Origin of the sequence: Gryllotalpicola kribbensis (genome assembly GCF_039538245.1) — a bacterium.
Lineage (GTDB): Bacteria > Actinomycetota > Actinomycetes > Actinomycetales > Microbacteriaceae > Gryllotalpicola > Gryllotalpicola kribbensis.
Window position 1 is genome coordinate 109,704 of the sequence record NZ_BAABBX010000002.1, and the last position, 57,671, is coordinate 167,374.

Annotated in this window: 52 protein-coding genes (2 of these 52 cut by a window edge); 16 read left to right on the forward strand and 36 right to left on the reverse strand. The window is 70.4% G+C overall.

All coding sequences use genetic code 11. The features are described from left to right. The 5 genes from rbfA to ABD716_RS01805 all read right to left on the reverse strand — a co-directional run. Positions 1–377, reverse strand: the 5' portion of a protein-coding gene (gene rbfA / locus ABD716_RS01785; protein ID WP_344773170.1) for a 30S ribosome-binding factor RbfA. The gene continues 64 nt to the left of window position 1, outside the view; only the first 377 of its 441 coding nucleotides appear in the window; it begins with the start codon at positions 375–377; its stop codon lies beyond the left edge, outside the window. Between the two features lie 66 nt (positions 378–443). Then, positions 444–3,170, reverse strand: coding sequence for a translation initiation factor IF-2 (gene infB / locus ABD716_RS01790; RefSeq protein ID WP_344773172.1), 2,727 nt, complete (start codon positions 3,168–3,170; stop codon positions 444–446). Between the two features lie 106 nt (positions 3,171–3,276). After that, positions 3,277–3,534 carry a YlxR family protein gene (locus ABD716_RS01795; RefSeq protein WP_344773174.1) on the reverse strand — a complete coding sequence of 86 codons (258 nt, stop codon included), beginning with the start codon at positions 3,532–3,534 and terminating at the stop codon, positions 3,277–3,279. A 53-nt stretch (positions 3,535–3,587) separates the two neighbouring features. Next, complete coding sequence (gene nusA, locus ABD716_RS01800; protein WP_344773176.1) at positions 3,588–4,649, reverse strand: transcription termination factor NusA; 1,062 nt, start codon at positions 4,647–4,649, stop codon at positions 3,588–3,590. Between the two features lie 198 nt (positions 4,650–4,847). Beyond that, entirely contained in the window at positions 4,848–5,801 is a 954-nt protein-coding gene (locus ABD716_RS01805) for an endonuclease domain-containing protein (RefSeq protein ID WP_344773178.1), read from the reverse strand. Positions 5,802–5,987: 186 nt separating this feature from the next. Here ABD716_RS01805 and ABD716_RS01810 point away from each other — a divergent pair, with 186 nt between their 5' ends. Continuing rightward, on the forward strand, positions 5,988–6,584 hold the full coding sequence (locus tag ABD716_RS01810) for a gamma carbonic anhydrase family protein (protein WP_344773180.1): 597 nt from the start codon (positions 5,988–5,990) through the stop codon (positions 6,582–6,584). Positions 6,585–6,588: 4 nt separating this feature from the next. Here the strand turns inward: ABD716_RS01810 and ABD716_RS01815 are convergent, their stop codons facing one another. Next, a complete protein-coding gene (locus ABD716_RS01815; protein WP_344773182.1) occupies positions 6,589–7,611 on the reverse strand; it encodes an LLM class flavin-dependent oxidoreductase in 1,023 nt (340 codons plus the stop codon). A 28-nt stretch (positions 7,612–7,639) separates the two neighbouring features. Further along, entirely contained in the window at positions 7,640–9,409 is a 1,770-nt protein-coding gene (locus ABD716_RS01820) for a proline--tRNA ligase (protein WP_344773184.1), read from the reverse strand. A 110-nt stretch (positions 9,410–9,519) separates the two neighbouring features. On the opposite strand from ABD716_RS01820, the gene ABD716_RS01825 reads away from it, so the two are divergent. Next, on the forward strand, positions 9,520–10,971 hold the full coding sequence (locus ABD716_RS01825) for an RNB domain-containing ribonuclease (protein ID WP_344773186.1): 1,452 nt from the start codon (positions 9,520–9,522) through the stop codon (positions 10,969–10,971). A 253-nt stretch (positions 10,972–11,224) separates the two neighbouring features. Here ABD716_RS01825 and ispG read toward each other — a convergent pair whose 3' ends face one another. Together ispG and ABD716_RS01835 are read right to left on the reverse strand one after the other, a co-directional pair. Then, positions 11,225–12,358: a flavodoxin-dependent (E)-4-hydroxy-3-methylbut-2-enyl-diphosphate synthase gene (gene ispG, locus ABD716_RS01830; protein WP_344773311.1), complete on the reverse strand. Its 1,134-nt coding sequence runs from the start codon at positions 12,356–12,358 to the stop codon at positions 11,225–11,227. A gap of 92 nt (positions 12,359–12,450) precedes the next feature. Further along, complete coding sequence (locus ABD716_RS01835) at positions 12,451–13,752, reverse strand: M50 family metallopeptidase (RefSeq protein WP_344773188.1); 1,302 nt, start codon at positions 13,750–13,752, stop codon at positions 12,451–12,453. A gap of 102 nt (positions 13,753–13,854) precedes the next feature. On the opposite strand from ABD716_RS01835, the gene ABD716_RS01840 reads away from it, so the two are divergent. Continuing rightward, positions 13,855–14,787, forward strand: a complete 933-nt coding sequence (locus tag ABD716_RS01840) for a DsbA family protein (protein WP_344773190.1) — start codon at positions 13,855–13,857, stop codon at positions 14,785–14,787. Positions 14,788–14,857: 70 nt separating this feature from the next. Then, entirely contained in the window at positions 14,858–15,796 is a 939-nt protein-coding gene (locus ABD716_RS01845) for an NAD-dependent epimerase/dehydratase family protein (protein WP_344773192.1), read from the forward strand. On the opposite strand, the gene ABD716_RS01850 is transcribed toward ABD716_RS01845, so the two are convergent. Continuing rightward, positions 15,778–16,857, reverse strand: coding sequence for a 1-deoxy-D-xylulose-5-phosphate reductoisomerase (locus tag ABD716_RS01850; RefSeq protein WP_344773194.1), 1,080 nt, complete (start codon positions 16,855–16,857; stop codon positions 15,778–15,780). The genes ABD716_RS01845 and ABD716_RS01850 overlap by 19 nt on opposite strands. Positions 16,858–16,896: 39 nt before the next feature. Beyond that, entirely contained in the window at positions 16,897–17,916 is a 1,020-nt protein-coding gene (locus ABD716_RS01855) for an FKBP-type peptidyl-prolyl cis-trans isomerase (RefSeq protein WP_344773196.1), read from the reverse strand. A 91-nt stretch (positions 17,917–18,007) separates the two neighbouring features. Between ABD716_RS01855 and ABD716_RS01860 the strand changes: the two genes are divergently transcribed. Beyond that, entirely contained in the window at positions 18,008–18,913 is a 906-nt protein-coding gene (locus ABD716_RS01860) for a hypothetical protein (protein ID WP_344773198.1), read from the forward strand. A 21-nt stretch (positions 18,914–18,934) separates the two neighbouring features. Continuing rightward, positions 18,935–19,741 carry a lysophospholipid acyltransferase family protein gene (locus ABD716_RS01865; protein WP_344773200.1) on the forward strand — a complete coding sequence of 269 codons (807 nt, stop codon included), beginning with the start codon at positions 18,935–18,937 and terminating at the stop codon, positions 19,739–19,741. Here ABD716_RS01865 and ABD716_RS01870 read toward each other — a convergent pair. Next, entirely contained in the window at positions 19,710–20,258 is a 549-nt protein-coding gene (locus ABD716_RS01870) for an OsmC family protein (RefSeq protein WP_344773202.1), read from the reverse strand. The two genes, ABD716_RS01865 and ABD716_RS01870, sit on opposite strands and share 32 nt — an antisense overlap. 52 nt (positions 20,259–20,310) lie before the next feature. Between ABD716_RS01870 and gabT the strand changes: the two genes are divergently transcribed. From gabT to ald, 3 genes are all read left to right on the forward strand, one after another. Beyond that, positions 20,311–21,675 carry a 4-aminobutyrate--2-oxoglutarate transaminase gene (gabT, locus tag ABD716_RS01875; RefSeq protein WP_344773204.1) on the forward strand — a complete coding sequence of 455 codons (1,365 nt, stop codon included), beginning with the start codon at positions 20,311–20,313 and terminating at the stop codon, positions 21,673–21,675. Further along, positions 21,672–22,724, forward strand: coding sequence for an asparaginase (locus tag ABD716_RS01880; protein ID WP_344773206.1), 1,053 nt, complete (start codon positions 21,672–21,674; stop codon positions 22,722–22,724). The genes gabT and ABD716_RS01880 overlap by 4 nt, the downstream gene beginning before the upstream one ends. Positions 22,725–22,865: 141 nt before the next feature. Next, a complete protein-coding gene (ald, locus tag ABD716_RS01885) occupies positions 22,866–23,984 on the forward strand; it encodes an alanine dehydrogenase (protein ID WP_344773208.1) in 1,119 nt (372 codons plus the stop codon). A gap of 47 nt (positions 23,985–24,031) precedes the next feature. Here the strand turns inward: ald and ABD716_RS01890 are convergent, their stop codons facing one another. The 4 genes from ABD716_RS01890 to ABD716_RS01905 all read right to left on the reverse strand — a co-directional run bounded on the left by ABD716_RS01890 (position 24,032) and on the right by ABD716_RS01905 (position 30,031). Beyond that, positions 24,032–26,860: an FtsK/SpoIIIE domain-containing protein gene (locus ABD716_RS01890; protein WP_344773210.1), complete on the reverse strand. Its 2,829-nt coding sequence runs from the start codon at positions 26,858–26,860 to the stop codon at positions 24,032–24,034. A gap of 121 nt (positions 26,861–26,981) precedes the next feature. Further along, complete coding sequence (locus ABD716_RS01895; protein WP_344773212.1) at positions 26,982–27,548, reverse strand: hypothetical protein; 567 nt, start codon at positions 27,546–27,548, stop codon at positions 26,982–26,984. 70 nt (positions 27,549–27,618) lie between these two features. Continuing rightward, positions 27,619–28,473 (reverse strand): PP2C family protein-serine/threonine phosphatase, encoded by an 855-nt coding sequence (locus tag ABD716_RS01900; protein WP_344773214.1) that lies wholly within the window; start codon positions 28,471–28,473, stop codon positions 27,619–27,621. Between the two features lie 118 nt (positions 28,474–28,591). Further along, positions 28,592–30,031, reverse strand: coding sequence for a gamma-aminobutyraldehyde dehydrogenase (locus ABD716_RS01905; protein ID WP_344773216.1), 1,440 nt, complete (start codon positions 30,029–30,031; stop codon positions 28,592–28,594). An 88-nt stretch (positions 30,032–30,119) separates the two neighbouring features. Here ABD716_RS01905 and ABD716_RS01910 point away from each other — a divergent pair, with 88 nt between their 5' ends. Continuing rightward, on the forward strand, positions 30,120–30,602 hold the full coding sequence (locus tag ABD716_RS01910; protein ID WP_344773218.1) for an Lrp/AsnC family transcriptional regulator: 483 nt from the start codon (positions 30,120–30,122) through the stop codon (positions 30,600–30,602). Positions 30,603–30,637: 35 nt separating this feature from the next. Beyond that, positions 30,638–32,050, forward strand: coding sequence for an aspartate aminotransferase family protein (locus ABD716_RS01915; RefSeq protein ID WP_344773220.1), 1,413 nt, complete (start codon positions 30,638–30,640; stop codon positions 32,048–32,050). 52 nt (positions 32,051–32,102) lie between these two features. Here ABD716_RS01915 and ABD716_RS01920 read toward each other — a convergent pair whose 3' ends face one another. From ABD716_RS01920 to ABD716_RS01950, 7 genes are all read right to left on the reverse strand, one after another. Next, positions 32,103–32,858, reverse strand: a complete 756-nt coding sequence (locus ABD716_RS01920) for an HAD-IIB family hydrolase (protein WP_344773222.1) — start codon at positions 32,856–32,858, stop codon at positions 32,103–32,105. A 68-nt stretch (positions 32,859–32,926) separates the two neighbouring features. Next, the gene (locus ABD716_RS01925) at positions 32,927–34,009 is read right to left on the reverse strand and encodes a DUF4192 family protein (RefSeq protein ID WP_344773224.1); all 1,083 of its coding nucleotides are present in this window, start codon (positions 34,007–34,009) and stop codon (positions 32,927–32,929) included. A 106-nt stretch (positions 34,010–34,115) separates the two neighbouring features. Next, on the reverse strand, positions 34,116–36,155 hold the full coding sequence (locus ABD716_RS01930) for an ABC transporter ATP-binding protein (protein ID WP_344773225.1): 2,040 nt from the start codon (positions 36,153–36,155) through the stop codon (positions 34,116–34,118). Next, entirely contained in the window at positions 36,152–37,882 is a 1,731-nt protein-coding gene (locus ABD716_RS01935) for an ABC transporter ATP-binding protein (protein WP_344773227.1), read from the reverse strand. The genes ABD716_RS01930 and ABD716_RS01935 overlap by 4 nt, the downstream gene beginning before the upstream one ends. After that, on the reverse strand, positions 37,876–38,565 hold the full coding sequence (locus tag ABD716_RS01940; protein WP_344773229.1) for a TetR/AcrR family transcriptional regulator: 690 nt from the start codon (positions 38,563–38,565) through the stop codon (positions 37,876–37,878). Before ABD716_RS01940 ends, ABD716_RS01935 begins: the two co-directional genes overlap by 7 nt. A 253-nt stretch (positions 38,566–38,818) precedes the next feature. Continuing rightward, positions 38,819–39,793 (reverse strand): aldo/keto reductase, encoded by a 975-nt coding sequence (locus ABD716_RS01945; RefSeq protein ID WP_344773231.1) that lies wholly within the window; start codon positions 39,791–39,793, stop codon positions 38,819–38,821. 34 nt (positions 39,794–39,827) lie between these two features. Next, positions 39,828–40,886 (reverse strand): dipeptidase, encoded by a 1,059-nt coding sequence (locus ABD716_RS01950; protein WP_344773233.1) that lies wholly within the window; start codon positions 40,884–40,886, stop codon positions 39,828–39,830. A gap of 120 nt (positions 40,887–41,006) precedes the next feature. On the opposite strand from ABD716_RS01950, the gene ABD716_RS01955 reads away from it, so the two are divergent. Next, the gene (locus ABD716_RS01955) at positions 41,007–41,507 is read left to right on the forward strand and encodes a methylated-DNA--[protein]-cysteine S-methyltransferase (RefSeq protein WP_344773235.1); all 501 of its coding nucleotides are present in this window, start codon (positions 41,007–41,009) and stop codon (positions 41,505–41,507) included. Continuing rightward, positions 41,504–42,088 (forward strand): DNA-3-methyladenine glycosylase I, encoded by a 585-nt coding sequence (locus ABD716_RS01960; RefSeq protein ID WP_344773237.1) that lies wholly within the window; start codon positions 41,504–41,506, stop codon positions 42,086–42,088. The genes ABD716_RS01955 and ABD716_RS01960 overlap by 4 nt, the downstream gene beginning before the upstream one ends. A gap of 232 nt (positions 42,089–42,320) precedes the next feature. Here the strand turns inward: ABD716_RS01960 and ABD716_RS01965 are convergent, their stop codons facing one another. From ABD716_RS01965 to prmC, 13 genes are all read right to left on the reverse strand, one after another. Next, positions 42,321–43,079: a YaaA family protein gene (locus tag ABD716_RS01965; protein ID WP_344773239.1), complete on the reverse strand. Its 759-nt coding sequence runs from the start codon at positions 43,077–43,079 to the stop codon at positions 42,321–42,323. A gap of 125 nt (positions 43,080–43,204) precedes the next feature. Beyond that, positions 43,205–43,468, reverse strand: coding sequence for a F0F1 ATP synthase subunit epsilon (locus ABD716_RS01970; protein ID WP_344773241.1), 264 nt, complete (start codon positions 43,466–43,468; stop codon positions 43,205–43,207). A 3-nt stretch (positions 43,469–43,471) separates the two neighbouring features. After that, on the reverse strand, positions 43,472–44,944 hold the full coding sequence (gene atpD, locus ABD716_RS01975; protein WP_344773243.1) for a F0F1 ATP synthase subunit beta: 1,473 nt from the start codon (positions 44,942–44,944) through the stop codon (positions 43,472–43,474). A gap of 37 nt (positions 44,945–44,981) precedes the next feature. Then, complete coding sequence (locus tag ABD716_RS01980; protein ID WP_344773245.1) at positions 44,982–45,884, reverse strand: F0F1 ATP synthase subunit gamma; 903 nt, start codon at positions 45,882–45,884, stop codon at positions 44,982–44,984. A gap of 2 nt (positions 45,885–45,886) precedes the next feature. After that, positions 45,887–47,521, reverse strand: a complete 1,635-nt coding sequence (gene atpA / locus ABD716_RS01985) for a F0F1 ATP synthase subunit alpha (protein ID WP_344773247.1) — start codon at positions 47,519–47,521, stop codon at positions 45,887–45,889. A gap of 50 nt (positions 47,522–47,571) precedes the next feature. After that, the gene (locus ABD716_RS01990; protein WP_344773249.1) at positions 47,572–48,366 is read right to left on the reverse strand and encodes a F0F1 ATP synthase subunit delta; all 795 of its coding nucleotides are present in this window, start codon (positions 48,364–48,366) and stop codon (positions 47,572–47,574) included. Beyond that, entirely contained in the window at positions 48,366–48,920 is a 555-nt protein-coding gene (locus ABD716_RS01995; RefSeq protein WP_344773251.1) for a F0F1 ATP synthase subunit B, read from the reverse strand. The genes ABD716_RS01990 and ABD716_RS01995 overlap by 1 nt, the downstream gene beginning before the upstream one ends. A gap of 31 nt (positions 48,921–48,951) precedes the next feature. Beyond that, positions 48,952–49,176, reverse strand: coding sequence for an ATP synthase F0 subunit C (gene atpE / locus ABD716_RS02000; RefSeq protein WP_344756880.1), 225 nt, complete (start codon positions 49,174–49,176; stop codon positions 48,952–48,954). Positions 49,177–49,222: 46 nt separating this feature from the next. After that, the gene (gene atpB / locus ABD716_RS02005; protein ID WP_344773253.1) at positions 49,223–50,020 is read right to left on the reverse strand and encodes a F0F1 ATP synthase subunit A; all 798 of its coding nucleotides are present in this window, start codon (positions 50,018–50,020) and stop codon (positions 49,223–49,225) included. Positions 50,021–50,224: 204 nt separating this feature from the next. Continuing rightward, positions 50,225–50,698 (reverse strand): Cg1360 family ATP-synthase-associated protein, encoded by a 474-nt coding sequence (locus ABD716_RS02010; RefSeq protein WP_344773255.1) that lies wholly within the window; start codon positions 50,696–50,698, stop codon positions 50,225–50,227. Then, a complete protein-coding gene (locus tag ABD716_RS02015; RefSeq protein ID WP_344773257.1) occupies positions 50,695–51,945 on the reverse strand; it encodes an MraY family glycosyltransferase in 1,251 nt (416 codons plus the stop codon). Before ABD716_RS02015 ends, ABD716_RS02010 begins: the two co-directional genes overlap by 4 nt. A gap of 6 nt (positions 51,946–51,951) precedes the next feature. Beyond that, complete coding sequence (locus ABD716_RS02020) at positions 51,952–52,701, reverse strand: L-threonylcarbamoyladenylate synthase (protein WP_344773259.1); 750 nt, start codon at positions 52,699–52,701, stop codon at positions 51,952–51,954. 75 nt (positions 52,702–52,776) lie between these two features. Beyond that, positions 52,777–53,655: a peptide chain release factor N(5)-glutamine methyltransferase gene (gene prmC, locus ABD716_RS02025; protein ID WP_344773261.1), complete on the reverse strand. Its 879-nt coding sequence runs from the start codon at positions 53,653–53,655 to the stop codon at positions 52,777–52,779. Between the two features lie 26 nt (positions 53,656–53,681). On the opposite strand from prmC, the gene cysK reads away from it, so the two are divergent. The 3 genes from cysK to ABD716_RS02040 form a co-directional block, all read left to right on the forward strand. After that, a complete protein-coding gene (cysK, locus tag ABD716_RS02030; protein WP_344773263.1) occupies positions 53,682–54,626 on the forward strand; it encodes a cysteine synthase A in 945 nt (314 codons plus the stop codon). After that, entirely contained in the window at positions 54,627–55,163 is a 537-nt protein-coding gene (gene cysE, locus ABD716_RS02035) for a serine O-acetyltransferase (protein WP_344773265.1), read from the forward strand. 172 nt (positions 55,164–55,335) lie between these two features. Further along, positions 55,336–57,671 carry the 5' portion of a GH92 family glycosyl hydrolase gene (locus ABD716_RS02040; protein ID WP_344773267.1) on the forward strand. 823 nt of this gene lie beyond the right edge of the window, so 2,336 of the gene's 3,159 nt are visible here — the first part of the coding sequence; its start codon is at positions 55,336–55,338; the stop codon falls past the right edge of the window.

The following is a 57,671-nucleotide window of genomic DNA, read 5'->3' on the forward strand; positions in this document are numbered from 1 at the left end:
GCACCCTGCGCGAGCGCCGCCACCTCGGAATCGCGCGCCGCGGCGGAGCGCAGCAGCTCGTCGATGTGCGCGGCGTTCTCGGGGATCGCGTCGGCGATGAACTCGAGCGTCGGCGTCAGCCGAACGCTGATGTTGCGCCCCACCTCGGTGCGCAGCATGCCGGTGGCGGCTTTGAGCGCCTTCGCCGAGTCGGCGCGCTCCTGCTCGGAGCCGTACACCGTGTAGAAGACGCTCGCGTGCTGCAGGTCGCCCGTCACACGCACGTCGGTTATCGTCACGAAGCCGAGGCGCGGGTCGCGCAGCCCCTTCTCGAGGCGCTTCGCGATGACCACCTTGATGCGGTCGGCCAGCTTCCTGGCGCGTTCCGGATCAGCCATGAGCCGTTCCCCTTTCCTGGGTGAGGAAAGCGCGGGGGCCGGAACCGACCCCCGCGCTGCAACTCACTAGACGCGAGGCTTCTCGCGCATCTCGATGGTCTCGATCTCGTCGCCGACCTGGATGTCGTTGAACTTGCCGAGGCCGATACCGGCTTCGAAGTCGGTGCGCACCTCGGTGACGTCGTCCTTGAAGCGGCGCAGCGACTCGATGGCGAGGCCGTCGGCCAGCACCACGCCGTCGCGGATGACGCGCGCCTTGGCGTTGCGCGTGATCGTGCCGCTGCGGACGTAGACACCCGCGATGTTGCCCCACTTGGAAGAGCGGAACACCTCGCGGATCTCGGCGAGACCCGACTGCACCTCTTCGAACTCGGGCTTGAGCATGCCCTTGAGGGACTGCTCGATGTCGTCGATCGCGTTGTAGATGACCGAGTAGAAGCGGATGTCGACACCCTCGCGCGCGGCGCGCTCGCGGGCCTTGACATCGGGGCGGACGTTGAAGCCCACGATGATCGCGTTGTCGATCGTCGCGAGGTCCACGTCGGACTCGGTGATCGCACCGACGCCGCGGTGCAGGATGCGCAGCTGGACGCTGTCGTCGACCTCGATCTTGAGCAGCGACTCCTCGAGGGCCTCGACGGCACCCGAGACGTCACCCTTGATGATGAGGTTGAGCGACTCGACCTTGCCCTCTTCGAGAGCGCGGGTGAAGTCCTCGAGGCTGATGCGCTTGCGCGCCTTCGCCAGCTGGGCGTTGCGCTCGGCCGCTTCGCGCTTCTCGGCGATCTGGCGGGCCGTGCGGTCGTCCTCGGTCACGATGAACGTGTCACCGGCGCGCGGCACCGACGAGAGACCCTGCACCTGGACAGGGCGGCTCGGAAGCGCCTCTTCGACGCTCTCGCCGTTCTCGTCGAGCATCGCGCGGACGCGGCCGTAGGCCGTGCCCGCCACGATCGAATCGCCGACGCGCAGCGTGCCGGACTGGATCAGAACGGTCGCCACGGCGCCGCGGCCCTTGTCGAGCTTGGCTTCGATCGCGACACCGCGCGCGTCCTTGTCGGGGTTCGCACGCAGGTCGAGCCCGGCATCGGCCGTGAGCAGCACGGCGTCGAGCAGCTCGGTGAGACCGATGCCCTCGCGCGCCGAGACGTCGACGAACATCGTGTCGCCGCCGTACTCCTCGGCGACGAGGCCGAACTCGGTGAGCTGCTGGCGCACCTTCGCCGGGTTGGCATCGGGCTTGTCGATCTTGTTGACGGCGACCACGATCGGCACGTCGGCGGCCTGCATGTGGTTCAGCGCCTCGACCGTCTGCGGCATGATGCCGTCGTCGGCCGCGACCACGAGGATCGCGACGTCGCTGACCTGCGCACCGCGAGCACGCATGGCGGTGAACGCCTCGTGCCCAGGGGTGTCGATGAAGGTGATGGCGCGCTCGGCGCCCTCGTGCTCGGTCCACACCTGGTAGGCACCGATGTGCTGCGTGATGCCGCCGGCCTCGCCTGCGATGACGTTCGTCTGACGGATCGCGTCGAGGAGGCGCGTCTTACCGTGGTCGACGTGGCCGACGACGGTGACCACCGGCGGGCGGGGAAGCAGGTCCTCGTCGGACTCGTCCTCGCGCTCCTGGTCGAGGTCGATGTCGAAGCCCTCGAGGAGCTCCTTGTCCTCGTCCTCCGGCGAGACGATCTGGATCTTGTAGCCCAGCTCGGCGCCGAGCACCTCGAACGTGGCCTCGTCGAGCGACTCGGTCGCCGTCGCCATCTCACCGAGGTGGAACAGCACGGTCACCAGGTTGCCCGGGCTCGCGTCGATCTTGTCCGCGAAGTCGGAGATGGAGGAGCCACGGCGCAGGCGGATGACCGTCGAGCCGTCGCCGCGGGGAACACTCACGCCGCCAAGCGACGGAGCCTCCCGCATCTCGAACTCTTGGCGCTTCGTCCGCTTCGACTTGCGGGCGCGGCTCTTGCCGCCACCGCGACCGAAGGCACCCGCGGTGCCGCCGCCGGGGCCGCGGCCGCGGCCACCGCCACCACCCGGGCGCGGGCCGCCGAAGCCACCACCGGGGCGCTGGAAGCCACCGGCACCACCGGCGCCGCCGGGGCGCTGGAAGCCGCCTGCACCGCCCGGACGACCGGGACCGCCGGGGCGGCCCTGACCTGCACCCTGGCGCTGGAAGCCCTGACCGGGACGCGGGGCGCCGGGGCGCGGAGCACCGGGGCGGGGCGCGCCGGGGCGCGGAGCCTGCGGGCGCGGGATGTTGCCGGGCGACGGGCGCTGGCCCATGCCCTGCTGGGATGCGAAGGGGTTGTTGCCCGGGCGCGGCGTGCCGGCCGGGCGCTGGCCCATGCCCTGCTGCGACGCGAACGGGTTGTTGCCCGGGCGCGGCGTGCCCTGCGGGCGCGGGGCGGCCGGCTTCGCCGGGCCAGGCGTCGGTGCGGAGCCGCCACGCGGGGCATCCGCCTGCGCGGCCGCGGGGCGCTCGACCTCGGGCTGCGCGGCGGGCGCGGGCGTCTCGGCCTTGGGGGCCTCGGCCTTCGGGGCCGGGGCGGGAGCCGGGCGCGGGGCGGCCGGCTTGGCGGGACCCGGCTTGGCAGCGGTCGCGGGTGCCTTGGCACCGGCATCGGCCGACGTGACCAGCTCGGGGTGGTCGCTGACGTAGGCCCGCAGCTTGCGCACTGCAGGCGGTTCGATGGTTGACGAGGGAGTCTTGACGAACTCCTTCAGCTCGCCGTTGAGGATTTCGACCGCAGCCTTGCTCTCGATTCCGAGGTCCTTGGCGATCTCACTCACGCGTGGTTTGGCAGCCACATTTCTCCTGTTCCGAGGCCCGCCCCTCGGTTCAGGGCAGGCGCTAGTTGTGGACGGGTCTCATTTCGAGCCGCTCATTAGTTGTCCATTAGCCGTTCAGCCTGTTCTCTAGCTGGTGGGTGATCTCGACGGTGTCAAGGACGCCCTGCACTCGAAGCGCACGCCCGAAAGCCTTGCGCTGGAGCGCCTTCTTCATGCATTCCGCACTCGGGTGAATCCACGCCCCCCGGCCCGGCATCACGGCGGACTCATCCACCACGACGACGGAATCTTGGGCGACGACCCTCAGAAGAGAGGATCTCGGAGCGCGAGAACGGCACCCGATGCACGTTCTGACGGGTTCCATTCTAGACCCCTCTCTTAACGGGATTTGCCGAGGAGGGTATTCCTCGGCCTGCCCTACTGAGCGGAATCCGGCTGGATGTCGATCTTCGCGCCCGTGAGCTTGGCGGCCAGACGCGCGTTCTGGCCCTCCTTGCCGATGGCGAGCGAGAGCTGGTAGTCGGGCACGAGGGCGCGGACCGCCTTGAGGTTCTCGTCGACGACGTACGCCTTCGTCACCTTCGCCGGGCTGAGAGCAGACGCCACGAAGGCCGCGAGGTCAGGCGAGTAGTCGACGATGTCGATCTTCTCGTTGTTGAGCTCTGCGGTGACGGCGCGCACGCGGGAGCCCATCTCGCCGATGCAGGCGCCCTTGGCGTTGATGCCGGGCTCGACTGCTCGCACCGCGATCTTGGTGCGGTGGCCCGCCTCACGCGCGAGCGAGACGATTTCGACGAGGCCGCCCGCAATCTCGGGCACTTCGAGCGCGAAGAGCTTGCGCACGAGCGCCGGGTGCGTGCGGCTCACGGTGATCTGGGGGCCCTTGAGGCCCTTGGCGACGGACGTCACGTAGACGCGGATGCGGGAGCCGTGGGCGTATTCCTCGCCGGGCACCTGCTCCTCAGGCGGCAGGATCGCCTCGATGGTGCCGAGGTCGACGTGCACCATGCGCGGGTTCGGGCCCTGCTGGATGACGCCGGCGACGATGTCGCCCTCGCGGCCCTTGAACTCCCCCAGCACCGACTCGTCCTGGATGTCGCGCAGCCGCTGGTTGATGACCTGCTTCGCCGCGAAGGCCGCGATGCGGCCGAAGTCGCTCGGGCTGTCTTCGGCCTCGCCGATGACGTTGCCCTCGTCGTCGTACTCGGGCACGTAGACGGAGACGTGGCCGGTCTTGCGGTCGAGGTGCACCCGCGCCGCCGGCTGCTTGGCCGGGGCGTCCGCGTGCGGGGCCGCGGTGTGGCCCGCCGCACCTTGCGCGCCGGGCGCTCCTGCGGGGGCGTGGTGGTGCTGCTCGGCCTGCCCCGTGTGCTTCAGGTAGGCGGTCAGGATCGCCTGCTCGATGATGTGGACGAGCTCGTCGAAGGGGATCTCCTTCTCGCGCTCCATCAAACGCAGGACGCTGAGGTCGATGTCCATGTGCCGGCCTCCTCTGTATTGACTTTCCGGTATTCAGTTCAGCGCACGCAAGTGCCCGCGCTCTCGCGCAGGCTAAACAACCACTCTAGACGAGGCGGATGCCCCGGGCCAGGCATCCGTGCGCGCAGCAGCGGCGCAGAACGCACGTTCGTTCGCCACTGAGCATGCTTTTCGCACCGCCGCATGCCGCCCTGCGGTTCAGCGCCGCCTCGCGAGCATCGCCATGACGCGCGCCAGGAACGCAGGCGCGTCGCCGAAGAGGTCCGCGGAGAAGACGCGGACGACCTTCCAGCCGGCCCCCTCGAGCAACTCGCGACGCCGCTGATCGCGGGCCCACTGCCTGCGATCGCGCCAGTGGTCCTCACCCTCGTACTCGAAGACGACCCGCCACTCAGAGAGCTTGAGGTCGGGGCGGAGCACGATGCCGCCGGCGACCGGCGTGGGATCGTTCACCAGCGGCTCGGGCAGCCCGGCGCCGACGAGGAGCAGGCGCAGGAGAGACTCCGGGCGCGAGTCGACCCCGGTACGCACGCGGGGAAGCGCCCAGCGGAGCTCCCCCGCGCCGCTCGCGTGTGCGTGCCGCTCGACCGCCTCCCGCAGGTCCGCGACTGTTGCCAGAGGCGAGCGATGCCTGCCGTCGGCGACATCGCCGAACACGAAGTAGTCGCCGACCGCGACCAGATCTTCGCGGCTCAGTTCGGAAGCCAGCTGGCACCAGGCATCGGGTGGGGAGACCAGGGCGAAGCCGAAGGCAGTCCGCACGCGGACTCGCCCTTCGCCGACGCGCATGCCGATCACGCCGCGGGTCCGGGGCGGCGTTCGCGGGGAGAAGACCCCGACCACCAACGGCCTCTCATCCCAGCCGCGGGGCAACGGCGCCCGCCACACGAGCGCGGCCGTGCCCCCGGCGAAGAACTGACCGGGAAGCATCCGCGCGCTGTAGTCGCTGCAGGAGCGCTGCGTCGCTGTCAGACGCGACCGCACGGCGTCAACGCCACCACCCTCGACGACGTTCACGCCGTGGAACGGGTGGGCCACGACGGCTTGACGCAGCTGGGCACGGGTGAGGCCGGCCCGTCGGGCGTCGGCCGTGGAGAGCGCCGCACCTTGGAAGCCGGGGGCGATGGGTTTTCGAGGTGTGCCGGTGGTCATGTCGGCCAGCATCCGCGAGGCAACGGCGCTTGCGCGCGCGGCCCGATTATGCACTGTGCACACCTCGCCGCCCCGCCGTGCTGTGGACAACGATTCGCGTGCTCGGGCGGTGCGGAAAGCACGTTCGCGGACTTGCGAGCGTACTTTTCGCACCCGCGGGCACGGGTGGCGGCGCTAGCGTGAGGCATGCTCTACGAACATCAGGGGGTGGCGCCGCGCGTACACGCCTCGGCGGTGATCGCGCCGAGCGCCGTCATCAGCGGGGACGTCGAGATCGGTGCGGGCGTGCAGGTGCTGCACGGCGCGGTGATCACGGCGGAGGGCGGCCCCGTGCGGGTCGGTGCGAGCACCATCGTGATGGAGAACGCGGTGATCCGCGGCGTCTCGGGCAACGCGGTCACGATCGGCGATCACTGCCTCGTCGGACCTCACGCGTATGTCGCAGGCGCGACGATCGAGGCCGAGGTCTTCCTCGCCACGGGCTGCCGTGTCTTCAACGGCGCCGTGATCGGCCGCGGCAGCGAGGTGCGCATCGACGCGATCGTCCATCTGCGCACCACGCTGCCGCCGGGCACCACGGTGCCGATCGGCTGGGTGGCGGTCGGCGCTCCCCCACTCATCGCCTCGCCCGACGACCACGAGGCGATCGAGGCGCGCCAGCGCGAGCTCGACTTCCCCGAGTACGTCTTCGGGCTCGACCGCGAAACCCCCGACCTCATGGTGCAGCTCACCGAGCGCTATGGGGCGAGATTCGGCCGCCACGCCGGCGATCGCGCGGTCTAGCCGGTCAGCGCCAGCCGAGCGCCGGCGCGACGTGCGTCAGGATCGACTCGATGACGTGCGCGTTGTACTCGACGCCGAGCTGGTTCGGCACGGTGAGCAGCAGAGTGTCCGCCGCGGCGATCGCCTCGTCCTCGGCGAGCTGCTCGACAAGCTTGTCGGGCTCTGCGGCGTAGCTGCGGCCGAAGATCGCGCGGGTCGACTCGTCGATCATGCCGATCTGGTCGTGCTCGTCGCGCCCCTGGCCGAAGTAGGCGCGGTCCATGTCGTTCATCAGCGCGAAGATGCTGCGGCTGACCGACACGCGCGGCTCGCGCTCCCAGCCCTCCTCTTTCCATGCCTCGCGGTACAGGCGGATCTGCTCTGCCTGCTGCTGGTGGAACGGCCGTCCGTCCTCGTCGTTCTTGAGCGTCGAGCTCTGCAGGTTCATGCCGTGCTGGGCCGCCCACTGCGCCGTCGCGTTCGAGCCGGCACCCCACCAGATCCGCTCGCGGAGCCCTGCGGAGTACGGCTCGAGCGGCAGCAGCCCCGGCGGGTTCGGGAACATGGGGCGCGGGCTCGGCTGCGCGAAGCCCTCGCCCTCGATCACCTTCAGGAACACCTCGGCGCGGCTGCGGGCCATGTCGGCACCGCTCGGGTCGTCGCCCGGGTCGTAGCCGAAGTAGCGGAAGCCGTCGACGACCTGCTCGGGCGAACCGCGCGAGACGCCGAGCTGCAGGCGCCCACCCGCGATGAGGTCGGCCGCGCCGGCATCCTCAGCCATGTAGAGCGGGTTCTCGTAGCGCATGTCGATGACCGCCGTGCCGATCTCGATCGTCGACGTGCGTGCTCCGATCGCCGCGAGCAGCGGGAACGGCGACGCCAGCTGCCGCGCGAAGTGGTGCACGCGGAAGTAGGCGCCGTCGGCGCCGAGCTCCTCGGCGGCGACCGCGAGGTCGATCGACTGCAGCAGGGCGTCGGATGCCGAGCGGGTCTGCGAATGAGGCGAAGGCGTCCAGTGGCCGAAGCTCAGGAATCCGATGTTCTTCACAGTGCGTGCAACCCGTGCGAGTCGGCTGTTATGCCGCGGTCAGGGCCGCCACCGCGTCGGCGATCGCGACCGTCTCGCGCTCGCCCGTGGCGCGGTTCCAGAGCTCGACCTGGCCCTCGGCGGCGTTACGGCCGACGACGAGCACGCGCGGCACGCCGATCAGCTCGGCGTCGCCGAACTTCACGCCGGGCGACACCTTCGGGCGGTCGTCGTAGAGCACGTCGAGACCCGCGGACTCGAGCTGCGCGATGACGTCTTCGGCGATGCCGTAGACGGCCTCGTCCTTGCCGGTGGCGACCACGTGCACGTCGAAGGGGGCGACGGATGCCGGCCAGATGAGGCCCTTCTCGTCGTTGTTCTCTTCGGCGATGATCGCGAGGATGCGGGTGACGCCGATGCCGTACGAGCCCATGGTGACCGTGACGAGCTTGCCGTTCTCGTCGAGCACCTTGAGGCCGAGAACCTCGGCGTACTTGCGGCCGAGCTGGAAGACGTGGCCGATCTCCATGCCGCGCTCGAGCGTCACGGGGCCCGAGCCGTCGGGTGCCTCATCACCCGGAAGCACCTCCGCCGCCTCGATCGTGCCGTCCGCCGCGAAGTCGCGGCCCGCCACAAGGCCCAGGACATGCTTGCCCTCGACGTTCGCGCCGGTGAGCCAGCCGGAGCCGTCCACGACTCGAGGGTCGATGAGATAGCGGATGCCGGTGCTCGACTTCTCGCCGAGCACGGGGCCCTCGGGCGACCACGGCCCGATGTAGCCCTTCACGAGGCCGGGGTTCTTCGCGAAGTCGGCCTCGGTGGCCGGCTCGACCTCGGCGGGTGCGAAGGCGACCTCGGCACGCTTGACGTCGAGCTCACGGTTGCCGGGGATGCCGACCACCACGAGCTCGCGGCTGCCGTCGAGGTGCGTGAGCGCGAGCACCACGTTCTTGAGCGTGTCCGCGGCGGTCCAGGGGCGGCCGTCAGGCCGAGGGTGGTTCGCGTTGGCGATCGCGACGAGCGAGTCGATCGTCGGCGTGTTGGGCGTGTCGACGATCTCCTGCGGCGTCAACTTCTCATAGCTGCGCGTCGGCGGCGCGACGGTGGTGAACGCCTCGACATTGGCCGCGTAGCCGCCGGCCGACTGTACGAAGGTGTCCTCGCCGACGGGGGTCGGGTGCAGGAACTCCTCGCTGCGCGAGCCGCCCATCGCGCCGGCATCCGCCTGCACGATGACATAGCTCAGGCCGAGACGCTGGAAGATGCGCTCGTAGGCGGCACGCTGCTTCTCGTAGGAGGCGTCGAGCCCGGCATCCGTGTAATCGAACGAGTACGCGTCCTTCATCGTGAACTCGCGGCCGCGCAGCAGGCCCGCGCGGGGGCGTGCCTCGTCGCGGTACTTGTCCTGGATCTGGAAGATCGTGAGGGGCAGGTCCTTGTACGACGAGTACAGGTCCTTCACGAGCAGGGTGAACATCTCCTCGTGCGTGGGCGCGAGCAGGTAGTCGCCGCCCTTGCGGTCCTGCAGGCGGAAGAGCAGGTCGCCGTACTCGTCCCACCGGCCAGTGGCGTCGTACGGCTCGCGGGGAACGAGCGCCGGGAAGTGCACCTCGTGTGCGCCCGCCGCCTCCATCTCCTCGCGGATGATCCGCTCGATCTTCGCCTTCACCCTGAGCCCGAGCGGCAGCCACGAGAAGACGCCGGCGGACGTGCGCCGGATGTAGCCGGCCCGCACGAGCAGCTTGTGGCTCACGACCTCGGCGTCGGAGGGGTCTTCGCGCAGGGTGCGCAGGAAGTAGTTGGAAAGGCGAGTGGGCACGATCCAAGTTTTCCATATCGCTCTGCGCGCCTTGACAGCTCCGCACAGCCGTTCAGCCGCTCGCGGTCGAACCGTGATCAGCAGGCCGCGTGCCGACTAGCCTCGGGGGCATGGCGCGACGCAGCTCTCGACTCTCGGCATCGGCGGCGCAGAGCGAGCTGGCCGACGCGCTGGCTGCGCTGCGCGCCGAGCTCAAGGTGCCCGTCGAGTTCCCACCCGCGGCGCTCGCGGAAGCAGAGCAGGCATCCCGCGCCCCACTCGGCGAACTGCCCGACCTGACCCGCCTCGACTTCCTCACCATCGACCCCGCCGGGTCGACCGATCTCGACCAGGCGATGCATCTCGCGGTGACCGATGCCGGATTCGAGGTGCACTACGCCATCGCCGATGTGCCGTTCTTCGTCACGCCGGGCGGTGCGCTCGACGATGCGACGCGGCGTCGCGGGCAGACGCTGTACGCCCCGGACGGGCGGATTCCGCTGCACCCGACCGAGATCTCGGAGAGCGCCGGGTCGCTGCTGCCCGGCCAGGTGCGGCGCGCGTTCGTGTGGCGCTTCGAGCTGGCGGGTGACGGCGCTGTGACCAGCACCTCGCTGACGCGGGCGCTCGTGAAGTCGCGGCGGCAGTGGTCGTATGAGGAGGCGCAGCGGGCGCTCGACGACGGCACCGCTCCCCCGGCGCTCGCGCCCCTGCCCGCGGTCGGGAAGGCGCTCATCGCACAGGAGGCGGCGCGCGGCGGCGCCTCACTGAACACCCCCGACCAGGAGATCGTGCTGACGCCGGCCGGCTACGGCGTCGAACGGCGGGTGCCGCTGCCTGTCGAGGACTGGAACGCGCAGCTCTCGTTGCTGACGGGCATGGCCGCCGCGCGGATCATGCTCGACGGGGGCGTCGGCATTCTGCGCACCATGCCGCCGGCCGACGAGGCAGCGGTCGCCGCGTTCCGCGCACAGACCGAATTGCTCGACCTGCCGTGGGCAGAGGGCACCGAGTACGGGGAGTATCTGCGCACGCTCGACCGCACGCAGCCGCGGGCGCTGGCGGTGCTGCAGGCCGCGGCGTCGCTGTTCCGCGGCGCGGGCTACGAGGCGTTCGACGGGGCGCCGCCCGCGCAGCCCGTGCAGGCCGCCCTCGCCGCGCCGTACGCGCATGTGACCGCGCCGCTGCGCCGGCTCGTCGACCGCTGGGGGCTCGTCGTGTGCGAGGCGCTCTCGGCGGGGAATCCGGTGCCCGACTGGGCGCGCGACTCGCTCGGCGAGCTGCCGCACATCATGGCCTCGACGTCATCGGTGGCGGGTCGATTGGATGCCTCAGCTCTCGACCGCGTCGAGGCGGCCGTGCTCTCGGCCCGCATCGGCGACGCGTTCGATGCCGTCGTGCTCACGCAGAACCACACGAGGACGCGGATCCAGCTGGCAGAGCCGGCGGTCGACGCATCCGTCGAGGGTGTCGTGGGCGAGCCGGGCGAGGTCGTGCGCGTGCGGCTCGCTGCCGCCGAGATCGCGACGGGCACGCTGACCTTCGAGCCGCTTGAGGCGGCCGGCCGGCTGATCTCGGGCTAGACGCCCGGCGACACTAGGCGCGGAATCCCGACTGCCCGTCCCCCGCCCGGCGACACTAGGTGCGGAATCGCGACTGCCCGTCGCCCGCCCGGCGACATTGGGTGTCGAAATCCCGCACCATTTCCGCACCAAATGTCGCCGCGGGCTTCTCGAGAAGGGCTTTCCCGCACCTAATGTCGCCGCGGGAAAGCGACCGCAAGGGAGCACAAGGGAGCGCCCCGGCCGGGCCGGGCCCCACCGGCCCGCGCCGAGCTCAGTGCCCGACGGTGACCGAGGGCGCCCCCACCGGAGCGTCGACGCCCATCTCGTCGGCGATGCGCTGGGCCTCGGCGATCAGGGTCTGGACGATCTCGGCCTCAGGCACGGTCTTGACGACCTCGCCCTTGACGAAGATCTGGCCCTTGCCGTTGCCGGACGCCACGCCGAGGTCGGCCTCGCGCGCCTCGCCCGGCCCGTTCACGACGCAGCCCATGACCGCGACACGCAGCGGCACGGTGACGTCCTTCAGGCCTTCCGTGACGTTGTTCGCGAGCGAGTACACGTCGACCTGGGCACGGCCGCACGACGGGCACGAGACGATCTCGAGCTTGCGCTCGCGCAGGTTGAGCGAGCGCAGGATCTGCAGGCCGACCTTGACCTCTTCGACCGGCGGGGCCGACAGCGAGACGCGGATCGTGTCGCCGATGCCCTCTGAGAGCAGGATGCCGAAGGCGGTCGCCGACTTGATGGTGCCCTGGAACGCCGGGCCCGCCTCGGTGACGCCGAGGTGCAGCGGCCAGTCGCCGCGCTCGGCGAGCAGGCGGTAGGCCTTGACCATGACGACGGGGTCGTTGTGCTTGACCGAGATCTTGAAGTCGTGGAAGTCGTGCTCCTCGAAGAGCGACGCCTCCCACACGGCGGACTCGACGAGCGCTTCGGGCGTCGGCTTGCCGTACTTCTGCAAGAGGCTCGGCTCGAGCGAGCCGGCGTTGACGCCGATGCGCAGCGACACGCCCGCGGCCTTCGCACGGCGCGCGATCTCGCCGACCTGGTCGTCGAACTTGCGGATGTTGCCGGGGTTCACGCGCACCGCGGCGCAGCCTGCGTCGATCGCGGCGTAGACGTAGTTCGGCTGGAAGTGGATGTCGGCGATCACCGGGATCTGGCTCTTCTTCGCGATGATCGGCAGCGCCTCGGCGTCATCGCGGCTCGGCACGGCGACGCGCACGATGTCGCAGCCCGCCGCCGTGAGCTCGGCGATCTGCTGAAGCGTCGCGTTGATGTTGGTCGTCGGCGTCGTCGTCATGGACTGCACGCTGACAGGGGCGTCACCGCCGACCAGCACCTTGCCCACCTTGATCTGGCGGGACTTGCGACGAGGGGCCAGAACGTCGGGCGCCGAAGGCATGCCCAGATTGATTGCTGCCACGATTGCCAGTCTAGGTAGCGCGTTGCACTTGCCACTGGGGATTCCCCTGGCAACCGGCAGGGGCGTTCCGGCTACCCCGCCGAGATCGGCTTCACGAGGTCGGCGTAGGCGAGCAGCAGCTCCATCGCGATCAGCACCGTCACGACGCCGAAGGTGAGGGGCAGCAGCCGAGCCATGTCGACGTGCCTGGGCGTGCGACCACGGCGGAACACCGCGAAGAACCACCGCTTGCCCTGCTCCCACAGCGCACCGAGGATGTGGCCGCCGTCGAGCGGCAGCAGCGGTACGAGGTTGAACACGAAGAGCGAGATGTTGAGCGCCGCGATGATCGACAGCAGCCACTCGAGCCGATCGACGAGCGGCGTCGCCGTGTTGCTGGCCACATCGCCGGCGAGACGGCCGACGCCGATGAGCCCGACGGGGCCGTTGGCGTCGCGTGCCTGCGTGCCGAACGCGGCGTTCCAGACCTGCACCATGCGGTTCGGAAGGTTCAGGAACACCCCCGTCGTCTGCGAGAGCTGCTTCCCGACGAGGCTCGGCACGGCCGAGATCGGCTGCCGCACGTTCCCCTGCGCGAACGAGAACCCGACCACGCCGGCCTGGACGACCTTCTCGTTGCCCTGGGCATCGGCGACGGTCTTGCTCGAGAGCACCGGGGTCACCGAGAGGGTCACGTCGCGGCCGCCGCGGTCGACGACGAGCGCGATCTTGCGGCCGGCCGCGTCGCCGATGAGGTCGGATGCCTTCTGGAAGTCGTTCCCCACCGGGTGCCCGTCGACGCTCACGATGCGGTCACCCGCCTTGAGGCCGGCCTGCGCAGCGGGCGCGACCGGGTCGGCATCCGTGCAGGTGGTCGATGTGCTGGTGGCGGGCTTCAGGCACTGCGCGACTGAGTCGACGACGGGGATGCTCGACGGGATCCCGACGCCGACCGTGATGATGCCGATCACGATCACGGCGATCACGAGGTTCGCGAAGGGGCCGGCGAACATGATGATGATCCGCTTCCAGGGCGCCGCCGCATAGAAGGCGCGATGCTCTTCGCCCTGCGGGACCGTCTCTGCGCTCGACTGCCGCGCGCTGTCGATGAACTGCGCAAGGCGACCGCGGCGCGGTTGCTCGCCGTCGGGCCCCGGCGGGAACATGCCGATCATGGCGATGTAGCCGCCGATCGGCAGCGACTTCACGCCGTATTCGGTCTCACCCTTCTTGCGGCTCCAGATCGTGTTGCCGAAGCCGATCATGTACTGCGTCACCTTGACGCCGAAGATCTTGGCGGCCGTCAGATGCCCCAGCTCGTGCAGGCCGATCGAGACGCCGATGCCGACGAGGATGACGACGATCCCGAAGAGGAACAGGAGCACGGATTCCACCCGCCGAATGTATCCGCACCGCCTTTGAAGCTGCCGCAAGACGGCTATGTGTGACGCGGGCGAGTGGGGCAGGCATCCCTCGCTCACATAGGCTTTCGTCTCGTGACGAATCCCGATCGCCAGACGAAGGCCCAGCGCCAGAACGCCGCACGTGAGAAGGCCCGCATCATGCGGGAAGAGGCCAAGCGCAAGGCGCGCCGCAACAAGTTCCTGCTGCAGGGCGGCATCGGCCTCGCGATCGTCGCCGTCATCGCGATCGCCGTCGTCGTGATCGTGAACGTGGCACGGCCCGCCTCGAACGCCGGGCCGAAGAACATGATCAGCGACGGATTCGTGCTCACAAGCACCACCCAGTACGTGGCGACGCCGGCGATTCCCAACGGCGGCAAGCCCACGCCGACCAAGCAGGCCGACGACGGCAAAGCCCACATCACCGTCTACCAAGACCTGCAGTGCCCCTACTGCCAGCAGTTCGAAGAGGCCAACGATGCCCAGATCTCGAAGTGGCTGGATGCCGGCACGGCGACCCTCGAGATCAAGCCGATCTCGTTCCTCGACCGCAGCTCGGGCACGAACCGCTACGCGAGCCGCGCCGCCAACGCGCTCGCGTGCGTCGCGAACTACGACCCGTCTGACTTCTTCGCCGTCAACAAGTCGCTCTACGACAACCAGCCGCAGGAGAACACCGGCGGCGCCACCGACGCGCAGATCCTGTCGTGGCTGAAGAAGGGCGGCGCGAGCAGCTCCCAGATCACCGACTGCGTGCACAGCGAGAAGTTCAAGGGCTGGGTGAAGGCCGCGACCGACCGCACCACTCCGCCGGGAACCAAGATCCCCAACTCGAACTACACCGTGCCGTCGCAGGGCTTCTCGACCCCGACGATCATCGTGAACAAGCAGGTCTACACCGCGCCGACCACCGGCCAGGGCCTCGCCGACACCGCCGCCTTCGCAAGCTTCATCGAGAAGACGGTGCCGGGCTGGTCGGCGACGGGCGGCTCGACGTCGTCCCCGACGCCGTCGCCCGCCGGCTGACGCGGAGCACGCCGCACCGGAATCCGCAAGGAGGCTGGCTCGTCGCGCAAGCGCGGGCTAGCCTCCTCGCATGTCCGGCTCGTCTCACGTCGTGGTGGGCGCGGGCCTCATCGGCCGCCGCGTCGCGCGGCTGCTCGTCGATCGCGGCGACCGCGTCACGCTGATCACGCGGCGCGGCACCGAGCTGCCGGGCGCCCGCGCGGTGGCCGCGGATGCCTCGGACGCCACGGCTCTCGCCGCCGTGTGCGACCACGCCAACAGGATCTTCCTGTGCGCCAACCCCGCGATCTACAGCGCCGAGGAGTGGGCCCGGGTGTGGCCGCCGATCTTCCGCGCCGCCATCGCGGCCGCGCGCAGCGCCGGCGCCGGGCTCGTCGTGATGGGCAACCTCTACCCATACGGCCTGCCGCAGGGGCCGATGACCGAGCACTCGGCTGAGCGCACGACGAGCCGGAAGGGCCTGATCCGCAAGGCCGGGTGGGAGGCCGTGAAGGCCGCACACGACGCCGGCGAGGTGCGCGCCGTCGAGGTGCGCGCCTCGGACTACTTCGGGCCGGGGGCGGGCGCGACCGCACTGCTCGGCGAGCGCTTCTTCGTGCCGGTGCTCGAGTCGCGCGTCGCCCGGGTGGTCGGCAACCCGTCGCTGCCGCACAGCTGGTCGTACCTCGACGACATCGCGGCGACGCTCGTCGCCGCGGCCGACTACCCGGGCGAGTGGGGCCGCGTCTGGCACGTCCCGAGCGGCGAGCCGCACTCGCAGCTCAAGATCGCGGCGACCCTGAACGCGTGGTTCGGAACGAGCGGCAGGGTCGCTCCGATTCCGCTGCTCGCGCTGCGCACCATGGCGCTGTTCAGCCCGCAGCTGGCGGGCGTGCTCGACGAGAGCTATCAGTTCAGGAATCCGTTCGTCCTCGATGCGAGCGAGACCGAGCGGATGCTGGGCGTGCGCGCCACGCCCTGGGAGCAGTCGCTGCGCGACACCGCGCAGAGCTACCGCGCGATCAGCTGATCGGCCGTCGCCCGCGCCCACTCCTCCGCAGCGGCGAGCGACTCGCGCGTGAGCGCCCCGGACGGGTCGTGCGCATCGACCACGCGCTGCACGGTGTCGACGATGTCGAGGAATCCGATGCGGCGATCGTGGAACGCGTGGACGGCCTGCTCGTTCGCCGCGTTGAACACGGCCGGGTAGGTGCCGCCCGCCTCCCCCACGCGCTTCGCGAGCGCCACGGCGGGGAACGCCGCGTCGTCGAGCGGCTCGAAGGCCCAGGCATGCGAGGTCGCCCAGTCGATCGGCGTGCCGGCCCCGGCGACCCGGTGCGGCCAATCGAGCCCGAGCGAGATGGGCAGCCGCATGTCGGGCGGGCTCGCCTGAGCGAGCGTCGAGCCGTCGACGAACTCGACGAGCGAGTGGATGACCGACTGCGGGTGCACCGTCACCTCGATCGACGCGAACGGCACGTCGAACAGCAGGTGCGCCTCGATCACCTCGAGGCCCTTGTTGACGAGCGTCGCCGAGTTCGTCGTGACCATGAGCCCCATGTCCCAGGTGGGGTGGGCGAGCGCCTCCGCCGGCGTCACGCCCGCGAGAGACTCGCGGCTGCGGCCGCGGAACGGACCGCCGGAGGCGGTCACGATGAGCCGCCGCACCTCGTCGTGGGTGCCCGAGCGCAGCGCCTGCGCGAGGGCGGAGTGCTCGGAGTCCACCGGCACGATCTGGCCCGGCCGCGCGAGCCCCGTGACGAGCTCGCCGCCGACGATCAGGCTCTCCTTGTTGGCGAGCGCGAGCGTGCGGCCGCTCTCGAGGGCGGCGAGCGTCGGGCCCAGGCCGACGGAGCCGGTGATGCCGTTGAGCACGACGTCGGCATCGACCTCGCGCACCAGTGCCTCGGCCTCGGCTGCGCCGAGCGCGGTGTGGGCGACGGAGAACTCGGCCGCCTGCGCCGAGAGCCCCGCGGCATCCGTGCCGGCGGCGAGCCCGACGACCTCGAAGCGGTCGCGGTTCGCGCGGATGACGTCGAGCGCCTGTGTTCCGATGGAGCCGGTGGAGCCGAGGATCAGGACGCGACGCACAGCCGCCACGTTACCGGGTCGGATGCCGCCCGCCGCCCGCTACTGCCCGGACGACGTCGCGAGGATGTCGACAACGAAGACCAGCGTGTCGGTGCCCTTGATGCCGGCGTCGGAGTTGCCGGTCGAGCCGTAGCCCTCCGCGGGCGGGATCACCGCGACCACCTGAGAGCCGACGTTCTGGCCGACCAGCGCCTTGCTGAAGCCGGTGACGACCTGGTTGGTCGCGAAGGTGACCGGCTGGCCGCTCTCCCAGCTCGAGTCGAATGCCTTGCCGGTGCGCCAGTTCACTCCCGTGTAGTGCACGGTGACCTGGTCGCCGCTCTTGACCGTGGTGCCCGTACCCTTCTTCAGCACCTCGAGCGCGGTCGTCGTCTTGCCGACGGTCTGCGTCTTCGGGATCGTCACGGTGGGCTCGCCGCTCTTCGCGAGCTTCACCGTCGGGAAGCCGGCCTTCGGGGTCTGGGCTGCGCCGTTCGCCTTCGCGAGGGCCTTCGGCTGCATGCTCTTGATGTCGATGACGAAGACGACCGAGTCGCTCTTCGTGAGGTTCAGCTGCGAGAGGTTGCTCGTGCCGCCGAACGCCGTGGCGGCGGGAGCGGCGTAGGCGACCCGAGAGCCGACCGGCAGGCACTCGATGGCGTCGGTGAAGGCCGGGAACTGCTGTGAGCCGCCGAGCTCGAGCGACGGCGCCGCCTGGGTCGCGTCGTAGCCGAGCGGGCTGGTGAGCTGCTCGCCGCTCGTCGCGTTGTAGGCCGAGAACGCGATCGTCACGGTGCGGCCGGCCTCGGTCTTGTCACCCGTGCCCTTGATGAGCACCGAGCGCTGCTCCTTCGACGCCTTCAGCCCCTTGTCGAAGGTGATCTTCGGCGCGCTCTTCTGGTCGCCCGTGGCCTTGATCGAGTCGGAGGCGGTGCCGGAGCCGAGGGTGCATGCGGCAGCGGCAGCGCCGGCCGACGGCTTCGAGTCGCTCTTCGCCTTCGAATCGCCGTTGCCCGCGCAGGCGGTCAGCAGAAGAGCGGAGGCCGCCGCGAGGACGACGAGGGAGACGGATTTGCGCACGAAAGAACTTCCGGTTCGAGGGGTGGAAGCTCACAGTCTGCACTACGGACTTATCCGGAGTCTCAAGATCGCGTGCACGTATGGTGGGCGCGTGCCGATCAGCCGCGCCACCGTCTGGACCGCTCGCGCCGCCGCCGCGGCGGTGCTGCTCGTGATCGCCGCAGCGCTCACCACGCTGTCCGTCCAGACGGTGCACGAGAGCCGCGCAGACACTGCGCCGCGCAGCACGAACGTCGACGACGCCGATCTGCCGCCGTTCCGGGCCGGCGAGCTCATCAGCGACGATGCGTTCTACAACGCCGACGCGATGACGCGGGCCGGCGTCGAGCAGTGGCTGCTGCGCATGCCCTGCTCCCCCGCGGACGACTCCCCATGCCTGGCTTTCTTCCACCAGAAGACGGCGACGCGCGCGGCGAACGACAACTGCGAGCGCTACACCGGCGGCCGCGACGAGACGGCCGCCGCGATCATCACGAAGGTCGCCCACGCATGCGGCATCAGCCCGCGCGTGCTGCTCGTGCTCGTGCAGAAGGAGCAGTCGCTCGTCACCCACCCGAGCGCGTACGGCTACGAGCGCGCGACCGGGTATGCGTGCCCCGACACCGCCGACTGCGACGAGAAGTACTTCGGATTCTTCAACCAGCTGTACTCCGCCGCGTGGCAGCTGCGCGAGTACAGCAACCCGAAGGACGACTGGCCCATCGCGCCGGGGGCGGCGAAGGTGCAGTACTCCCCCGACGCGTCCTGCGGGGCATCCGTCGTCAACATCGCCAACCAGGCCACCGCGAACCTGTACCTCTACACGCCCTATCAGCCGGACGAGTACACGCGCGCCCACCCCGACGGGCCCGCGCGCGCCTGCTCGGCCTACGGCAACCTCAACTTCTTCCGCCTGTACAACGCCTGGTTCGGCGACTCGCGAGCGGTCCGGTTCCCCGAGTGGTGGGGCCCCTGTCTCGACAATGTCGGCGGTGTCGCATGCCGCCCCGGGAATTGATCTGCGATTACCCTTGGCCGAATGGCACTCGAAGCTGACACCTCCGAGCCGGCGGATGACCGCGAGACCGATCTCGACGACGAGGCGCCCGCTGCTCCGGACATCCGTCACGCCAATCGCGGCCTCTACACGCTCGCCCGCCTGACCATCGCGCCGCTCGCGCGAGCGATCTTCCGGCCGCGGGTCATCGGCCGCGGCAATGTGCCGAAGCGGGGGCCGGTCATCATCGCGAGCAACCACCTCTCGTTCATCGACTCGGTCGCGATCCCGATGGTCGCCCCGCGCCGCGTGCGCTTCCTCGCCAAATCGTCGTACTTCGACGGCACCGGGTTCCGCGGCGAGCTGCAGCGCCTGTTCTTCAGCTCGGTCGGTGCGATCCCCGTCGTGCGGGGGGCGGGCAGCGCGGCGCAGTCGGCGCTCGACCAGTCGCGTCGCATCATCGAGTCGGGTGACGCCTTCGCGCTCTACCCGGAGGGCACGCGGTCACTCGACGGCCGGCTCTACAAGGGCCGCACGGGGGCTGCCTGGCTCGCGCTCACCACCGGCGCGCCCGTCGTGCCGGTCGGGCTCAAGCGCACCAACGACTTCCTGCCCGTGGGAGCCAAGATCCCCCGCCGCGTGCGCATCTCGATCGAGTTCGGCAAGCCGCTCGATCTCACTCACTTCGGGCCCGCCGACTCGGGCAAGGCGCGCCGGCTCGCGACCGACGAGATCATGGCGGCGATCCAGGCGCTGTCGGGCCAGGAGCTCGCGGGGGCCTACAACGAGGCGCCGCCGAGCGGCACCGTCGAGCGCGTCAAGCGGATGCTGCACCCGGAGCGGCTGTAGCCGAGCCGACCGCCTCGGCGCCGCCCGCCGCCGCGCCTGCGGCCGGTGCGGCGACCGTGATCTGCGGCTCGTGGCCGACCGGGAAGTTCACGGACGAGGCGATGAAGCACATGCGCTGCGCCTCGCGGTGCAGCTCCTCGGCGAGGGCGAGCTGCGAGGCATCCGTGATCACCACGCGCGGCCGCAGCGTGACCGAGGTGAAGTGCCCGCCGCCGTCTGGGGTCTGGGCCATGGTGCCGACCGCGTCGTCGGCGTAGTCGACGACCGTCACGCCGGCCGTGGTCGCGGCGTGCAGGTAGCTGAGCATGTGGCACTGCGACAGCGCGGTGAGCAACAGCTCCTCGGGATTCCAGCGGTCGCGGTCGCCGCGGAACGACGGGTCGGCGCTTCCTGCGATCTCGTGCTTGCCTGCGGCGCTGACCGTGTGGTCGCGGCCGTAGTCGCGGTAGCCGCTGGTCCCGGTGCCGCGATTTCCGCTCCAGCGCACGGCGACGGCGTAGTGGTGCTCGAGTGCCATGCGGCCAGTCTGTCACCCGGGGTGGGGCCCGCGCCGCCGCTAAACTTCCTGCATGACCGACACGACGACGCCAGCGCCGCCCGCCGAGTACACCGTTCCGCAGGAGCGCCGCGTCGTCACCGAGATCCCCGGCCCGAAATCGCGCGCGCTGCACGCGCGCCGCGAGGCCGTCGTCGCCGCCGGTGTGTCGAGCGCTCTGCCGGTCTACATCGCCCGCGCCAACGGGGCCGTTCTCGAAGACGTCGACGGCAACCGCTTCCTCGACCTCGGCGCCGGCATCGGCGTCACGACGGTCGGCCACACGCAGCCCGAGGTCGTCGCGGCCGCGACAGCGGCGCTCGGGTCGCTCACCCACGGCATGGCGACGATCACGCCGTACGAGTCGTATGTGCAGGTCGCCGAGTTGCTCGCGCAGCACACGCCCGGCGACTTCCCGAAGAAGTCCCTCCTCGTGAACTCAGGCGCGGAGGCCGTCGAGAACGCGGTCAAGATCGCACGGAAGGCCACGGGGCGGCGCGCGGTCGCGGCGCTCGAGCACGCCTATCACGGCCGCACCAACCTCACGATGGCGATGACCTTCAAAGCCATGCCGTACTCGGCCGGGTTCGGGCCGTTCGCGCCCGACGTCTACCACGCGCCGGGCTCCTATCCGTTCCGTGACGGGCTGAGCGGGGCGGATGCCGCCGCGCGCACGATCCTCTACCTCGAGAAGCACATCGGCGCGTCCGACCTCGCCTGCCTCGTCGTCGAGCCGATCCAGGGCGAGGGCGGGTTCATGGTGCCCGCCGACGGCTATCTGCCCGCACTGCAGCGCTGGTGCAACGACAACGGAGTCGTGTTCGTCGCCGACGAGATCCAGACCGGCATGGCACGCACCGGCGCCTACTACGCGAGCGAGCACTTCGGCCTCGTGCCCGACGTGGTGCTGACGGCGAAGGGCATCGCGGGCGGCCTGCCCCTCGCCGCCGTCACCGGCCGCGCCGAGATCATGGATGCCGCACACCCCGGCGGCCTCGGCGGCACCTTCGGCGGGAACCCCGTCGCCTGCGCCGCCGCGGTCGCCGTGTTCGAGCAGATCGAGGCGCGGGGGCTGCTGGCCGAGGCCCGGCGCATCGACGCCACGTTCCGGCCGCTGCTTGAGCAGCTCAGGGCGAAGCACGACGTGGTGGGCGAGGTGCGAGGAATCGGGGCGATGCTCGCGATCGAGCTCGTCGAACCCGGCACCCGCGACACCAGCAGAACGCCGCACGCGACCGCAGTGCCGGCGATCATCGCGCACGCGGCGCAGCAGGGCGTGCTGCTGCTGTCTGCCGGCACGTACGGGAACGTGCTGCGCTTCCTGCCGTCGCTCGCCGTCACCGACGCGCACCTCGAAGACACCGCCCGCATCATCGACGACGCGCTGGCGGCACTGTGAGCGACCGCGTGCAGACCCCGGCCCACGGCCTTTCCGACCTGACCGCGGGCTCGACGCGCGCGGCCGAGACCGCGACACTCGCGGACTCGGCCGAGCTCGCCGTCGTCGTGCGCGGCGACTTCGTCGAGTCCCGCCACGCGGGCAGCGCCGTCGTGCTCGGGCAGGACGCCGCCGTCCTGCGCACGGTCGGCGACCCTTCGGCCCCCGTGTTCGCACGGTCGTCGCTCAAGCCGATCCAGGCGCTGGCCGCGCTCTCGGCCGGCGCCGAGCTCGAGGGCCCCGAACTCGCGGTCGCCGCGGCGAGCCACACCGGAACCCCGGCGCACGTCGCAGCGGTGCGCAGCATCCTCGCGAAGGCGCAGCTGCCCGAGAGCGCCCTGCGATGCCCCGCCGTCATGCCGGCCGACGGCGAGGCGCGCGCCGGCGTGCGCTCCTCGGGCGGCGGTCCCGCGCCGATCTATATGGAGTGCTCCGGCAAGCACGCCGCCATGCTGCTCGCCTGCGTCGCGAACGGGTGGGACGTCGAGGGGTACCTCGACCCCGAGCACCCCGTGCAGAAGCACATCGTCGACACGATCGAGCGGCTGACCGGTGAGAAGGTGGCGAACGTGGCCGTCGACGGCTGCGGCGCCCCCACCTTCGCGGTGACGCTCATCGGGCTCGCACGAGGCATCCAGCGCATCGCCACGGCGCAGGCGTCGTCGCCGTTCCCGCTCTACAAGAAGGCGGCGGCGGTCACGCAGGCGATTCGCGACTTCCCCTGGGCGATCCACGGTCAGGGCCGCAGCGACAGCGTGCTCGTCGAGCGCCTCGGCGTGCTCGCGAAGCGGGGCGCCGAGGGCCTTCAGGTCGTCGCCGCACCCGACGGCACGACCGTCGCGCTCAAGGTGCTCGACGGCGCCCACCGCCCGGCAACCGTCGTCGCGCTCACGCTGCTCGTGAAGGCGGGCGCCCTTCCTGCCGCGCCTGTCGCCGCTGTGCTGCCCGACGTCGTCGGCGCCGTGCTGGGTGGCGGGCAGCCTGTCGGAGAAGTGCGACCGGTCGTGTAGACCTGCCCACCGATTCCGCTGCTTACTGAGTCGCTTGGAACGGAATCCGCAGTATTCACCGGACCAGACTGTCGATCTCAGCCCCGCGCACGCTAACCTGAGGCGTGGCCCACGAGGCCGCCCGCCGACGACAGGAGCGACATGCGCATCGGAGTACCCCGCGAGATCAAGGACAACGAATTCCGCGTGGCGATCACGCCCGCCGGAGTGCACGCTCTGACCGGCAGCGGCCATCGCGTCGTCGTCGAGTCGGGAGCCGGGCTCGGCTCGTCGATCACCGACGAGGAGTACCGCGACGCCGGCGCGGTCATCGAGCCGGACGCCGCCGCGGTCTGGGCCGACGCCGAGCTCGTGCTCAAGGTGAAGGAGCCGATCGCAACCGAGTACGAGCACTTCCGTGACGGTCTCGTGCTGTTCACGTACCTGCACCTCGCCGCCGACCGGCCCCTGACGGACGCGCTCGCGGCCGCCGGCGTGACCGCGATCGCCTATGAGACGGTGCAGCTGCCGGAGCGGCAGCTTCCGCTCCTCGCGCCGATGAGCGAGGTCGCCGGAAGGCTGGCACCGATCGTCGGCGCCAGCACGCTGATGAAGCCCGCCGGTGGCGTCGGCCTGCTCGTGCCAGGCGTTCCGGGCACCCGCCCGGCCGACGTCGTGATCATCGGCGGAGGCGTCGCGGGTTCGAACGCCATCACGACCGCGGTGGGCCTCGGAGCGCAGGTGACCGTGCTCGACACCAACATCGGGCGGCTGCGCCAGCTCGACGACCTCTACCAGGGCCGGATCAAGACGATCGCGTCGAACCCCTTCGAGATCGAGAAGGCCGTCACCGCGGCCGATCTCGTCGTGGGGTCGGTGCTGATTCCCGGCGCCAAGGCCCCGAAGCTGGTCACGAACGACCTCGTGGCGCGGATGCGGCCCGGCAGTGTGCTCGTCGACATCGCGATCGACCAGGGCGGATGCTTCGAGGACAGTCACCCCACGACGCACAGCGCCCCGACGTTCCGCGTGCACGACTCGATCTTCTACTGCGTGGCGAACATGCCGGGGGCGGTCGCCCAGACCTCGACGTATGCGCTGACGAACGCCACTCTTCCGTACCTGCGGGCGATCGCCGGCCAGGGCTGGCGTGCCGCCCTCGCCGCTGACCCCGCGCTCGCCCTCGGCCTGAACGTGCACGGCGGTGCGGTCGTGAACGAGGGCGTTGCCGCTGCCCACGGCCTCGAGCTGGGCTCCCTCGGGGCGGTGCTCGCCGCGTAGCAGGTTCCGGCGACGGCGAGCCCGCTGCGTCGGCGTGCCGCGGCGTCTCATGCGGCCTCGAGGACGCAGCGGCGCATGCGCCCGTCTGCGGAGACCAGCCAGCCCGCGCCGGACCCGGGCGAGAGCGGCGGCGGCAGCGCGCGGCTGCGCGTGAGGGCGCGCACATCGGCCGCGTCGCACCCGGAGAAGACGATGGGATGCCGCGCTTTGAGTGCGGCGAACAGCGACCACCGCCCGAGCCACGCGTCGGGGTCGCCGACGAGCAGCACGCCGGTCGGCAACCGCGCGTCGGCGAGCACTGCCTCGGGGACGAGGGTTCCGGCGACGGGCGGCTGTGTGAGGTCGACGACCGCTTCGGCCGGAAGCCCGGCGGCGCGCGCCCGGGAGAGCACTCGGGCGGGCGAGCGGCTGACCAGGATCGTCGCGCTGCCCCGCGCCGGGACGAGCGTCACCCGGGCGGGTGGCTCACCTGCCGACGCGATGCGGACGCCGTCGAGCGTCTCGAGGTGCGGGCCGGGGGCGAGGAACTGCACGCGCCGCCCGCGCCAGACACCGCCGCCCGCCGGCATCCCCTCGTCCCACAGCTCGGCAGGCGCCCCGGCGAGCACGTGCTCCTGTCGGTTCGGCTGGCGCAGCAGCACCGTCTCGCGGGCGAGGGCGAGCGTGCTGCGCATGGGACCGGCCTGCCGCTGGGCCGCGACCACGGCGTAGACGCCGGCGGCGGGCCCGTCACGCAGGACTCGCGCGAGCCGCTCGCTCCAGGCCGCCGCGTACTCGTCGCCGAGCCGAGCGCACACGGCGTCGGCGTCGTCGATGGCCAGGAGCAGACCGGGGCTGTCGGCCGCGTCCGGGTCTTCGCAGCGCTCGGCGGCGGCCTCGACCGCGTCCCATGCGTGCTCACGGTCGGCGCCCACGACGACGGAATCGAGCCCGGACGCGTCGGCGAGCAGCCGCAGCACGCTCGATTTGCCGCTGCGCGCTGCGCCGAGGACGAGGAGCGGCGCCTCTTCCGCACGGAAGGTCAGCATGGCTCGCTGCTGCTGATCGGGAAGGTCGGCGAGCCCGACCACCTGCCGCCCCGCGTCGGCCGGAAGGTCGGCGCGCGTCAGCACGGCGGGCAGCGGGTCCAGCCATGGACGTCGCGGCGAGGAGTGGGCCGACGCCGCCGCGAGCTCGGCGAGATCGGCCGCCGTCGTGCGGGCGATCTGGACCTCGGTCGCCGCCCCGTCGATGGACATGATGCAGCGACCGGGGTTCGATGCGGAGAGCCTGGACGCGGCATCCGTGCCGACCACCCACCGGCTGTCGGAGTCGGATTGCACGCGCAGGCTGAGCCGCAGCGGGCAGTTGGCGACGAGTGCGTCGCGCATGACACCCGCCGGCCGCTGGGTGGCGAGGATCAGGTGGATGCCGAGGGCGCGGCCCCGCGCCGCGATGTCGGTGAACAACGGTCCGAAGTCGGGGAACGCGTCGATCATGGCCGCGAACTCGTCGACGACGATCACGAGACGCGGCAGCGCCCCGCGCGCCTCGGCAACGTCGCGCACCCCGAGCCGGGCGAGTTCGGCCTCGCGCCGTCGCAGCTCGGCCGACAGACTGCTGAGAGCGCGGGCGGCCTCACCGTGCTGCAGATCGGTGATCACGCCGACGACGTGCGGCAGCGCGGCCAGCGGGCGGAAGGCGGCGCCGCCCTTAAAGTCGACGAGCAGCACGACGATCTCTGCGCTCGAACGCCCCGACACCATGCCGGCCACCCAGGTGACGAGCAGCTCGCTCTTCCCGCTGCCGGTGACGCCCGCGACGACGGCGTGCGGCCCGTCGGCGACGAGGTCGACCTCGGCGATGCCGTGCTGCGTGCGACCGATCGATGCGCCGAGCCGGGGCCCGCCCGCGGCAGGCAGGTCGCCGAAGGCCACCTCGGCCGGCAGCGCGCGCGTTCCTGCGCCGAGTCCGAGCCCCGCCGCGCGCGCGACGAGGGCGGCGACGAACCGCTCGGCCTCGGCGCGCGACACGAGCTCGGGTGCGACGGATGCCTCGAGCAGGGCGTGCTCGGCCGATCCGCTGCCCGCGCGATTCTCGCCGCCGAACACCTCCACGGCAGCGGCAACGGGTGAGCCGAGCGACACGACGACCCGGTAGCCGGGCGGAACGAGCCGCGCCTGTGCGAAGACCCCGAAGCGGGGCACGACGGCGCCGCCGGCGCCCGAGCAGTGGGGCAGCGCCTCGAGCCAGTCCCACTCGCCGCGCGCATGGCCGGCAGCGTCGATGAGCTCGGGCGGCCCCAGGCGACCAGGCGGCAGAGCCGCGAACAGCTGCACCAGAAGCCCGCGCAGATAGGCACGCGCCAGCACGTCGGGGCCGCAGACCGCGATGCCTTGCTCGGGAAACGCGACGACCGGAGCCCCGTCGAGCCGCTCGGCGAGATGGCAGAGCGCGAGCTCGTCGGGCTCTCTCGCATCGCCGGTGACGGTGAGGCCGCTCGCCACGGTGCCGACGCCCAGCGCTACGACGGCCTCGTCGCCCTTCCACAGCGCTGGACCCTCCATGCTCGCGAGCGCCGCCGCGGCCCCCGGCGCCCGCCGCCGCAGCGCGCGCCGCAGCCTCTCGTGGGCGAGCTCGACGCCGGCACGCAGCCGCTCCAGCTCGGCGGCGCGCTCCGCTGCCGCCGCACGGCGCTCACGGCCGCCCCCGCGGCGCCCCTCGAGAAGCGAGATGACGGCGCCGATCGGGCCGAGCGCGGCGAACGCCAGCGCATACGGCGAGCGCGTCATGAGCCACAGCGCCCCGGCCATCACCACAGGCGTGATGAAGGCGGCCCACGACATGCGCGGCGGGCGCGGCTCGGGCGGCCGAGGCGGAAGGGAAAGGGCGGTCACCCGTTCAGGACAGCACGGCCGAGGCATCCGCCATCGCGCCACAGCCCTGAAATGTGGAGAACGCGGGCGATCTGCGCGCTGTGCTGGGGAAGACCCGTGGCGCTCCCCCGTGCCGGCGGCGCTAGCCGACGATCAGGTACTGGTCGCCGATCTCGACTCGCGACCCGCGCGCGACCCGGTAGCGGCGCCCCGGCTCGCACTCGCGCCGCAATCCGTCCGCCCCGACGATCGCGGTTCCGTTCGACGAGAACCGGTCGAGCACCCACAGCTCGTCGCCCTCGACGCCGAACTCGAGGTGCGTCTTCGACACGGAGCGGCCCGGATCGGCGATCGCGACCAGTTGATCGAAGCTCTCGCCCGCGGCGGCCACCGGCTTGCGGCCGACGAGACCGCTGCCCGCGACGATGACCCGTTCACCCGTCGAGGCGGCGAGAACCCATGTCGGAACGGGCGCGGACAGGTCACCGGGGTCGGGCAGTGCCGATGTCTCGATCACGGCGGGCTTGGCAGCGGCTGCGCTGCGGCGGGCGGCCGACTCGGTGATGGTGCGCAGCACCGACGCGGTGACCACCTGAGTGTCAGTGGGCCGGTTGTCGTCGATCGGATGCCGCAGATACGGCGTCGCCTCGACAGCGCTGCCGCACTCGCCGCAGAAGATCGCCCCCTCGAAGAGCTCGCTTCCGCACACGCGGCATCTCAGCGCACCTGTCCCCTGCACTCCCTCACGATAACCCGGGCAGTGTGGGAGAACCCCCAGGTCACGCCGGAAGCGGCCCTGTCCGGGCCCGCCTTCCCTCGCCCCCAGTTCGGGGCCCAGCCGCCGCGAGCTCGGGCGTTCCGAGCACGTCGACCACGACGACGCTGACGTTGTCGCGCCCGCCGTTTCCGAGCGCGGCGTCCATCAGACGCGAGGCCGTGTCTGCGGCCGAGCTGCCGATGGAGAGGAAGTGGCGGATGCCGTGCTCGGTGAGCTCCTTCGTGAGCCCGTCGGAGCACACGAGAAGGCGCGAACCCGCGACGATGGGAATGAGCCAGAAGTCGGGCACCGGGTCCTCGTTGAAGCCGACCGCCCGCGTGATCACGTTGGCGTGGGGGTGCACCTCGGCCTCGGCCGGGGTGATCAGCCCCCTGTCCAGCAGCTGCTGCACGATGCTGTGGTCGACCGTGAGCTGCTCGAGGACGCCGCCCACCAGTTGATAGACGCGCGAGTCGCCGATGTTGAACACCAGCCAGTACGGCGAGCCGTCGCGCAAGGTGAGGGCGATTCCCGTCACCGTCGTGCCCGTGCCGAGGTCGGTCATTCCGACCCCGCGACTCATGTCGTCGACGGCCGCCCGAAGCGCGTCGCTGATCTCGGGCGCGGCGATGAAGCGCCGCCCCAGCTGCTCGGCGAGGCGGGTGATCACCGCCGAGCTCGCGAAGTCGCCCGCTTCGTGGCCGCCCATGCCGTCGGCGACCGCGAAGATCGGGGCGCGGGCCAGCACGCTGTCCTCGTTGACCGCCCTGCGATGCCCGCGATCGCTCGCGGCAGACCACGAGAGCGTGATGCGCTCGCCCTCGCGCTCGGGCACGGCGATGTCGTGCCGCCTGCTGCTGCGACCGATTTGAGTCACAGAGTTCTCCCGGGATGGAGTCGATCGGTGGACGCAGACAGCCTAGTCAGTGAACTGCACCGTTGTTGAGCGGGTTGTCAATTGTGCATCGGACGAGAGCGACGGACGACGAGCACGGTCACTCGCCGATGTACGACATCACGTGCTTGATGCGGGTGTAGTCCTCGAAGCCGTACTGCGAGAGGTCCTTCCCGTAGCCCGAGTGCTTGAAGCCGCCGTGCGGCATCTCGGCGACGATCGGAATGTGGGTGTTGATCCACACACAGCCGAAGTCGAGTCCCTTGGCGAATCGCATCGCGCGGCCGTGGTCCTTCGTCCACACGGATGAGGCGAGGCCGTACTGCACGCCGTTCGCGTGGCGCAGCGCCTCGGCCTCGTCGCGGAACGTCTGCACGGTGATGACCGGCCCGAAGATCTCTGTCTGGATCTGCTCGTCGTCCTGCCGGAGGCCGTCGAGCACAGTCGGCTCGATGAGGAATCCGCGCTCGCCCTTGCGCGTGCCGCCCGTGACGACAGTCGCGTGGTCGGGCAGCCGGTCGAGGAATCCCATGACGCGCGCGAACTGGTCGGCGTTGTTGACGGCGCCGAAGAAGGCGTCGGGGTCGGCCGGCAGCCCGACCGGCGTGCTCGCCTTCGCGTAGGCGGCGAGCGCGGCCACGAACTCGTCGTGGATCCGCTCGTGCACGAGCACGCGGGTGGCGGCCGTGCAGTCCTGCCCCGCGTTGAAGTAGCCGGCGCTCGCGATGCCTTCCACCGCCTTCTCGAGGTCGGCATCGTCGAACACGACGACCGGCGCCTTCCCGCCGAGCTCGAGGTGAACGCGTTTGAGATCTGCGGATGCCGCACGCGCCACTTCCATTCCGGCGCGGACCGACCCCGTGATCGACACCAGCTGCGGCGTCTTGTGGTCGATCATCGCGGCGCCGGTGCTGCGGTCGCCGACGATGACGTTGAGGACGCCCGCTGGGAGGAACTCCGCGGCGATCTCGGCCAGCAGCAGCGTCGACTGGGGCGTGGTGTCCGACGGCTTCAGCACCGTCGTGTTGCCCGCGGCGAGCGCGGGTGCGAACTTCCACACCGCCATGTTCAACGGGTAGTTCCACGGCGTCACCTGGCCGACGACCCCGATCGGCTCGCGGCGGACGAAGCTCGTGTGGTCCTTCATGTACTCGGCGGCCGCACGGCCCTCGAGGTTGCGCGCGGCGCCCGCGAAGAAGCGGATCTGGTCGACCGACAGCAGGATCTCGTCGGCGACCAGATTCGCTCGCGGTTTGCCGGTGTCCTGCGATTCGAGGTCGGCGAAGTCGTCGGCGCGGCGCTCCATTTCGTCGGCGATGCGGAACAGCGCCAGCTGCCGTGCGGCCGGAGTCGTCTCGCGCCAGACGGGGAACGCATCGGCCGCGGCGCGGAAGGCCCGATCGACGTCCTCGGGCGAGGAGACCGGCGACTCCGCGTATTCCCCCTCGGTCGCGGGATCGACCAGCGTGAGGGTGCGCTCGGCCCTGGCATCCGTGTATTCGCCTGCGATGAAGTTCTGAAGCGTACGCGTCGACGTCATGCGCAGACTCTACCGATTCCGTCGTCAATCCGCGCTACCTGATACGGATTCACTTGCCGGACATACCTTGCACTGACAGAATCGACGCATGTCGACCGTTTCGCGACCCGTCGCGCCCCGCCCCCAGCCGCTCGATGACGTCTCGAAAGCGATCATCGAGCAGCTGCAGGAGGACGGCCGGCGTTCGTACGCGGAGATCGGCAAGGCCGTCGGGCTCTCGGAGGCCGCCGTGCGCCAGCGGGTGCAGAAGCTCACCGAGTCCGGCGTCATGCAGATCGTCGCGGTGACGGACCCGCTGCAGCTCGGCTTCTTCCGGCAGGCCATGATCGGCATCCGCGTCAGCGGCGACACCCGCGTGGTGGCCGAGCAGCTCTCGGCGCTCGACGCCGTCGACTATGTCGTTCTCACGGCAGGCGATTTCGACATCCTCGTCGAAGTCGTGTGCGAGAGCGACGAGGAGCTGATCACGCTGCTGAACTCCGAGATCCGCGCCATCGAACACGTGGTCTCGACCGAGACCTTCGTCTACCTCCGGCTGCAGAAGCAGCACTACAACTGGGGCACGCGCTGAGCCGGCGCGCGTTCACTAGGGGAATCGAGCACACCATGACCGACACGATCGCTCCCGCCACGGTCTACTCCGCGGCCGAAGACGCCGCGCTGCGCGCGAAGGCGAAGGACCACCTGTGGATGCACATGTCGTCGCAGGGGCCGCTCGAGGCCGGCGAGACGCCCATCATCGTCCGCGGCGAGGGCCACACCATCTGGGACAGCCGCGGCAAGTCGTACATCGACGGCCTCGCCGGCCTGTTCGTCGTCAACGCCGGCCACGGCCGCCGCCGGCTCGCCGAAGCCGCTGCGAAGCAGGCCGAGCAGCTCGCCTTCTTCCCGCTGTGGTCGTATGCCCACCCGGCGGCCATCGAGCTCGCCGACCGGCTCGCCGACTTCGCGCCGGGCGACCTCAACCGCGTGTTCTTCTCCACGGGAGGCGGCGAGGCGGTCGAGACCGCGTTCAAGCTCGCGAAGAACTACTGGAAGCTGGTCGGCAAGCCCGGCAAGCACAAGGTCATCTCGCGTGCGATCGCCTATCACGGCACCCCGCAGGGGGCGCTCGCGATCACCGGGCTGCCCGGCCTCAAGCAGCAGTTCGAGCCGCTGACGCCCGGCGGGTTCCGCGTGCCGAACACCAACTACTACCGCGCGGAAGAGAACGGCTTCCCGGGCGGCACCGAAGAGCAGTTCGGCATCTGGGCCGCCGAGCGCATCCGCCAGGCGATCGAGTTCGAGGGCGCCGACTCGGTCGCGGCCGTCTTCCTCGAGCCCGTGCAGAACTCCGGCGGGTGCTTCCCGCCGCCTCCCGGCTACTTCCACCGCGTGCGCGAGATCTGCGACGAGTACGACGTGCTGCTGGTCTCCGACGAGGTGATCTGCGCCTTCGGCCGCATCGGCTCGATGTTCGCCTCGGTCGACTTCGGCTACCAGCCCGACATGATCACCTGCGCGAAGGCGCTGACGTCCGGCTACTCCCCCATCGGCGCCACCATCGTCAGCGACCGCATCTACGAGCCGTTCCGCACGGGCGAGAACAACTTCCTGCACGGGTACACCTTCGCAGGGCATCCGGTCTCGGCCGCGGTCGCCCTCGAGAACCTCGACATCTTCGAAGAAGAGGGGCTCAACCAGCGCGTCGCCGAGAACTCGCCGCTGTTCCGCGCCGAGCTCGAGAAGCTGCTTGCGCTGCCGATCGTCGGCGATGTGCGCGGCGCCGGGTACTTCTTCGGCATCGAGCTCGTGAAGGACAAGGCCACGAAGGAGACGTTCACGGAGGAGGAGTCCGAGCGGATCCTCAAGGGCTTCGTCTCGCACGAGCTGTTCGAGAACGGCCTGTACTGCCGCGCCGACGACCGCGGCGACCCCGTGATCCAGCTCTCGCCGCCGCTCACCGTGGGTCCGTCGGAGTTCGCGCAGATGCGCGAGATCCTCGAGGGCGTGCTGAAGGACGCCTGGACGAAGCTCTGAGTGGTTGGCGGATGCCCCACGCGGGCGCGCCGCGCGCAGAGGCCGGCCCGGGCTACTCCGCGAGCAGCCCCTCGAGGTAGGCCACCGTGTCTTCCCAGCCGCCGACCATCTGGGTGCGGACGCCCGTGCGCACCACGGGGTAGTCGTTGCCGTCGGGGTCGAGCCGGTCGCCGACGAAGATCATGTCTTCGACGGGGATGGCACTGACCTCGACGAGCCGCTCGAGCGCGTAGCCCTTGTCGACACCGGCGCGGGTGATGTCGATCGACGTCGACCCGCCGGAGCGCACCGAGAGCTGCGGCAGCTGCGCCTGCACGGCGGCCGCAAGGCGGTTCTTCTTCTCGCCGCTCGGATCCCACGCCTTCTTCGCGTCGACAGGAGCCTGCTGGCCGAGCGCCGAGAACGTGATCTGCGAGCCGCGGTCTTCGAGGATGGGGCCCCAGGTCTCGGCCTCCCAGTAGCCGAACCGCTTCGCGGTGGCCTCGATCGCGGCGAGCGCCGCGGACTTCTCCTCCGCCGAGAGCCCATCCTCGTACTGCATGGACCACTCGCCGTCGACGTAGCGCCAGTACTGCGTTCCGGTGACGGGCATGAGGAACAGCCGCCCGAGGCCCGCCTCGGAGGCACCCGTCAGCCGTTCGATCACCTGCTGGCGGAACTGGCCGATCTGGCCGCCCGAGATGATCGCGACGGATGCCTTCTCGAGCAGCCGCGCGAGCACTGAGGCGACCGCGTCGGGCAGGGGGGACTTCGAGGGGGCCAGGGTGTCGTCGAGGTCGAAGGCGATGAGCTGGGCATCGACAGGCATGCGGGAGTTCCTCCGTAAGGGGCGTGGTCTCCACAGATCGTAGTCGGCGGCCCTGACCGGCCCCGCCTTCAGTCGCCCGGCATCGCGTACGCCCAGCCGGGCAGGTGCCCCTGACGCAGCACGGTCTGCAGCAGCTCGGCCAGGCCGTAGGACCGGTCGAGCTCGCGCGCCCGATCGACGAGGCGACTCGCGACCGACCCGCGCCCCTGCGACCAGTGCAGCCAGCCGAGCACGGTCAGCGCGACGTGTGCGACGTCGTCAGGGGCGAGGGCCGCGATGCGCGACATCAGCGCGGTCGCTCGAGAGACCCGCTCGTGATCGGGCGGCTCGGCGTCGCCGAGGCCCATGAGATCGAGGGCGATCGTGTCGTCGCCGGGGCCGACTTCACCTGCGTCGATGCGCTCGGCCTCGTCGAGCAGCTCGAGACCGCGCTGCGCGCCCCACGCCCACGTGAACAGGACCGCATCGCGCAGCTCTGGGTACAGCAGCACCGGCACGATCGCCGCGAGCTCGTCGCTGTCGGCCGTGCCTGCGTCGAGGGCGAGCGCCTGCTCGGCAGCGAGAATCGGTCGCACCGCGCCGGACCCGGCGATAGCCCTGTCGATCGCCGCATCGAAGGCGCGCCGCGCGAGGTGCCCGACGGTCGGAAGTGCCGCGAGCTCGGCGACGTCGGCCGCGACGGGGTCGCCGTCAGCGCCGAGCGGCGTCTCGTCGAGCTCGTCGAGCCGGTGCGGGATGCCCGCATCGTGCCCGTCGTATGCACCCCAGGCATCGTCGGCCACGCAGAGCGCATCGTGCACCACGAAGCCCGAGTCGAGCAGACGGCCGATCAGCGGCCGAACGAAGGATGCGCGCGGCACGTCCCCGCCGGCGTCGAACGGCCCCTCGGCATAGACCACGACCAGCACGCGGCTGACCTCGGGCACCTTGCAGAGCATGCCGACGAGCGACGCGATGAGCCTCTTCTCGACGGCGGGCGGCGCCGGTTCGGGCAGGTCGACACGCAGGGTCGACACCTGCGCGTCGGCGTGCGTGTTGAGGAACACGATGCTGCGGCGCGGGCGGTAGCCGAGCAGGTGGGGCACAGCGGCGACGACGTCGCGCGAGCTGCGAAGGCGGATGAGCTTGTCGGGCGGGGCGGTCTGGGCCATGCAGGCCAGCCTCGCCGGGGCATCCGTTGCCCAACGCAACAGAGCGCGGGAAAGTGGCACAACTTCCCCGGATCAGCGCCTGTGAGCGGGAAGTCCGCCCGACTAGTCAGGCCTCGTCGACGACTGCGCCCGCGAACTGCGCCTGGTAGAGCCTCGAGTACGCCCCGCCGGCCTCGAGCAGCGAGGAGTGCGAACCCTGCTCGACGATGTCGCCGTGCTCCATCACCAGAATGAGGTCGGCGTCGCGGATCGTCGAGAGCCGGTGCGCGATCACGAACGAGGTGCGCCCCGCCCGCAGCGCGCTCATCGCCTGCTGCACGAGCACCTCGGTGCGGGTGTCGACGGAGCTCGTCGCCTCATCGAGGATCAGCACCGACGGCCGCGACAGGAACGCCCGCGCGATGGTGAGCAGCTGCTTCTCGCCTGCGGAGACGTTCGCGCCCTCGTCCTCGAGCACCGTGTCGTAGCCGTCGGGCAGCGAGTGCACGAAGCGGTCGACGTAGGCGGCGCGCGCCGCGGCGAGGATCTCCTCCTCGCTGGCATCCGGCCGGCCATACGCGATGTTCTCGCGGATCGTGCCCGCGAACAGCCACGTGTCCTGCAGGACCATGCCCATCGCGCCGCGCAGCTCCTGCCGCCGCAGGCGGCGCGTGTCGACGCCGTCGAGCGTGATGCGGCCGGAATCGGGGTCGTAGAAGCGCATCATGAGGTTCACGAGCGTCGTCTTGCCTGCACCGGTCGGCCCGACGATCGCGACCGTCTGCCCGGGTTCTGCCACGAGGTTCAGGCGGGTAATGAGCGGCGCGTCGGGCGCATACGAGAACGCGACGTCCTCGAAGGCGAAGCGGCCCGTCACCGCGCCGAGCGGCTCGGCATCCGCATCGTCCGGCGTCTGCTCGTCGGCATCGAGCAGCTCGAACACGCGCTCGGCGCTCGCGACCCCCGACTGCAGCAGGTTGGCCATCGACCCGAGCTGGGTGAGCGGCTGCGTGAACTGGCGCGAGTACTGGATGAACGCCTGCACGCTTCCGAGCGACAGCGAGCCGCTCGTGATGAGCAGGCCGCCGACGACGGCGATCACGACGTAGATGAGGTTCCCGACGAACATCATCGCCGGCATGATGATGCCGCTGACGAACTGCGCGCCGAAGCTCGCGTCGAACAGCTCGTCGTTCTTCGCGGCGAACCGCGCCTCGACCTCGCGATGGCGCCCGAAGACCTTGACCAGGGCGTGGCCGCTGAACGCCTCTTCGATCTGGGCGTTGAGCTCGCCCGTGTGCCGCCACTGCGCCACGAACTGCTTCTGCGAGCGCTTGGCGATCTGCTGCGTCACGACGATCGTGAGCGGGATCGTGACCAGCGCGATCAGCGCGAGCAGCCACGAGGTCCAGAACATGAACGCCAGCACGCCGATCACGGTGAGGAGCGACTGCAGCAGCTGGCTCATCGTCTGCTGCAGGCTCTGCTGGACGTTGTCGATGTCGTTCGTCACCCGCGAGAGCAGCTCGCCGCGCGGCATCCGGTCGAAGTACGACAGCGGCAGGCGGTGGATCTTCGCCTCGACGTCCTGCCGCTGCGCGAACGTGACGCGCGCGACGACGCCGTTCATGATCCAGCCCTGCGCCCAGCCGAAGACCGCCGCGACGACATAGAGCAGCAGCACCCACATCAGCAGGTGCGCGAGCGCCGTGAAGTCGATGCCCTGGCCGGGGGTGAAGTCGATGTGCCGCAGCAGGTCGGCCAGCTGGCCGTTGCCCTGTTTCTCGAGGCCCGCGATCACCTCGGCCTTGGTCGTGCCGGCCGGCACGTGCGCGAACTGGCGCCCGATGAAGCCCGCGAACACGATGTTCGTCGCGTCACCGAGGAGCTTGGGCCCGACGACCGTGAAGGCGACGGATGCCGCACCGAGCAGCGCCACCAGCGCGACGGCCAGGCGCTCCCCGCGCAGCCGGCCGAGAAGCCTCTTGGCCGACGGGCCGAAGTTCGAGGCCTTCTCCCCCGGCATCGCCATGCCCATCGGGCCGCCGCCGCCCGGGCCGCGGCGCGTCGGGCGCGTCTGCGGCGTCTGCGGGCGCGCAGCGGCAGCGGCGGGGGCACCAGGGGCGGCAGCGGGGGCAGCGGGGGCGGGGCTCTTCTGGTCGCTCATCGCGCCTCCTCCGCAGTGAGCTGCGAGTTCACGATCTCGGCGTACGTGTCGTTGCCCGCCAGCAGTTCCTCATGGCGGCCGATCCCGACCACCCGGCCGTCGTCGATGACCACGATCTGGTCGGCGTCGACGATGGTCGACACGCGCTGCGCGACGATCACGAAGGTTGCGCCGTCGACCTCTCTCTTCAGAGCGGCGCGCAGTCGGGCATCCGTCGCGAGGTCGAGCGCCGAGAACGAGTCGTCGAACACATAGATCTCGGGCCGCTTCACGAGGGCCCGGGCGATCGCGAGCCGCTGCCGCTGGCCGCCCGACACGTTCGTGCCGCCCTGCGCGATCGCGGCCTCGAGCCCGCCGTCCATCTCGCGGACGAACGCGGCGGCCTGAGCGATCTCGAGAGCGCGCCACAGCTCGTCCTCAGTGGCGTCGGGATTGCCGTAGCGCAGGTTGCTCGCGACCGTTCCCGAGAAGAGGTACGGCTTCTGCGGCACGAGGCCGATGCGGCTCCACAGCAGCTCGGGGTCGAGCTCGGCGACGTCGACGCCGTCGACGTAGACGGTGCCGCTCGTGGCGTCGAAGAGCCGGGGCAGCAGGTTGACCAGGGTCGTCTTGCCCGCGCCCGTGGATCCGATGATCGCGAGCGTCTGCCCCGCCTCGGCGCGCAGCGACACGTCGGTCAGCACGGGCTGCTCGGCGCCCGGGTAGTGGAACCCGACCTCGAAGAGCTCGATCGTGCCCCGCTCGCGCAGCTCGCGGACCGGAGCGGCGGGCGCCGCGATAGACGGCTCTGTGCCCAGCACCTCGCCGATGCGCCCGGCGCTCACGGCGGCGCGCGGCACCATGACGGCCATGAACGTGGCCATCATCACCGCCATGAGGATCTGGGCGAGATAGGCGAGGAACGCCGTGAGCGCGCCGATCGGCATGCCCTCTTGAACGCGGAACGAGCCGAACCAGATCACGGCGACGCTCGACAGGTTGAGGATCAGCATGACGATGGGGAACATCGTCGTCATCCAGCGCCCGGCGTTGAGCGCCGCCTCCATGACGTCGCCGTTGACGCGCTCGAAGCGCTCGGTCTCGATGTCCTCGCGCACGAAGGCGCGCACAACGCGGATGCCCGTGAGCTGCTCGCGCAGCACCCGGTTCACGGCGTCGATGCGCCTCTGCATCTTCCGGAACCACGGCACCATGCGGCTCACGACGGCCCCGACGCAGATCAGCAGCACCGGAACCGCGACGGCGATGATCCACGACAGCTCGGCGTCCTGCTGGATCGCGAGGATGACACCACCGACCGCCGTGATCGGCGCGGAGACCATCATGGTGCAGCTCATCAGCACGAGCATCTGGATCTGCTGCACGTCGTTGGTCGAGCGCGTGATGAGGCTCGGCGCTCCGAAGAGCTGCACCTCGCGCTCGCTGAACTGCCCGACGCGGGTGAACACGCTTCCCCGCAGATCGCGCCCGAGGCTCATCGCCGCGCGGGCTCCGAAGTAGACCGCGGTGATCGAGCACGCGACCTGCGCGAGCGTCACGAGCAGCATCCACGCGCCGATGCGCATGATGTAGCCGGTGTCGCCCTTCGCGACGCCGTTGTCGATGATGTCGGCGTTGAGCGTCGGCAGGTAGAGGGCCGCGAGCGACTGGGCGAGCTGGAACACCAGCACCCCCACGAGCAGCTTCCAATGCGGGCCGAGGTGGCGCCGCAGCAGGGCGATCAGCATTGCGCTTCTTTCCGTGTGGGGGTGGCGGATGCCGGGCCCTCGGGTGCGGCGGCCGCGGGTGCCTCGCCGGCGGGTGCCTCACCCGCGGGAGCCTCGCCTGCGATGCCGTGCACCGCCAGGTCGACAAGCTCATCGAGCCCGATCGGCATGGATGCCTGGAACACCTCGATCGACGAGGCGAATGCCAGCAGGCGCAGGAAGGGTGCCACGCGCTCGGCGGGAATGCGCAGCCGGTCGAGCTCGGGCTGCACCAGCTCTGTGACGATGCTCGCGTAGTCGCTGCTCGACGACGGCCGACGCTCGGGCGGCCCGCTGCGGCCGAGGGCGGCCATCATCGTGAACATGCCGCGGAAGCGATCCTGCAGGGCGGAGACCACCTGGCGCACCGTGAAGTCGAGCGACACGCTCGGGTCGATGCGGCGCAGCTGCTCGCGCAGCGGCTCGGGGTCGAGGTACTTCGTGACCGCCGCCTCGATGACGGCGTCCTTGTCGCCGAAGGCCCGGAACACGGTGCCCTCGGCGACGCCGGCTGCCTCGGCGATCTGCTTCGAGGTGACCGCCACGCCGTGTGCCATCACGAGCGGGATCGCGGCGTCGACGATCTGGGCGCGGCGGTCCTCAGGGCTCATCGCGGGGGCACGGCGCGCGGGGGGCGCGTCAGCCGAGGCATCCGTTCTGGTCACTCGCTCACTTTAGTGAGTGAGCGCTCACTCGGCAAGAGGCGCGGGGCTGAACGCCGCGGCGACAATAGATGCCTCTTGCCTTCGCACCACCCCCACGCGGCGACAATAGATGCCGCACGCCAGGCCGAGAAGCGGCATTTACTGTCGCCGCGCGAAAAAACGACACGGGATTCCGGCATCCACTGTCGCCGCACGAAAGAGCGAGACGCGATTCCCGCAGCTAGTGTCGTCGCGCGATGGAAGGGAGGTCGCGCTACACGTACGCGGCGAAGATGCGGGAGATCTCGGCCACCTCGTCGGGCGAGGGATGCCATGCGGACGCCGCTTCGGCGTTGGCGACGATCTGCTCAGGCTTGGTCGCTCCCGCGATCACCGAGGTGAGCCCCGGCTGCGCGAGCAGCCACCCGAAGGTCGCCTGAAGCATGGTAATGCCGCGGGCGTCGGCGAACGCCTGGTATTCGTCGATCAGGTCCCACGGGGCATCGTCGAGGATGTGCTTGCGCTGCTGCATGATGCGGCTGTCGGCAGGCCCGCCCGCACGGCTGAACTTGCCAGTGAAGAGCCCGTTCTGCAGCGGGAAGTACGGCAGGAAGCCGAGCCCGTACTGGTTGACGGCCGGCAGCACCTCGCGCTCGGCCTCGCGCACGAGCAGGTTGTAGTGGTTCTGCGCCGAGATGAACCGAGGGTGGCCGTGCAGCACCGCCTGGTACTCGGCATCGGCGATCTGCCAGCCCGAGAGGTTCGAGTGCCCGATGTAGCGCACCTTCCCCTCGCTGATGAGGTCGTCGAGCACCGCGAGGGTCTCTTCGATCGGCGTCGCCGGGTCGGGCCGGTGCAGCTGGTAGAGGTCGATCCAGTCGGTCTTCAGCCGCGCGAGCGACGCCTCGACAGCACGGCGCACATAGCGCCGAGACCCGCGAGCGCCCCAGTCGGGGCCGTTCCGGCCCTCCATGTCCATGCCGAACTTGGTCGCGAGCACGATCTGGTCGCGCCTGCCGGCGAGTGCGGTGCCCATGAGCGTCTCTGAGAGACCCTTCTCGCCGCCGCCGTAGATGTCGGCCGTGTCGAACAGCGTCACCCCGGCGTCGATGGCGGCGTCGATCACCGCATTCGTGCCCTCCTGCGTCTCGGTCGCCGTTCCTGGACGCCCGAAGTTGTTGCAGCCGAGGCCCACCGTCGAGACGACGAGGCCGGACGTGCCGAGGGTGCGGTATTCGATTTCTGCCATGGCTCGAGCCTATGAGCGCACGCGGGTGCGTTGCTTATCGGGATGCCTGGAAGGCGGCATCCGTCGCCTTCAGCACGCGCGTGATGTTGCCGCCCGCCAGCGCCGCCAGCTCGTCGGCGCTCCAGCCGCGGGCGGCGAGCTCGGCCAGCAGCTTCGGGTAGTCGCCGACGCCTTCGAGGCCCTCGGGGAACTGCGGTGCGCCGTCGAAGTCGCCGCCGAGGCCGATGTGATCGATGCCCGCCACGGCGCGCGCGTGCTCGACGTGGTCTGCCACATCCGAGACCGTGACCCGCGGAGCCTCGCCCTGGCGGCCGCGTTCGATCCACTCCTTGTATGCGGTCGAGACGAAGCCCGGCACGAAGGTGATCATCACGACGCCGCCGTTGGCCGGCATCCGCTCGAGCACGTCGTCAGGCACGTTGCGCACATGATCGGTGACGGCCCGGCACGAGCTGTGGCTGAAGATCACAGGGGCGGATGCCACGTCGAGCGCATCGTGCATCGTGGTGGCCGCCACGTGCGACAGGTCGACGAGCATGCCGAGGCGGTTCAGCTCGCGCACGAGCTCGCGGCCGCGATCAGAGAGGCCGCCGTGCTGCGGGTCGTCGGTCGCGGAATCCGCGAACTCGGTGGTCAGCCAGTGCGTGAGGGTGAGGTAGCGCACGCCGAGCCGCGCGTACTCGCGCAGCACCGCGAGCGAGCCGTCGAGCTGGTGGCTGCCCTCCGCCCCCATGAAGCTCGCGATCGTGCCGGCCTGTCGCGCGCGGGCCAGGTCGTCGGCCGTGCGGGCGAGGGTGAAGTGCTGCGGGAAGCGCGCAGCGAGCCGGTGGACGAAGTCGATCTGCTCGAGCGTCTCGCGCACGGCGACGGCGCCCTCGCGGCGGTCCTCGACATAGACCGACCAGAACTGGCCGCCCACTCCCCCCGCCTTGAGGCGCGGCACGTCGGTGTCGAAGGAGTCGCCGAGGTCGTGGTCGAGGCCCTCGACCGAGTAGTCGCGCTGGTCCCTGACCTCCCACGCCCAGTCGTTGTGACCGTCGATGATCGGATGCTTCGCGAGTGCGTCTCGGACGAGGTCCTGCGGATCGGCCATGCCTCTATCCTCGCGTGCGTTGCGCGGATCTCCCCCAGCACAGGGCCGCGCGCCCGCGCCTTCTCAACCGATGTCCGATTCCCGCGAGCCGGTGTCGGCGGCGGCGGTTACTGTCGAGCCATGACCACCGCGATTCCCCTCTTCCTGGCGCGCACCGATTCCCCCATCGGCCGCCTCGAGCTGACCAGCGACGGCGACGCCGTCACCTCGCTGTCGATCGCCCGCGACGGGCGCCTTCCCCTCGAGACGCTGCCCGAGAACCCGAACGCCGTGCTCGACGAGGCCGTGCGGCAGCTCGCCGAGTACTTCGCGGGCACGCGCACCGCGTTCGACGTTCCCCTGCACCTGCGCGGCACCGACTTCCAGAAGTCCGTGTGGGCGATCCTCGCACGACTGCCGTTCGGCGAGTTCACGTCCTACGGCGAGATCGGCCACGAGCTCGGGCTGGTGACCGCGGGCCGGGCTGTGGGCGGCGCCGTCGGGGCCAACCCGGTTCCGCTGCTCATCGGCTGTCACCGGGTGCTGTCCTCCTCCGGCCGGGTGACCGGCTACAGCGGCGGCGACGGCATTCCGACCAAACTCTGGCTGCTTGCCCACGAGGGCATCACGCTCGCCGCATGAGCGCCTATCGCGACGCGGTCGAGGGCGCCGACGGGAAGCTGCGCTGCGCCTGGTCGGTCTCGAGCCCCGAATACATCGCCTACCACGACGACGAGTGGGGCCACCCGCTGAAAGACGAGCGACGCCTCTTCGAGAAGATCTGCCTCGAGGGGTTCCAGGCCGGCCTGTCGTGGATCACGATCCTGCGGCGCCGCGAAGGGTTCCGGGCCGCGTTCGACGGCTTCGACCCGGCCGTCGTCGCCGAATACGGCGAGGCCGACGTCGAGCGCCTGCTCGCCGACACCCGTATTATCCGGCATCGCGGCAAGATCGAGGCGACCATCAGCAATGCGCGCGCGGTGCTCGCCCTCGACCGACCCCTCGTCGAGCTCGTCTGGTCGTTCGCGCCCGAGGCCGGGTCGCGCCCGAGGCCCGCGTCGTTCCTCGACGTGCCTGCGGTCACGCCCGAGAGCACGGCGCTCAGCAAAGAGCTGCGCAAGCGCGGCTTCAAGTTCGTCGGCCCGACCACGATGTATGCGCTGATGCAATCGGCCGGGCTGGTCGACGACCACGTCGAGGGCTGCTGGCGCGCCGGTTCGTGAGACGAGTCGGGCCGAAGCGCACCCCTAGGCATGTCGCGGTCTCACCACCCGCTGCATGTCATCGCTGCTGCCCGACCGCAGAGCGAGACGAGGGAGAGCACCGGGCGGTGACCGACTCATGCGTGCGCCTCGGCCCAACCGAGATTGAGCATATCTCATTTGAAGCTTCGGGCAATGGGCTGTGAGATCCCGGGCGCGGCGACGCGGCGACGCGGTGCGCGAGCGGCCCGGCTCAGGCCGCGCGCGTCACGAGCGTGACGGACGGCCGGCTCTCCTGCTGGATGCCCGGCTCGAGCTGGAACCCGTGCGCGGCGCCCCATTCGACGAGCTCGGCCAGCGAGCGCGGCGTGCCGTCGCTCAGCGCGTAGGCCCGCGCGAGCGCGCCCTTCGCGTGCTTGTTGAAGTGGTTGAGTGCGCGGCGGCGGCCGTCCGGTCCTTCCGCGACGACGTCGAGCCGCACCGCGTGCGGCACGGGGCCGAGCGCGGCGTAGCCCTGCGAGCGGGCGTCGAGCACGAGACCCTGCTCACCGGCCAGCGCCGCGGCCGCGGCATCCGCCCACAGCGCCTTGAGCCGCACGCCGGGAAGACGGGAGTCGTGCGAGAGGCGGTAGTCGGGAATCCCGTCCAGCGCGCCGACCGGGCCGAGGACCGCCGAGTGGATGACCACGTGTCGGCCGAGGCGCTCGCGCGCCGTCTCGGGCAGCGACCCGGCGTCGAGCGCGTCGTAGAGCACGCCGGTGTAGCGATCGACCGCGGGGAGCAGTTCGGATTCCTCGAGCACCCGGTTCTTCGCGACCTCGTGATGCTGCTTCACCCCGAGCTTGAGCGCGGCCACCGCGGCGTCGTGGTCCTCTGCGAGGGCAGCGACCGCGTCGAGGGTGGCGCGGCGGGCATCCGTCAGCATCGGGTAACGCAGCTTCGACAGGGTGAGCCGGGTGCCGGGCGCGCCGCCGGGGCGCTTCGTCTCGGAGGGGGGAAGCAGAAGGAGCACGGGAGTCCTGCGAGGAAGGGGTCTCGATGCGGTCGCAGAGCGACCTACTCGACCAGCGTGGGAAACGCGGAAGTCCCGCCCCGACGAGCGGGACGGGACTTCCGTGAGAGAGACAGGTTGAGCGGCTAGACCAGCTCGGCGCGCGACGCGACGATCGTGACGATGTCGGCCGCGACCGAGAAGAAACCGCCCTCGGCGTTCGCCGTGATGCGCTCACCGCCCGGCAGCGTCAGGCGCACCTGGCCGCTCGCGAGCAGGCCGAGCACCGGCTCGCGACCGGGCAGCACGCCGATCTCGCCGTCGGTCGTCTTGGCGACGACCATGGCCGCCTCGCCCGACCAGACCTTGTGGTCTGCGGCGACCACGCTGACGTTGAGCAGCTTCGCCATGGCCTACGCGTTCTCCTTCTGGATCTGCGCCCACTTCTCCTCGACGTCGGAGATGGCGCCGACGTTGAAGAACGCCTGAACGGCGACGTGGTCGAAGTCGCCGCGGGCGATCGCGTCGAACGACTCGATGGTGTCCTTGATCGGAACCGTCGAGCCCTCGACACCCGTGAACTTCTTCGCCATGTAGGTGTTCTGCGAGAGGAACTGCTGGATGCGGCGAGCACGCTCGACCGTGATCTTGTCCTCTTCGGAGAGCTCGTCGACACCGAGGATCGCGATGATCTCCTGCAGCTCCTTGTTCTTCTGCAGGATCTGCTTCACGGTGGTGGCCACGCGGTAGTGGTCCTCGCCGATGTAGCGCGGGTCGAGGATGCGCGAGGTCGAGGCCAGCGGGTCGACCGCGGGGTACAGACCCTGCGAGGCGATCTCACGCGAGAGCTCGGTCGTCGCGTCGAGGTGCGCGAAGGTGGTCGCCGGGGCCGGGTCGGTGTAGTCGTCGGCCGGCACGTAGATCGCCTGCAGCGAGGTGATCGAGTGGCCGCGCGTCGAGGTGATGCGCTCCTGAAGAACACCCATCTCGTCGGCGAGGTTCGGCTGGTAGCCCACCGCGGAGGGCATGCGGCCGAGCAGCGTCGACACCTCGGAGCCCGCCTGCGTGAAGCGGAAGATGTTGTCGATGAAGAGCAGCACGTCCTGCTTCTGCACGTCGCGGAAGTACTCGGCCATGGTCAGCGCCGAGAGGGCGACGCGCAGACGCGTCCCCGGCGGCTCGTCCATCTGGCCGAACACGAGAGCTGTCTTGTCGAAGACGCCGGCCTCGTCCATCTCGTGGATCAGGTCGTTGCCCTCACGGGTGCGCTCGCCGACGCCGGCGAACACCGACACACCGCCGTGGTCCTGGGCGACGCGCTGGATCATCTCCTGAATGAGGACGGTCTTGCCGACACCGGCGCCGCCGAACAGGCCGATCTTGCCGCCCTGCACGTACGGCGTCAGAAGGTCGATGACCTTGATGCCGGTCTCGAACATCGTGGTCTTCGACTCGAGCTGGTCGAACGACGGCGCCTTGCGGTGGATCGGCCAGCGCTCGGTGATCTCGATCTTCTCGCCGGGCTCGGCGTTGAGGATCTCGCCGGTCACGTCGAAGACGCGGCCCTTGGTCACGTCGCCGACGGGCACCGAGATCGGGGCGCCGGTGTCGCGCACCTCCTGGCCGCGGACGATGCCGTCGGTCGGCTTCAGCGAGATGGCGCGCACGAGGTCGTCACCGAGGTGCTGAGCGACCTCGAGCGTGATCTCGTGCGCCTCCTCCTCGTCGCCCGAGAAGCTGATGGTGGTCTTGAGCGCGTTGTACACCTCGGGGATCGCGTCGTGCGGGAACTCGATGTCCACGACGGGACCGGTGACGCGCGCAACGCGGCCGACGCCGGGCGCGACCTGTGCGCCCGTGCCGGGGGTCTCGGCGGTGATGGTCATTGTTGTCTCTCTCTGTCTCTCGAACAGGCTTCTGTGGTCAGGACGCGAGCGCGTCGGCACCGCCGACGATCTCGGAGATCTGCTGCGTGATCTCGGCCTGACGCGCGTTGTTGGCGAGGCGCGTGTAGTTGGTGATCAGCTTGTCCGCGTTGTCGGATGCCGACTTCATCGCCTTCTGCGTCGCGGCGTGCTTGGACGCCGCGGACTGGAGCAGCGCGTAGAACACGCGGCTCTCGACGTAGGCGGGCAGCAGCCGGTCGAGCACGGTCTCGGCGTCGGGCTCGAACTCGTACAGCGGAGCCACGCCGTCGACGTCGGGAAGGGAGTCGTCCTCGAGCTTGCCCTCGACCTGCAGGGGCAGCAGGCGGCGCACCCGCGGGGTCTGCGTGATCGAGCTCACGAACTGGTTGAACACGCCGTGGATCTCGTTCACCCCGCCCTCGGACTCGTCACGCGTGAACAGCTCGATGAGCTTGTCGCTGATCTCCTTCGCGAGCTCGAACGACGGCTGGTCGGTCTCGCCCGTCCAGCTCTCGAGGTACTCCCGACGGCGGAACGCGAAGTACCCGACGGCCTTGCGGCCGACGAGGTACCACACGACCTCTTTGCCCTGCTCTTTGAGCAGCGTCTCGAGCTGCAGCGCCTGGCGGATCACCTGCGAGTTGAACGCGCCCGCGAGGCCGCGGTCTGAGGTGTAGACCACGATCAGCGCCCTCTTGATCTCCTTGGGCTCCGTCGTCAGGAAGTGCTCGACGTTCGAGCGGTGGGCGACGAGCGCGACCGCCTTCGAGATCTCCTGCGTGTAGGGGCCCGCCTCGTTCACGCGAGCGAGCGCCTTGGCGATGCGGCTCGCACTGATGAGCTCCATCGCGCGGGTGATCTTCTTCGTCGTCTGCGCGGACCGGATCTTCGACCGGTAGATGCGAAGCTGAGCGCCCATGACTAGCGGTTCCCGGCGATCTTCTCCTGCTCGACAGCCTCGGCGTCGAGCGCCTCGTGCTGCTCCGTGCCGGGAGCGGCCAGGGGCTGGCCCTTGCCGGTCTGGAACTCGAGCTTGAACTTGTCGATCTCGGACGAGATCTCGGCCACCGTGTCGTCGGAGAGCTGGCCCGACTCGCGCAGCGTGTCGAGCACCTTCGTGTTGCGGCGCAGGTGATCGAGCAGCTCGCTCTCGAAGCGGAGGATGTCCTCGACCTCGATGTCGTCGAGCTTGCCGTTCGTGCCGGCCCAGATCGAGACGACCTGCTCCTCGACGGGGTACGGCGAGTACTGCGGCTGGCGCAGCAGCTCGGTCAGACGCGCACCGCGCTCGAGCTGGCGGCGCGAGGCCGCGTCGAGGTCGGACGCGAACATCGCGAACGCCTGCAGCGAGCGGTACTGCGCGAGCTCGAGCTTCAGCGTGCCGGAGACCTTCTTGATGTGCTTCAGCTGCGCGTCGCCGCCGACACGCGAGACCGAGATGCCGACGTCGACCGCCGGGCGCTGGTTCGCGTTGAACAGGTCGGACTGCAGGAAGATCTGGCCGTCGGTGATCGAGATCACGTTGGTGGGGATGTACGCCGAGACGTCGTTCGCCTTGGTCTCGATGATCGGAAGGCCGGTCATCGAGCCGTGGCCGAGCTCGTCGGACAGCTTCGCGCAGCGCTCGAGCAGACGCGAGTGCAGGTAGAAGACGTCACCCGGGTATGCCTCGCGTCCCGGCGGGCGGCGCAGCAGCAGCGACACGGCGCGGTAGGCCTCTGCCTGCTTGGTCAGGTCATCGAAGATGATCAGAACGTGCTTGCCGCCGTACATCCAGTGCTGGCCGATCGCCGAGCCGGTGTAGGGCGCGAGGTACTTGAAGCCGGCCGGGTCGGAGGCGGGGGCCGCGACGATGGTCGTGTACTCCATCGCGCCGGCCTCCTCGAGGGCGCCCTTCACCGAGGCGATGGTCGAGCCCTTCTGGCCGATCGCGACGTAGATGCAGCGCACCTGCTTGTCGGGGTCGCCCGACTCCCAGTTGGCCTTCTGGTTGATGATCGTGTCGATCGCGATCGCGGTCTTGCCGGTCTGGCGGTCGCCGATGATGAGCTGGCGCTGGCCGCGGCCGATCGGGATCATGGCGTCGATCGCCTTGATGCCGGTCTGCATCGGCTCGTGCACCGACTTGCGCTGCATGACGCCGGGGGCCTGCAGCTCGAGGGCACGGCGGCCCTCGGTCGCGATCTCGCCGAGGCCGTCGATCGGGTTGCCGAGCGGGTCGACGACGCGGCCGAGGTAGCCGTCGCCGACGGCGACCGAGAGGACCTCGCCCGTGCGGGTCACTTCCTGGCCCTCTTCGATGCCGGCGAACTCGCCGAGCACGACGACGCCGATCTCGTTCTCGTCGAGGTTCAGCGCGAGGCCGAGGGTGCCGTCCGCGAAGCGGACCAGCTCGTTCGCCATGACGCCCGGGAGGCCCTCGACGTGGGCGATGCCGTCAGCGGCGTCGAGCACGTGGCCGACCTCGGTGGCGGTCGCCTTGCTGGGCTCGTACGACGTGACGAAGTCCTTCAGCGCGTCCCGGATCTCGTCGGGGCTGATGGAGATGTCTGCCATGTTGTTCCTTTTGTAAGCGAGGCGGCTGGCCTCAGCGGTGAAGACCGGTGTTATGCGAGCTGGAGCCGCACGTCGGAAAGACGCGTGGCGATGCTCGAGTCGATGACGTCGTCGCCGACCCGCACGCGCAGGCCGCCGATGAGCTCGGGATCGATGACGGTGTTGAAGGCGATCGCCTTGTCGTAGCGCTTCGAGAGCACGCCGCGAAGGCGGTCCAGCTGAGCGGCCGTGAGGGGCTGCGCGCTGGTGACGGTCGCGAGCACGGCCTGCTTCTGGTCGGCGACCGTCTGCTGCGCCCAGCGCAGCGACTCGCGGATGCCGCGGCCGCGCGGGTCCGCGACGAGCTGACGCACGATCGCGACGGTCTGTGCGGAGACCTTCGTCTGAAGCAGGCGCTCGACCACGCCGACCTTCGCGGCCGGGTCGGCGAGCTTGCTGCGCAGGGCCAGCTCGAGCTGTGCGTCGCTCGCGACGGCCCGGCCGACCTCGAACAGCTCGTCGCTGATCGAGACGGATGCGGGCGCCGACTGTGCGATCGCACGGACGCCGGCCTCTTCGAGCCCGTCGATGATGTCGGCCGGCTCTGACCAGCGCTGCCGGGCGGCGGTCGTCAGCGCGGCGAGCGCAGCGCCCGACACCTTCCCCGCGAAGGCGCGCTGCACGAGCGCGGCCTTCTCAGCGGGGTCGGCCGCAGGGTCGGCGACGGCGCCGCGCAGCTGCGCCGACGAGCCCAGCAGGCGCGCCAGCGAGAACAGCTCTTCTGCGACGCCGAGGTCGGCCGCGCCGCCCTGCTGCACGAGAGTCTCGCGCACAGCGGTCAGCGCGTCGCGGGTGGCACTGCCCATCAGGCCTGCGCCCCCGCCTTGCCCTCGCTCGCCTCGAGCTCGGCCAGGAAGCGGTCGACGATGCCCGCCGCCTTCGCGTCGTCCTTCAGCGTTTCGCCGATGACGCCGGAAGCCAGGTCGATCGCGAGCGTGCCGACCTCGCTGCGCAGCTGGGTCGCGGCCTGCTTGCGCTCGGCCTCGATCTGCGCCTGGGCGGCCTGGGTGACGCGGGCGGCCTCGATGGCCGCCTGCTCCTTCTGCTCGGCGACGATCCGCTTGCCCTCTTCGCGGGCCTGCTCCTTGATGGAGGCCGCCTCGCTGCGGGCATCCGCCAGCTGCGCCGTGTACTGCTCGAGCAGCGCCTCGGCCTTGTTCTGGGCCTCGTCGGCCTTGGCGATGTTGCCCTCGATGGCCGCGGCACGGTCGTCGAGCAGCTTCGTGAAGCTCGGGATGAACTTCCACACGAAGAACACGACCACGACGACGAAGCACAGCGCCGCCCAGATGAGGTCGGACCACTCGGGGATGAGCGGGTTCGTGCTTGCCTCTGCCGCAGCTACGACTGCGTGAACCATCACGCCTCCTTATTGCTCGGTGCGGGCAGGACTAGTTGGTGAAGATGAAGTACGTCGCGATACCGATGAACGCGAGCGCCTCGGTGAACGCGATACCGATCCACATCAGCACCTGCAGGCGCGAGGCGAGCTCGGGCTGGCGGGCGACACCCTCGATCGTCTTGCCGACGACGATGCCCACGCCGATGGCCGGGCCGATGGCCGCGAGGCCGTAACCGACGGTGGCGATGTTGCCGGAGATAGCAGCGATGTCCACTGTGTGTGTTTTCCTTCCGTGATCAGGACGGCGGATGCCGGCCCGGTTAGTGCTCGTCCGCCACTGCCAACTGGATGTAGACAGTGGTGAGGATTGCGAAGACGTATGCCTGCAGCAGCGCGACCAGCACCTCGAAGAGCTGGAACGCGAAGCCGAAGGCGAGGGTGCCGAGGCCGAAGGCCTTGAACGCGACCGGACCCTCGATGAAGAAGAAGGTCGTCGCGGTGAAGAACAGCACGAGCAGCAGGTGGCCGACGATCATGTTCATCAGCAGTCGCAGCGTCAGCGTGACGGGGCGCACGATGAAGGTCGAGATGAACTCGATCGGGGTCACGATGATGTACAGCGGCCACGGCACGCCGGCGGGGAAGAGCGAGTTCTTGAAGAAGTGGCCCGTTCCCTTGCGGACGCCGGCGTAGATGAACGCCACGTAGGAGACCGCGGCGAGCAGCAGCGGCACGCCGATCACGGAGGAGCCTGCGATGTTCATGAACGGGATGACGCCCGTGATGTTCATGAACAGCACGAAGAAGAAGATCGCGGCGATCAGCGGGAAGAACCGCCGGCCGTCCTTCTTGCCGAGCAGGTCTTCGACGACGCCGACGCGGATGAAGTCGAGCCCCATCTCGACGACCGACTGGAAGCGCGTGGGCACGAGCTTCATCGATCGCGTGCCGACCCAGAAGAGGACGATGAGCACGATCGTGGCGACGACGCGGATCAGCATCACGCGGTTCATCTCGAACACCGTGCCCGCGAAGAGCACCGGACCGGGGAAGAACTCGTCGATGGAAGGGCCGTGGAACTGACCGTCGTTGGTCGAGGCGGAAACCAACAGGTTCACAGCGTTACTGAACAGCGCTATCTCCTGATTCAGGCACCGAGCGCCCGATGAAAGGCGACGATGGAGTTATACAGCCGAGCCCTGCGCGGTGTGCGCCGCGGAGCAGGCAAGAGGATCGGATTCACTCTACAAGACATTCGGCACGCCTTCGAATCAATCGGCTGTCAAACGGCGCGGATGTCTCGCACTTTCCCTCGCGTGCCCCTATTCTTTCTCGCCCGATCCGGACGCGTCTCGCGGGCCGGGCTCGACCGCGAGAGGAATCCGGCTGCGCATCACGACGACGACGTCGACGACCAGCGACCCGATCACGCCCGCGATGATCGAGAGGAAGAGGACGTACGGGTTCACCCACGGCTGGTGGCGCAGCAGGACGGCGATCACGAGGAAGACGATGAACTTGAGGATCCAGCCGCCGAGCACGATCGCGAAGAAGATGCCGGCGAACAGCTCGCCGCCCGCGTATCGATTGGCGTACAGGATGCTGGCCGCCGTGATGCCGAGGAAGACGAGGCCCATCGCCGCGCCGATCAGCGCGCTGCCGACGCCCACTCCCCCGGCGACGAGCGCGCCGATCACGACGGCGATCACCGCAATGCCGGCGACGATGATCGCATCCCACTTGAGGGCGGTGCGCATCACGCGGTTGACCGCGAGCTGAGGGCGCGGTGTGGTCATGAGGCCTCCTTGCGGGCGCGGTCGGGGTCGTCGGGGCGGGGAGCCGGCATCAGCACGGGGCTGCTGGGCGGGGCATCCGTCAGGCTCGCCTCTGGGTCGATGCCGTGCGCCTCGGCCGCCATGACGGTGCGGCGGCGGCCGAGCGGCGCCAGCGTGACCACCGTGCACACGACCAGGCCGACGATGACGAAGGCGATCGCCACCCACACGGGCACGACGGGCGAGAACGAGAACAGCAGCATGCCGATCGAGATGACCGCCGTCCACGCGTAGAAGATCAGCACGGCGTGGAAGTGCGAGTGCCCCATGTCGAGCAGGCGGTGGTGCAGGTGCTTGCGGTCGGCCGCCATCGGCGAGCGCCCCGCGTTCACGCGCCGCACGACCGCGAGGCCGAAGTCAAGGAACGGCACGATGAGCACCGCGAGCGGCAGCACGATCGGCAGGAACGCCGACAGCAGGTGCGCGCGGCCGACGACGTGCTGCAGCGTCGACGGGTCGAACTGGCCCGTCACGGCGACGGCGCTCGCAGACATCAGCAGGCCGATCAGCAGCGCGCCCGCATCGCCCATGAACATGCGCGCGGGGTGCCAGTTGAGCGGCAGGAACCCGACGCAGGCGCCGATCAGGATGGCGGTGATGACGGAGGCCAGCGAGAAGTAGTTCATCGGGCTCGTGCGCACCGTGATGGAGTACGTGTACACGAGGAACACGCAGTTGGCGATGAGCGCGACGCCGACGACGAGCCCGTCGAGCCCGTCGATGAAGTTGATGGCGTTCATCGTGAGCACGATCACGATGACGGTGATGATGACGCTCGTCAGCGGCGACCAGACGGTGAGGCCGCCGATCGGCAGGGACAGGATCTGCACCCCCGACCACGCCACGAGGCCGGCGGCCACCATCTGGCCCGCGAGCTTCGTCATCCAGTCGAGGTCGACGAGGTCGTCGACGACGCCGATCACGACGATCAGCAGGCTGCCGCCGAGGATGCCGAGCACGGGCTTCGGGTCGTTGAAGACGATCTGCAGCAGGGGGAACCGCCCTGCGAACAGCCAGGCCGCGCCGAAGGCGATCAGCACGCCGAGGAACATCGCCACCCCGCCGAGCCGCGGCGTCGGGCGCGTGTGCACGTCGCGCTCGCGGATCGCCGGGTGCAGCTTGAAGCGCAGCGCGAAGCGGTAGACCGCCCACGACAGCCCGAAGGTCACGAGCGCGGTGAACAGACCGAGCAGCGCGAGGAGGGTCATGAGGCGTCAGGCCTCCGGGTCGGAGCCCGCCGCGGCCTCTGCGTCGTCGGCGGACGCGGCGAGCTGCTCGGGCGTCTCGAGCTTGTCGCCGATCACGGAGCGCAGCTGGTCGGCCGAGACGACGCCCTGGCGCAGGATGCGCACGCCGCGCCCGTCGGCGAGACCGGTGACGTCGACGATGGTCGACGACTCGCTCGCCCCGGTCTCGGTGACGCCGTCGTAGGCGGCACCCGCGAGGCCCGCGTCGAGGTACACCGCGATCGCGTCGCCGAGCATCTCTTCTGCGGCGGCGGCGGTCTTGGCGGCCGGCAGGCCGGTCTTGTTCGCGCTCGACACCGCGAGCGGGCCCGTCTCGCCGAGCAGCTCGAGGGTGAGCTTGTGGTCGGGCATGCGCAGGGCGACCGTGCCGTGCGTCTCGCCGAGATCCCAGATGAGCGAGGGCTGCGCGTTGAAGACGATCGTGAGACCGCCGGGCCAGAATGCCTCGGCGAGCTGTCGCGCCTGGTCAGGCACCGACGCGGCGAGCGCGTCGAGGGTCTTGAGGTCGGGGATCAGCACCGGCGGCGGCGACTGGCGCCCGCGGCCCTTGGCATCGAGCAGCCGCTGCACCGCGGCCGCGTTGAAGGCGTCGGCTGCGACCCCGTAGACCGTGTCGGTAGGGATCACGGCGAGCTCACCGCGGCCGAGCGCCTGGCGGGCGAGGCGCGTGCCGGTGAGCAGCTCGTCGGGGTCGGAGCAGTCGTAGATCGAGGGCATGACAGCCGAAGTCTATCTGCGGCCGGCTGGCGACCGGCTCTGCGTCCCCGCGTCCGGCAGAACTCGTTGAGGGGGTCAGGGCCGCAGGGCCGTCGTCGCGCGGTCGCGGCCGGTGAGGTCGGGGTGCGTGGATGCCGCGCGCCAGCCGTCGGCCGCGAGCAGGCTCCTGATCGCCTCGCCCTGCAGCTCGCCGTGCTCGATCACGAGCAGGGCGCCGGGGTGCGCGAGCCGCAGCGCCGTGCGCGACAGGGCCCGCACGAGATCGAGACCGTCGGGGCCGCCGTAGAGCGCCATGGCCGGGTCGAAGAGCCGCACCTCGGGGTCACGCGGAATCGCGTCCGTCGGCACGTACGGCGGGTTCGAGATCACGACGTCGACGCGGCCGTCGAGCTCGGCGAGCAGCGCCGGGTCTGCCAGGTCGCCTTCGACGAGCGTCGCGTTGGCGGCACCGGATGCCGCGAAGTTGCGCCGGGTCCACGGCAGCGCCTCCGCCGACTTCTCGACGCCGAGCACCCGCGCGTGCGGCACCTCGACGGCGAGCGACAGGGCGATCGCCCCGCTGCCGGTGCCGAGGTCGACGGCGATCGGCTCGGGCGAGGCCGCCTGCCGCAGCGCGTCGATGGCGAACTGCGCGACGTGCTCGGTCTCTGGGCGCGGCACGAAGACGCCGGGGCCGACCGCGAGCTCGAGCGACCGGAAGGCGGCCGAGCCCGTGATGTGCTGCAGGGGCTCGCGCGCGGCGCGTCGGGCGGCCAGTTCGCGCACCCGGCTCGCGACGGATTCCTCGGCCGGGGCATCCGCCAGCGCCATCGCCTGCACCCGCCCGCGCGACGCGTCCGTCACAAATCCGATCAGCAGGGCCGCGTCGATGCCCGGCGTGGGCACGCCTGCGGCGGAAAGCTGCTGGGTGACCTCATCGAGCAGGCCGCGGATCGTAACGCGCGTCGTGTTCATAACCCTCGCAACAATAGGCTTCCGCTATGGCCGAGATTCTTTCTGACATCACCAAGGCGGTGGGCGGAACGCCCCTCGTCACGCTGAACCGCGTCACCGACGACGCAGCCGCCACCGTGCTCGCGAAGCTCGAGTTCTTCAACCCCGCCTCCAGCGTCAAGGACCGCATCGCCGTCGCGATCGTCGACGCCGCCGAGGCCGACGGCGCCCTCACCGAGGGCGGCACGATCGTCGAGGCGACGAGCGGCAACACCGGCATCGGGCTCGCGATGGTCGGCGCCGCCCGCGGCTACAAGACGATCCTCGTCATGCCCGACACGATGAGCGTCGAGCGCCGCCTGATCCTGCGCGCGTTCGGCGCCGAGGTCGTGCTCACCCCGGGCGCCGAGGGCATCAAGGCGTCGATCGCCAAGGTGCAGGAGATCGTCGCGTCGACCGAAGGGGCGATCTGGGCGCGCCAGTTCGAGAACCAGGCGAACCCCACGATCCACTACAACACCACCGGCCCCGAGATCTGGGACGCGACCGGCGGCAAGGTCGACATCTTCGTCGCCGGCATCGGCACGGGCGGCACGATCACCGGCGCGGGGCGCTTCCTTAAAGAGCAGAACCCCGACATCCGCATCGTCGCGGTCGAGCCGGCCGAGACCGAGGTGCTGCGCGGTGGCGCCCACGGGCCGCACAAGATCCAGGGCATCGGCGCGGGCTTCGTGCCAGAGGTGCTCGACACCGACGTCTACGACGAGGTCTTCCCCGTTCCGAGCGACGACGCCATCGCGACCGCGCGCCGGCTCGCCGCGGAAGAGGGCGTGTTCGCCGGCATCTCCTCGGGTGCCGCGGTGTTCGCCGCCGTGCAGCTCGCGAAGCGCCCCGAGAACGCCGGCAAGACGATCGTCGCCGTCGTGCCCGACACCGGCGAGCGCTACTTCTCGACCGCGCTGTACAAGCACCTCGCCGAGGCCGACGCCTAAGTGCCCGCGCACCCCCTGCGCGCACTGCGCGAGGACATCGCCGCGGTGAAGCGCCGCGACCCGGCCGCCCGCTCGGCGGTCGAGATCGTCCTCGCGTATTCCGGCATGCATGCCGTCTGGGCGTACCGCATCGCACACCGGTGGTGGCGCTCCCCCGGGCTCAGCGTGGCCGCGCGACTGCTCTCGCAGCTCGCGCGGTCGCTGACCGGGGTCGAGATCCACCCCGGTGCGACGATCGGCCGCCGGCTCGTGATCGACCACGGCATGGGCGTCGTCATCGGCGAGACGGCCGTCGTCGGCGACGACGTGCTGATCTACCACGGCGTCACCCTGGGCGGGAATCGCCGAGGCAGCAGCAGCAAGCGCCACCCGACGATCGGCGACGACGTCGTGCTGGGCGCCGGTGCGAAGCTCATCGGCGACATCTCCGTCGGCTCGCACAGCCAGGTCGGCGCGAACGCGGTGGTCACGCACGACTTCCCCGAGCATTCGGTGCTCACGGGCGTGCCGGCGATCAACCGCAACGCGCGCGTCTGACGCCGCGCCGAGAGCGGTTGCGCTGCTCGGATCTGCTTCGCGCTGCTCGGATCCGGGGCGCGCGGAGAGGATCCGAGCAGCGCAACCGGGTGCCGGCGGCGCGGCTGGCGCGGGGCGCGCCCCGCGCGCGGCGATGTGACAAAACCTGTTTAGTTACCTACCGTCGAGGCTCGTGCATGTGCTCAGACGCGACGGCGGGCCAGAGACCACCTACAACGCGCGCCCGGGCATCGGCTCGGTCTCGCCGTCGGCCTTCCGCGTTCACGCGCCGGCCGGCGACGGCGTGGTCGAGTTCGAGGTGCCGGCGGATGCCGCGGGCCGCACCGTCTCGTCGGAAGACGAGCTGCGCTACGACTGGTTCCCCGCGGCAGGCGGCACACTCGAGACCCGGTGGGACGCGACCGCGTTCGCGCTCGACGTCGAGTTCGACGACGGCACCCGGCTCAGCGACACCGCCGCTCGCGATCAGCACGGCAACGTCGTCACGCCCGATGCCCAGGCAGCGGCGAAGACCCTGTACGTCGACCAGTGGAACCGCCGCACCGTCTCGTTGGCCGGGCGCCGAGGGGCAGGCATCCGCCGCATCATCGCCCAGCTGCGCCGGTCGTCCGCGGCCGACCTCACCGGCTGGCTCGACGCCGTGCGCGTCGCGCCGGCACCCGCCCCGGCACGCGAGCCGCTCGAGCACGTGGACACGCGTCGCGGCACGCAGTCGAGCGACCGATTCTCGCGCGGCAACACGGCGCCGCTCGTCGCGGTGCCGCACGGCGGCGTCTTCGGCCTGCCGATGACCGACGCCGCGGCAGGCAACTGGCCGTATTCGTACCACCAGCACAACCGCGACGACGGCCGCCCCGCGCTGCAGGCGTTCGCGACCTCGCACCTGCCGAGCCCGTGGATCGGCGACCGCGGGGTGTTCCAGCTGATGCCGAGCCCCCTCGAGCACCCGTCGGTCGACCGCTCCGAGCGCGCGCTCGGCTTCGACCACGGGGACGAGACGGCCCGGCCGCACCTCTACGAGGTGGCGCTCGACGGCGGGGTCACGGCCCGGCTGACGGCGGGCGGCTTCGCCCTCGGGCTGCGGTTCACGAGCGCGGGCCCGTGGCTGTCGGTGATCGTCGACCACCTCGGCGCGGCGGTCGCCTGCGAGAGCACGGCGACCGAGGCCGGAATCGCGGTCGACGTCGAGCTCGACGACGGCCCGGGGCGGCCGCGGCACTTCGTCCACGTCGAGCTGCCGCCCGGGGGCGACGCGCACCTCGAGTTCGAGGGCGACCGGGTGCGAGGGCATGTGGCGTATGCCGCGGAGCCCGGCGCGCCGCTCGACGTGCTCGTCGGCATCTCGACCATCGACGCCGCCCAGGCACGCGCGAACCTCGCGGCGGCCGGCCGATTCGACCGGATGCTGCAGGCCGCGGCCGAGCGCTGGCGCGCCAAGCTCGCGACGCTCGAGCTCGACGGGGCCACGGACGACCAGCAGCGGTCGATCTTCGGCGACCTGTACCGCCTGTTCCTGTACCCGAACGCGTATGCCGAGCCGGAGCCGGGGTCGGGTGAGCTGCGCTACCGCAGCCCCGTCGACGGCGAGGTGCGCCGCGGCCGCTTCAGCGCGAACAACGGCTTCTGGGACACCTACCGCACCTGCTGGCCGGCCCTCGCGCTGCTCACCCCGGGAACCGCCGGGCAGCTCGCCCAGGGCTTCGTGCAGCATGCCGACGACAGCGGCTGGACGAGCCGGTGGAGCGCGCCCGGCCCCGTCGACTCGATGACGGGGACGACCAGCGACACGGTCTTCGCCGACCTGGCCGCGAGCGGCGTCGACGGCTTCGACGTGGCGGGCGCGTATCGCTCGGCGCTCGTGAACGCCACCGTGCCCGCGCCGCGGCCGGAGGTCGGCCGCAAGGGCCTCGTGCCCGGCGTCTGGCGCGGCTACATCGACACCGAGACCCACGAGGGTCTGTCGTGGACGCTCGACAACGCGATCAACGACTGGTCGGCGTCCGTCCTCGCGCGGCTGCTCGCCGAACATGAGGCGGATGCCGCGCGCCGCGCGCGCCTCGAGGCCGAGGCCGAGTACCTCGGGCGCCGCAGCCTCGGATACCGTGCCGTGTTCAATGCCGAAGTGGGGACGTTCCTCGGGCGCACCCGGAGCGGCGAGTGGCGTATGCCGGCCGGGGAATACGACCCCGACGTGTGGGGCCACGACTACACCGAGACGAACGGCTGGGGCACCGCGTACACGGCGCCGCACGACGGCCGCGGACTCGCCGAGCTGCACGGCGGAGAGAGCGCCCTCGGGGCATCCCTCGACCGCTTCTTCGCCCGCCCCGAGCGCGCTGAGGCCGCGAGCTGCGGGTCGTACGGCTTCGTGATCCACGAGCAGACCGAGGCGCGCGACGTGCGCATGGGCATGCTCGGCCTCTCGAACCAGCCCGCCCACCACATCCCGTTCTTCTACCTGCACGCCGGGCGTCACGACGACGCGCACCGCGTCGTCACACAGGCGCG

Bases quoted from the DNA above. Each gene is read 5' to 3' on its own strand.
- ABD716_RS01995 (WP_344773251.1), bottom strand. From the start codon at position 48,920: ATGGTTCACGCAGTCGTAGCTGCGGCAGAGGCAAGCACGAACCCGCTC.
- ispG (WP_344773311.1), bottom strand. From the start codon at position 12,358: ATGCCTTCGGCGCCCGACGTTCTGGCCCCTCGTCGCAAGTCCCGCCAG.
- ABD716_RS01950 (WP_344773233.1), bottom strand. From the start codon at position 40,886: ATGGCCGATCCGCAGGACCTCGTCCGAGACGCACTCGCGAAGCATCCG.
- ald (WP_344773208.1), top strand. From the start codon at position 22,866: ATGCGCATCGGAGTACCCCGCGAGATCAAGGACAACGAATTCCGCGTG.
- ABD716_RS01980 (WP_344773245.1), bottom strand. From the start codon at position 45,884: ATGGGCGCTCAGCTTCGCATCTACCGGTCGAAGATCCGGTCCGCGCAG.
- ABD716_RS01795 (WP_344773174.1), bottom strand. From the start codon at position 3,534: ATGGAACCCGTCAGAACGTGCATCGGGTGCCGTTCTCGCGCTCCGAGA.
- ABD716_RS01930 (WP_344773225.1), bottom strand. From the start codon at position 36,155: ATGAGCGACCAGAAGAGCCCCGCCCCCGCTGCCCCCGCTGCCGCCCCT.
- ABD716_RS01905 (WP_344773216.1), bottom strand. From the start codon at position 30,031: ATGACGTCGACGCGTACGCTTCAGAACTTCATCGCAGGCGAATACACG.
- ABD716_RS02020 (WP_344773259.1), bottom strand. From the start codon at position 52,701: ATGCCCTCGATCTACGACTGCTCCGACCCCGACGAGCTGCTCACCGGC.
- ABD716_RS01990 (WP_344773249.1), bottom strand. From the start codon at position 48,366: ATGGGCAGTGCCACCCGCGACGCGCTGACCGCTGTGCGCGAGACTCTC.
- ABD716_RS02015 (WP_344773257.1), bottom strand. From the start codon at position 51,945: ATGACCCTCCTCGCGCTGCTCGGTCTGTTCACCGCGCTCGTGACCTTC.
- ABD716_RS01805 (WP_344773178.1), bottom strand. From the start codon at position 5,801: ATGACCACCGGCACACCTCGAAAACCCATCGCCCCCGGCTTCCAAGGT.
- ABD716_RS02010 (WP_344773255.1), bottom strand. From the start codon at position 50,698: ATGACCACACCGCGCCCTCAGCTCGCGGTCAACCGCGTGATGCGCACC.
- cysK (WP_344773263.1), top strand. From the start codon at position 53,682: ATGGCCGAGATTCTTTCTGACATCACCAAGGCGGTGGGCGGAACGCCC.
- atpD (WP_344773243.1), bottom strand. From the start codon at position 44,944: ATGACCATCACCGCCGAGACCCCCGGCACGGGCGCACAGGTCGCGCCC.
- nusA (WP_344773176.1), bottom strand. From the start codon at position 4,649: ATGGACATCGACCTCAGCGTCCTGCGTTTGATGGAGCGCGAGAAGGAG.
- prmC (WP_344773261.1), bottom strand. From the start codon at position 53,655: ATGAACACGACGCGCGTTACGATCCGCGGCCTGCTCGATGAGGTCACC.
- ABD716_RS01935 (WP_344773227.1), bottom strand. From the start codon at position 37,882: ATGCTGATCGCCCTGCTGCGGCGCCACCTCGGCCCGCATTGGAAGCTG.
- ABD716_RS01945 (WP_344773231.1), bottom strand. From the start codon at position 39,793: ATGGCAGAAATCGAATACCGCACCCTCGGCACGTCCGGCCTCGTCGTC.
- ABD716_RS01960 (WP_344773237.1), top strand. From the start codon at position 41,504: ATGAGCGCCTATCGCGACGCGGTCGAGGGCGCCGACGGGAAGCTGCGC.
- ABD716_RS01970 (WP_344773241.1), bottom strand. From the start codon at position 43,468: ATGGCGAAGCTGCTCAACGTCAGCGTGGTCGCCGCAGACCACAAGGTC.
- ABD716_RS01920 (WP_344773222.1), bottom strand. From the start codon at position 32,858: ATGCCTGTCGATGCCCAGCTCATCGCCTTCGACCTCGACGACACCCTG.
- ABD716_RS01915 (WP_344773220.1), top strand. From the start codon at position 30,638: ATGACCGACACGATCGCTCCCGCCACGGTCTACTCCGCGGCCGAAGAC.
- ABD716_RS01925 (WP_344773224.1), bottom strand. From the start codon at position 34,009: ATGGCCCAGACCGCCCCGCCCGACAAGCTCATCCGCCTTCGCAGCTCG.
- ABD716_RS01845 (WP_344773192.1), top strand. From the start codon at position 14,858: ATGTCCGGCTCGTCTCACGTCGTGGTGGGCGCGGGCCTCATCGGCCGC.
- gabT (WP_344773204.1), top strand. From the start codon at position 20,311: ATGACCGACACGACGACGCCAGCGCCGCCCGCCGAGTACACCGTTCCG.
- ABD716_RS01910 (WP_344773218.1), top strand. From the start codon at position 30,120: ATGTCGACCGTTTCGCGACCCGTCGCGCCCCGCCCCCAGCCGCTCGAT.
- ABD716_RS01810 (WP_344773180.1), top strand. From the start codon at position 5,988: ATGCTCTACGAACATCAGGGGGTGGCGCCGCGCGTACACGCCTCGGCG.
- ABD716_RS01865 (WP_344773200.1), top strand. From the start codon at position 18,935: ATGGCACTCGAAGCTGACACCTCCGAGCCGGCGGATGACCGCGAGACC.
- ABD716_RS01825 (WP_344773186.1), top strand. From the start codon at position 9,520: ATGGCGCGACGCAGCTCTCGACTCTCGGCATCGGCGGCGCAGAGCGAG.
- atpA (WP_344773247.1), bottom strand. From the start codon at position 47,521: ATGGCAGACATCTCCATCAGCCCCGACGAGATCCGGGACGCGCTGAAG.
- ABD716_RS01870 (WP_344773202.1), bottom strand. From the start codon at position 20,258: ATGGCACTCGAGCACCACTACGCCGTCGCCGTGCGCTGGAGCGGAAAT.
- ABD716_RS01955 (WP_344773235.1), top strand. From the start codon at position 41,007: ATGACCACCGCGATTCCCCTCTTCCTGGCGCGCACCGATTCCCCCATC.